The organism is Paenibacillus sp. FSL H7-0703, from assembly GCF_038003485.1.
Taxonomy (GTDB): Bacteria; Bacillota; Bacilli; order Paenibacillales; family Paenibacillaceae; genus Paenibacillus; species Paenibacillus polymyxa_B.
In genome coordinates this window covers 5,087,853-5,145,523 of sequence record NZ_JBBOPF010000001.1, presented here as the reverse complement: position 1 = coordinate 5,145,523, position 57,671 = coordinate 5,087,853, and the positions used below count along the sequence as shown (strand labels likewise).

General features: G+C 42.9%; 59 protein-coding genes and 1 pseudogene (2 of these 60 cut by a window edge). 9 read left to right on the top strand and 51 right to left on the bottom strand.

Annotated elements, in window-relative coordinates; all coding sequences use genetic code 11:
- From MHB46_RS23180 to MHB46_RS23145, 8 genes are all read right to left on the bottom strand, one after another.
- Positions 1 to 920, bottom strand: partial view of an AraC family transcriptional regulator gene (locus MHB46_RS23180; protein ID WP_341163565.1) — the beginning only. The gene continues 1,522 nt to the left of window position 1, outside the view; the window shows 920 of its 2,442 coding nt (coding positions 1-920); its start codon is at positions 918 to 920; the stop codon falls past the left edge of the window.
- Positions 921 to 1,135: 215 nt separating this feature from the next.
- Positions 1,136 to 2,791 (bottom strand): methyl-accepting chemotaxis protein, encoded by a 1,656-nt coding sequence (locus MHB46_RS23175; protein ID WP_341163564.1) that lies wholly within the window; start codon positions 2,789 to 2,791, stop codon positions 1,136 to 1,138.
- 27 nt (positions 2,792 to 2,818) lie between these two features.
- Entirely contained in the window at positions 2,819 to 3,823 is a 1,005-nt protein-coding gene (locus MHB46_RS23170; protein WP_053325825.1) for a BMP family lipoprotein, read from the bottom strand.
- A 171-nt stretch (positions 3,824 to 3,994) separates the two neighbouring features.
- Positions 3,995 to 4,585, bottom strand: coding sequence for a restriction endonuclease (locus MHB46_RS23165; RefSeq protein ID WP_341163563.1), 591 nt, complete (start codon positions 4,583 to 4,585; stop codon positions 3,995 to 3,997).
- 175 nt (positions 4,586 to 4,760) lie between these two features.
- A complete protein-coding gene (gene aspA / locus MHB46_RS23160) occupies positions 4,761 to 6,170 on the bottom strand; it encodes an aspartate ammonia-lyase (protein WP_103049539.1) in 1,410 nt (469 codons plus the stop codon).
- Between the two features lie 200 nt (positions 6,171 to 6,370).
- Positions 6,371 to 6,901: a GNAT family N-acetyltransferase gene (locus MHB46_RS23155; protein WP_103049538.1), complete on the bottom strand. Its 531-nt coding sequence runs from the start codon at positions 6,899 to 6,901 to the stop codon at positions 6,371 to 6,373.
- Between the two features lie 109 nt (positions 6,902 to 7,010).
- Positions 7,011 to 7,412 (bottom strand): VOC family protein, encoded by a 402-nt coding sequence (locus MHB46_RS23150; RefSeq protein WP_023989581.1) that lies wholly within the window; start codon positions 7,410 to 7,412, stop codon positions 7,011 to 7,013.
- A 115-nt stretch (positions 7,413 to 7,527) separates the two neighbouring features.
- Positions 7,528 to 10,899, bottom strand: coding sequence for an S-layer homology domain-containing protein (locus MHB46_RS23145; protein WP_341163787.1), 3,372 nt, complete (start codon positions 10,897 to 10,899; stop codon positions 7,528 to 7,530).
- 306 nt (positions 10,900 to 11,205) lie between these two features.
- On the opposite strand from MHB46_RS23145, the gene MHB46_RS23140 reads away from it, so the two are divergent.
- The gene (locus tag MHB46_RS23140) at positions 11,206 to 12,369 is read left to right on the top strand and encodes an aminotransferase A (protein ID WP_341163562.1); all 1,164 of its coding nucleotides are present in this window, start codon (positions 11,206 to 11,208) and stop codon (positions 12,367 to 12,369) included.
- Positions 12,370 to 12,921: 552 nt separating this feature from the next.
- Here the strand turns inward: MHB46_RS23140 and MHB46_RS23135 are convergent.
- The 7 genes from MHB46_RS23135 to MHB46_RS23105 all read right to left on the bottom strand — a co-directional run bounded on the left by MHB46_RS23135 (position 12,922) and on the right by MHB46_RS23105 (position 19,944).
- Positions 12,922 to 13,995, bottom strand: a complete 1,074-nt coding sequence (locus tag MHB46_RS23135; protein WP_165178528.1) for an ABC transporter substrate-binding protein — start codon at positions 13,993 to 13,995, stop codon at positions 12,922 to 12,924.
- The gene (locus tag MHB46_RS23130; RefSeq protein WP_023989585.1) at positions 13,992 to 14,813 is read right to left on the bottom strand and encodes an ABC transporter permease; all 822 of its coding nucleotides are present in this window, start codon (positions 14,811 to 14,813) and stop codon (positions 13,992 to 13,994) included. Before MHB46_RS23130 ends, MHB46_RS23135 begins: the two co-directional genes overlap by 4 nt.
- Complete coding sequence (locus tag MHB46_RS23125) at positions 14,803 to 15,615, bottom strand: ABC transporter permease (protein ID WP_165178529.1); 813 nt, start codon at positions 15,613 to 15,615, stop codon at positions 14,803 to 14,805. Before MHB46_RS23125 ends, MHB46_RS23130 begins: the two co-directional genes overlap by 11 nt.
- The gene (locus MHB46_RS23120; protein ID WP_025720927.1) at positions 15,605 to 16,714 is read right to left on the bottom strand and encodes an ABC transporter ATP-binding protein; all 1,110 of its coding nucleotides are present in this window, start codon (positions 16,712 to 16,714) and stop codon (positions 15,605 to 15,607) included. The genes MHB46_RS23125 and MHB46_RS23120 overlap by 11 nt, the downstream gene beginning before the upstream one ends.
- Positions 16,715 to 16,789: 75 nt before the next feature.
- Positions 16,790 to 17,926, bottom strand: a complete 1,137-nt coding sequence (locus MHB46_RS23115) for an N-acetyldiaminopimelate deacetylase (RefSeq protein WP_076157259.1) — start codon at positions 17,924 to 17,926, stop codon at positions 16,790 to 16,792.
- Positions 17,927 to 18,109: 183 nt separating this feature from the next.
- A complete protein-coding gene (gene dapD / locus MHB46_RS23110; protein WP_061829691.1) occupies positions 18,110 to 18,823 on the bottom strand; it encodes a 2,3,4,5-tetrahydropyridine-2,6-dicarboxylate N-acetyltransferase in 714 nt (237 codons plus the stop codon).
- A gap of 212 nt (positions 18,824 to 19,035) precedes the next feature.
- Positions 19,036 to 19,944 (bottom strand): hypothetical protein, encoded by a 909-nt coding sequence (locus MHB46_RS23105; RefSeq protein ID WP_341163561.1) that lies wholly within the window; start codon positions 19,942 to 19,944, stop codon positions 19,036 to 19,038.
- Between the two features lie 233 nt (positions 19,945 to 20,177).
- Here MHB46_RS23105 and MHB46_RS23100 point away from each other — a divergent pair, with 233 nt between their 5' ends.
- On the top strand, positions 20,178 to 21,122 hold the full coding sequence (locus tag MHB46_RS23100) for a DMT family transporter (protein ID WP_322174613.1): 945 nt from the start codon (positions 20,178 to 20,180) through the stop codon (positions 21,120 to 21,122).
- 75 nt (positions 21,123 to 21,197) lie between these two features.
- On the top strand, positions 21,198 to 22,046 hold the full coding sequence (locus tag MHB46_RS23095; RefSeq protein WP_341163560.1) for a sulfurtransferase: 849 nt from the start codon (positions 21,198 to 21,200) through the stop codon (positions 22,044 to 22,046).
- Between the two features lie 159 nt (positions 22,047 to 22,205).
- On the opposite strand, the gene MHB46_RS23090 is transcribed toward MHB46_RS23095, so the two are convergent.
- The 9 genes and pseudogenes from MHB46_RS23090 to MHB46_RS23050 form a co-directional block, all read right to left on the bottom strand.
- Positions 22,206 to 22,832, bottom strand: a complete 627-nt coding sequence (locus tag MHB46_RS23090) for a class I SAM-dependent methyltransferase (protein WP_341163559.1) — start codon at positions 22,830 to 22,832, stop codon at positions 22,206 to 22,208.
- Positions 22,833 to 22,853: 21 nt separating this feature from the next.
- Positions 22,854 to 23,309 (bottom strand): DinB family protein, encoded by a 456-nt coding sequence (locus tag MHB46_RS23085; RefSeq protein ID WP_235309201.1) that lies wholly within the window; start codon positions 23,307 to 23,309, stop codon positions 22,854 to 22,856.
- Positions 23,310 to 23,350: 41 nt separating this feature from the next.
- Entirely contained in the window at positions 23,351 to 23,608 is a 258-nt protein-coding gene (locus MHB46_RS23080) for a GNAT family N-acetyltransferase (RefSeq protein WP_341163786.1), read from the bottom strand.
- Positions 23,575 to 24,072 (bottom strand): GNAT family N-acetyltransferase, encoded by a 498-nt coding sequence (locus MHB46_RS23075; RefSeq protein ID WP_341163558.1) that lies wholly within the window; start codon positions 24,070 to 24,072, stop codon positions 23,575 to 23,577. The genes MHB46_RS23080 and MHB46_RS23075 overlap by 34 nt, the downstream gene beginning before the upstream one ends.
- A 109-nt stretch (positions 24,073 to 24,181) precedes the next feature.
- On the bottom strand, positions 24,182 to 24,631 hold the full coding sequence (locus MHB46_RS23070; RefSeq protein ID WP_341163557.1) for a hypothetical protein: 450 nt from the start codon (positions 24,629 to 24,631) through the stop codon (positions 24,182 to 24,184).
- Between the two features lie 219 nt (positions 24,632 to 24,850).
- Positions 24,851 to 25,168: a DMP19 family protein gene (locus MHB46_RS23065; protein ID WP_341163556.1), complete on the bottom strand. Its 318-nt coding sequence runs from the start codon at positions 25,166 to 25,168 to the stop codon at positions 24,851 to 24,853.
- Between the two features lie 308 nt (positions 25,169 to 25,476).
- On the bottom strand, positions 25,477 to 25,896 hold the full coding sequence (locus MHB46_RS23060) for a GNAT family N-acetyltransferase (protein ID WP_341163555.1): 420 nt from the start codon (positions 25,894 to 25,896) through the stop codon (positions 25,477 to 25,479).
- Between the two features lie 89 nt (positions 25,897 to 25,985).
- Positions 25,986 to 26,292, bottom strand: a pseudogene (locus MHB46_RS23055) (hypothetical protein).
- 515 nt (positions 26,293 to 26,807) lie between these two features.
- Positions 26,808 to 27,377 carry a TetR/AcrR family transcriptional regulator gene (locus MHB46_RS23050; protein ID WP_250266356.1) on the bottom strand — a complete coding sequence of 190 codons (570 nt, stop codon included), beginning with the start codon at positions 27,375 to 27,377 and terminating at the stop codon, positions 26,808 to 26,810.
- Between the two features lie 240 nt (positions 27,378 to 27,617).
- On the opposite strand from MHB46_RS23050, the gene MHB46_RS23045 reads away from it, so the two are divergent.
- Positions 27,618 to 28,367, top strand: a complete 750-nt coding sequence (locus MHB46_RS23045) for an SDR family oxidoreductase (protein ID WP_341163554.1) — start codon at positions 27,618 to 27,620, stop codon at positions 28,365 to 28,367.
- Positions 28,368 to 28,609: 242 nt separating this feature from the next.
- Here the strand turns inward: MHB46_RS23045 and MHB46_RS23040 are convergent, their stop codons facing one another.
- Positions 28,610 to 29,065, bottom strand: coding sequence for an NUDIX hydrolase (locus MHB46_RS23040; protein WP_341163785.1), 456 nt, complete (start codon positions 29,063 to 29,065; stop codon positions 28,610 to 28,612).
- 105 nt (positions 29,066 to 29,170) lie between these two features.
- Positions 29,171 to 29,395 (bottom strand): helix-turn-helix domain-containing protein, encoded by a 225-nt coding sequence (locus MHB46_RS23035; RefSeq protein WP_341163553.1) that lies wholly within the window; start codon positions 29,393 to 29,395, stop codon positions 29,171 to 29,173.
- A 153-nt stretch (positions 29,396 to 29,548) separates the two neighbouring features.
- Here MHB46_RS23035 and MHB46_RS23030 point away from each other — a divergent pair, with 153 nt between their 5' ends.
- On the top strand, positions 29,549 to 29,836 hold the full coding sequence (locus tag MHB46_RS23030; RefSeq protein ID WP_341163552.1) for a DUF6809 family protein: 288 nt from the start codon (positions 29,549 to 29,551) through the stop codon (positions 29,834 to 29,836).
- A gap of 187 nt (positions 29,837 to 30,023) precedes the next feature.
- Here MHB46_RS23030 and mauJ read toward each other — a convergent pair whose 3' ends face one another.
- From mauJ to MHB46_RS23010, 4 genes are all read right to left on the bottom strand, one after another.
- Positions 30,024 to 30,770, bottom strand: coding sequence for a methylamine utilization protein MauJ (mauJ, locus tag MHB46_RS23025; protein WP_341163551.1), 747 nt, complete (start codon positions 30,768 to 30,770; stop codon positions 30,024 to 30,026).
- Between the two features lie 186 nt (positions 30,771 to 30,956).
- Complete coding sequence (locus MHB46_RS23020) at positions 30,957 to 31,556, bottom strand: hypothetical protein (RefSeq protein ID WP_341163550.1); 600 nt, start codon at positions 31,554 to 31,556, stop codon at positions 30,957 to 30,959.
- A gap of 188 nt (positions 31,557 to 31,744) precedes the next feature.
- Positions 31,745 to 32,404 (bottom strand): hypothetical protein, encoded by a 660-nt coding sequence (locus MHB46_RS23015; RefSeq protein ID WP_341163549.1) that lies wholly within the window; start codon positions 32,402 to 32,404, stop codon positions 31,745 to 31,747.
- Positions 32,405 to 32,620: 216 nt separating this feature from the next.
- Complete coding sequence (locus MHB46_RS23010; RefSeq protein WP_341163548.1) at positions 32,621 to 32,824, bottom strand: helix-turn-helix domain-containing protein; 204 nt, start codon at positions 32,822 to 32,824, stop codon at positions 32,621 to 32,623.
- A gap of 171 nt (positions 32,825 to 32,995) precedes the next feature.
- Here MHB46_RS23010 and MHB46_RS23005 point away from each other — a divergent pair, with 171 nt between their 5' ends.
- Positions 32,996 to 33,283 carry a hypothetical protein gene (locus tag MHB46_RS23005; RefSeq protein WP_341163547.1) on the top strand — a complete coding sequence of 96 codons (288 nt, stop codon included), beginning with the start codon at positions 32,996 to 32,998 and terminating at the stop codon, positions 33,281 to 33,283.
- 158 nt (positions 33,284 to 33,441) lie between these two features.
- Here the strand turns inward: MHB46_RS23005 and MHB46_RS23000 are convergent, their stop codons facing one another.
- The 13 genes from MHB46_RS23000 to MHB46_RS22940 all read right to left on the bottom strand — a co-directional run bounded on the left by MHB46_RS23000 (position 33,442) and on the right by MHB46_RS22940 (position 48,116).
- Positions 33,442 to 34,260 carry a hypothetical protein gene (locus MHB46_RS23000; protein ID WP_341163546.1) on the bottom strand — a complete coding sequence of 273 codons (819 nt, stop codon included), beginning with the start codon at positions 34,258 to 34,260 and terminating at the stop codon, positions 33,442 to 33,444.
- A gap of 147 nt (positions 34,261 to 34,407) precedes the next feature.
- On the bottom strand, positions 34,408 to 35,166 hold the full coding sequence (locus tag MHB46_RS22995; RefSeq protein WP_341163545.1) for a hypothetical protein: 759 nt from the start codon (positions 35,164 to 35,166) through the stop codon (positions 34,408 to 34,410).
- Positions 35,167 to 35,350: 184 nt separating this feature from the next.
- The gene (locus MHB46_RS22990) at positions 35,351 to 35,779 is read right to left on the bottom strand and encodes a GNAT family N-acetyltransferase (protein ID WP_341163544.1); all 429 of its coding nucleotides are present in this window, start codon (positions 35,777 to 35,779) and stop codon (positions 35,351 to 35,353) included.
- A 197-nt stretch (positions 35,780 to 35,976) separates the two neighbouring features.
- Positions 35,977 to 36,348 carry a hypothetical protein gene (locus MHB46_RS22985; protein ID WP_023989607.1) on the bottom strand — a complete coding sequence of 124 codons (372 nt, stop codon included), beginning with the start codon at positions 36,346 to 36,348 and terminating at the stop codon, positions 35,977 to 35,979.
- 189 nt (positions 36,349 to 36,537) lie between these two features.
- The gene (locus MHB46_RS22980; RefSeq protein WP_220025694.1) at positions 36,538 to 37,098 is read right to left on the bottom strand and encodes an AAA family ATPase; all 561 of its coding nucleotides are present in this window, start codon (positions 37,096 to 37,098) and stop codon (positions 36,538 to 36,540) included.
- Between the two features lie 150 nt (positions 37,099 to 37,248).
- A complete protein-coding gene (locus MHB46_RS22975; RefSeq protein WP_341163543.1) occupies positions 37,249 to 37,785 on the bottom strand; it encodes a hypothetical protein in 537 nt (178 codons plus the stop codon).
- Between the two features lie 137 nt (positions 37,786 to 37,922).
- Positions 37,923 to 39,062: a site-specific tyrosine recombinase/integron integrase gene (gene xerA, locus MHB46_RS22970; RefSeq protein WP_341163542.1), complete on the bottom strand. Its 1,140-nt coding sequence runs from the start codon at positions 39,060 to 39,062 to the stop codon at positions 37,923 to 37,925.
- Positions 39,063 to 39,279: 217 nt separating this feature from the next.
- Positions 39,280 to 41,343 carry a methyl-accepting chemotaxis protein gene (locus MHB46_RS22965; protein WP_341163541.1) on the bottom strand — a complete coding sequence of 688 codons (2,064 nt, stop codon included), beginning with the start codon at positions 41,341 to 41,343 and terminating at the stop codon, positions 39,280 to 39,282.
- A 284-nt stretch (positions 41,344 to 41,627) separates the two neighbouring features.
- Positions 41,628 to 42,167 (bottom strand): CueP family metal-binding protein, encoded by a 540-nt coding sequence (locus tag MHB46_RS22960; protein ID WP_341163540.1) that lies wholly within the window; start codon positions 42,165 to 42,167, stop codon positions 41,628 to 41,630.
- Between the two features lie 226 nt (positions 42,168 to 42,393).
- Positions 42,394 to 44,781: a polyprenyl synthetase family protein gene (locus tag MHB46_RS22955; RefSeq protein ID WP_341163539.1), complete on the bottom strand. Its 2,388-nt coding sequence runs from the start codon at positions 44,779 to 44,781 to the stop codon at positions 42,394 to 42,396.
- A gap of 234 nt (positions 44,782 to 45,015) precedes the next feature.
- The gene (locus MHB46_RS22950; protein ID WP_341163538.1) at positions 45,016 to 45,954 is read right to left on the bottom strand and encodes an ADP-ribosylglycohydrolase family protein; all 939 of its coding nucleotides are present in this window, start codon (positions 45,952 to 45,954) and stop codon (positions 45,016 to 45,018) included.
- A gap of 81 nt (positions 45,955 to 46,035) precedes the next feature.
- Positions 46,036 to 47,124: a hypothetical protein gene (locus tag MHB46_RS22945; RefSeq protein WP_341163537.1), complete on the bottom strand. Its 1,089-nt coding sequence runs from the start codon at positions 47,122 to 47,124 to the stop codon at positions 46,036 to 46,038.
- Complete coding sequence (locus MHB46_RS22940) at positions 47,124 to 48,116, bottom strand: hypothetical protein (protein WP_341163536.1); 993 nt, start codon at positions 48,114 to 48,116, stop codon at positions 47,124 to 47,126. Before MHB46_RS22940 ends, MHB46_RS22945 begins: the two co-directional genes overlap by 1 nt.
- A 211-nt stretch (positions 48,117 to 48,327) precedes the next feature.
- Between MHB46_RS22940 and MHB46_RS22935 the strand changes: the two genes are divergently transcribed.
- Both MHB46_RS22935 and MHB46_RS22930 read left to right on the top strand, forming a co-directional pair.
- Positions 48,328 to 48,978, top strand: coding sequence for a hypothetical protein (locus tag MHB46_RS22935; protein ID WP_341163535.1), 651 nt, complete (start codon positions 48,328 to 48,330; stop codon positions 48,976 to 48,978).
- Positions 48,979 to 49,010: 32 nt separating this feature from the next.
- Positions 49,011 to 49,580, top strand: a complete 570-nt coding sequence (locus tag MHB46_RS22930) for a DUF1697 domain-containing protein (protein WP_341163534.1) — start codon at positions 49,011 to 49,013, stop codon at positions 49,578 to 49,580.
- A 114-nt stretch (positions 49,581 to 49,694) separates the two neighbouring features.
- On the opposite strand, the gene MHB46_RS22925 is transcribed toward MHB46_RS22930, so the two are convergent.
- The gene (locus MHB46_RS22925) at positions 49,695 to 51,440 is read right to left on the bottom strand and encodes a methyl-accepting chemotaxis protein (protein WP_341163533.1); all 1,746 of its coding nucleotides are present in this window, start codon (positions 51,438 to 51,440) and stop codon (positions 49,695 to 49,697) included.
- Between the two features lie 287 nt (positions 51,441 to 51,727).
- Between MHB46_RS22925 and MHB46_RS22920 the strand changes: the two genes are divergently transcribed.
- Positions 51,728 to 52,312 (top strand): RBBP9/YdeN family alpha/beta hydrolase, encoded by a 585-nt coding sequence (locus MHB46_RS22920; RefSeq protein WP_322160632.1) that lies wholly within the window; start codon positions 51,728 to 51,730, stop codon positions 52,310 to 52,312.
- A gap of 79 nt (positions 52,313 to 52,391) precedes the next feature.
- Here the strand turns inward: MHB46_RS22920 and MHB46_RS22915 are convergent, their stop codons facing one another.
- The 7 genes from MHB46_RS22915 to MHB46_RS22885 all read right to left on the bottom strand — a co-directional run.
- Entirely contained in the window at positions 52,392 to 52,928 is a 537-nt protein-coding gene (locus MHB46_RS22915; protein ID WP_023989666.1) for an SMI1/KNR4 family protein, read from the bottom strand.
- Positions 52,929 to 52,984: 56 nt separating this feature from the next.
- Complete coding sequence (locus MHB46_RS22910) at positions 52,985 to 53,644, bottom strand: DUF2625 domain-containing protein (protein ID WP_341163532.1); 660 nt, start codon at positions 53,642 to 53,644, stop codon at positions 52,985 to 52,987.
- Between the two features lie 36 nt (positions 53,645 to 53,680).
- Positions 53,681 to 54,199 (bottom strand): hypothetical protein, encoded by a 519-nt coding sequence (locus MHB46_RS22905; protein ID WP_341163531.1) that lies wholly within the window; start codon positions 54,197 to 54,199, stop codon positions 53,681 to 53,683.
- A 35-nt stretch (positions 54,200 to 54,234) separates the two neighbouring features.
- Positions 54,235 to 55,386: an immunity 26/phosphotriesterase HocA family protein gene (locus MHB46_RS22900; RefSeq protein WP_341163784.1), complete on the bottom strand. Its 1,152-nt coding sequence runs from the start codon at positions 55,384 to 55,386 to the stop codon at positions 54,235 to 54,237.
- 90 nt (positions 55,387 to 55,476) lie between these two features.
- Entirely contained in the window at positions 55,477 to 56,478 is a 1,002-nt protein-coding gene (locus MHB46_RS22895) for a phosphotransferase (RefSeq protein WP_341163530.1), read from the bottom strand.
- Between the two features lie 342 nt (positions 56,479 to 56,820).
- A complete protein-coding gene (locus tag MHB46_RS22890) occupies positions 56,821 to 57,264 on the bottom strand; it encodes an Hsp20/alpha crystallin family protein (RefSeq protein ID WP_165178567.1) in 444 nt (147 codons plus the stop codon).
- Positions 57,265 to 57,478: 214 nt separating this feature from the next.
- On the bottom strand, positions 57,479 to 57,671 hold the 3' portion of the coding sequence (locus MHB46_RS22885) for an ABC transporter ATP-binding protein (protein WP_341163529.1). 809 nt of this gene lie beyond the right edge of the window; the window shows 193 of its 1,002 coding nt (coding positions 810-1,002); the start codon falls outside the window, past its right edge; the stop codon is at positions 57,479 to 57,481.

The following is a 57,671-nucleotide window of genomic DNA, read 5'->3' as shown; positions in this document are numbered from 1 at the left end:
CGCGCCAGCTTTACATTTTTCAGCAGCTTGTCCATCGGAACGAGCGATACTAGACGCCAGCCTGTTACATCTGAAAAGGTTTGGTTGGCCATATATTCCATGTCCCCTATCTCCACATAAGCATAGGGACTCACATCCAGCTCTTTCAAAATCCTGCCCATATCATTTAAGGGTAAGGACGATCTCAGCTTGGGATAGATCAACTCGCCCTCCAGATCGTACACGTATTGCGAGTTGGATAAATGAATATACAGTTTGGAGAAAAAACGGTCGTAATCCAGATTGATTAGCACCGCACCCATGACCTGACCATTCTCTACTATGGGCCTGGCCAGCGAAAGCAGCTCTACCGTCCCCTGCTCACGATCGGTGCCGTACCATCTCCGTTTAATCAACAACGGCTTTTTTTGAATGTCCTGAATCCAGGGAACCCATGTAGTATCCGGTGCCTGCTTCCAATCAGGCATGTAACCATAATTGCTGGATACGAGAGCATGATTGTCCAAAGAAATAACTTCAACCGAATAAATTTCTTCGTGCGAAGAAAGGGTTTTCAAGTATTTCTGAAGCCGATCTATGACGGAGGCCTTGTCTTCCAGCGATTCCCCATCTGTTTGGACACGTACAAAGGCCTCTACGTCTGGATGATATGCTGCGTCCAGCGCCTTGTTATCAGACTCACGAAAAGCCCGATTGGTCACATCCAGATTGATTTGCAGCAATTCTATATTGGGTGTGTTCAGCTCGGTATCCAAACCTTCACGGTATCGTGAATACGATAGCAAGCCGATCACGCTAATTACAAGCGACACGCACAGAGTGAGCAGTAGAATCAATCTTGTCTGTTTATTTTTCAATATCAATCGAAGCTTAAGTCGCAACATTCCCGTAACTTCATCCTTCCGGACTTCGTTGTCCATCTTCCTCTTGCCAATATACGTGGTGACATATTCTCCCTAAATCTATTTGACGTAAGAGTTGGAATTCCCTGCCTATGTAAATCAAACTTAATAGAAGTCACATCATTAAAATAAAAAAGAAGAAGTCTCCCTGTACAAGGTAGAACTCCTTCTTTGGCACTGCTTGTATCATTATTCAGCAAAAACAGATACTCGCTTCACAGGTTTTAGCTTGTCTATTCCACCTGAAAACGATCTAGCTCCCGCTGCATTTCCTCGCGAATCTGACGAAGCTCTTTTACCTTCTCAGCCGATTCCTCAAATGAACGCTTCTGCTCCACCGTGGAAGCCGTAATCTCTTCACTGCCTGCGGCGGATTGCTGAGTGATTGCGCTGATATTTTCAATAGCTTGCTGTACCTGTACGCTCAGTTCTCGCGATACATTCATGTCCGTTGATAGCTTGCTGACTTGGCCGGCAATTTGCTGCACTTTGCCACTAATCTCTGTAAACGATTCTCCGGTTGAGGAGGTTGCCTTCTCCTGCTCACGGAACAGCTCCTGACTTTGCGCTACAGAAGTCTTCACCTTACCCATAGCCTGCGTGATACTGTCAACAGCAGTATAAATTTTCTTTACAGCAGACTCTGATTGATTCGCCAGCTTTTTCACTTCATTGGCAACAACAGCAAAACCTTTTCCTGCTTCACCTGCACGTGCAGCCTCAATAGAAGCATTCAAGGACAACAGCGATGTTTGGCTGGCAATTTCGGAGACATATCCAGTCATGGTTGTAATCTCGGCTGCATTAGCCTCCAGCTCCTTGACCGTCTGCTCCACTTCGGACATGGCTGAACGATTTTCTGCAACAATACGCAGTTGATCGCTCATGACCCGCGTACCCTGCTCAATGACACGCAAAGCATCCTCACTATACGCAGTCGATTGTGTGGTCTCCAGCAGATTCGATTCAAACTTCTGCTGCATCTCGTCCACAACGCCAACTGTCGACGACAGATCCTCAGCAATTTTCTGACTGCCTATTGCCAGTTCCTCTGTTGACGTGCTGACTTGTGTCACAATTTCCTTCATAGCCTCATTATGCTGATCAATATCCCGAGCCATCAGATCGACACGATTACCCGCCTGATCAATGGAGAGTACAATGCTGCGCAAGTTCCCGATCATCACCCGGAAAGATTCATTGAGCTCGTCCAGCTCATCGCGTCCCTTCGTTTGTGCGAGCTGCACTGTCAGATTCCCCTCAGCAATTTGCTTTGCGGCATCCGTTAACTTGCGTGTTCTAAGGGCAAGCTGCCTGGAGGTATATGTATTATATAGCCCAACCGCCACCAGAAGTATAACTGCACCTGCCAAGGCCAATTGCCATGTAAAACGAATGCTCTTGGTCAAATCTTCTGTGTATTGGTCATAACGTGCCTTGGTCAGCAGATCCAGCATAAATACATCGTTCTGAATCCCTTGGGCACGCATGGCCTCCCGCTTGGACTCCGGGCTGTTTTGGGTACTCATGGCTTTCTCCGTTGCTACTTTCAATTGGCTGAATTTTGTTTTAATCGTATTCAGTCGCTTTTGCTGCGCTTCGGTTTGCATCATACCCTGTGAAAGCAAAGCAATCGTCTTTTCAGACTGAGTCAGTTGATTTTGCACATCGGCTTTGTTGCTCTCCGTCATGGAAGCTGAATAATTTTGCAGTGCCTGCCCTGACTGAATCAAATAGGCATTGAGCTGCTGTACATTCAACATAGCCGGAACAAGATTACTGCTTTGCGAGTTAATACGAATTAATTCAAAAATGATATAAGCCACTAAAGCCAGGCAAGCGATCAGGGAAATCATCGCGTTCAGCACCAGTTTACCTTGCAGTTTCATCAGCATTCATCCTCCGTTTGCAAAAATTTATTGGGTGGGAACAGTAAGTGTGCCGGATTTGATTTTTTCCATTAAATCATCCATCACCTTTTGCTGATCCGGCTTCAGTGTCACGACACGAATAGGTGCCAGACCTATACCATCTTCCGCAAGACCAAACACCATGTCCTTCTCCGTAAATTTTCTTTGATGATCTGCAAAGCCTTTGACTACTGTATAAATTGCACTGTCTACATTTTTAATCATCGAGGTCACTACCGCTTTTTCCGCAATGAAAAACTGGTCGCTATCGACCCCGATGGCGAATTTTTGCTGCTTCTGTACTTCTTGTAGCGCACCCACGCCCGTAAGGCCTGCTGCTGCATAGATGACATCAATCTGATCCTGATTGATCATGTCATCTGCAATTTGCGTACCCAGCTCCGGCTTTCCAAAATCTCCTGCATACGTAGCGGTGACTTTGGCATTAGGCTTGACTGAGTGAACCCCTGCACTATATCCAATTTCAAACTTTTTCAGCAGAGGAGATTCCACGCCTCCGAGAAAGCCCACCTGTTCAGTGCGACTCGTTAAACCTGCGACAACTCCGGCCATAAAGCTACCTTCTTCTTCTTTAAAGGTGATAGAGGCCACATTCGGTAAATCTGATTTCTCATCCACGATTAAAAATTTACGGTCCGGATATTTTTTGGCAACGCTTTCCAGACTGTCCTTGACCATGTAACCCAATCCAACGATTAAATCAGCTTTTTCTTGAGCAAGCTGTTCAAAAGCCGCATCATACGTCTTGGTCTCCGTTATTTCTCGGTATTCAAAAACAATTTTCCCCTCATCCCGTGCTTTGACCAAACCTCGAAAAGCCGCGTCGCTGTAAGATTGGTCACCCAGACCAATATCTGACAGTACGATTCCCACCTTAATGGGCTGGACCTTGGTTTGTGCTACCGATTGCCCACATGCACATAGCAATAATGCAAAGATTGTGACAATGGGAATCCACCTAAAAGTTAACAATATAGCTCGCTTCTTCATGACATATCACCTCAGCATAATTTGGAAATCCCCAACATCTTTATATCGGTTATAAAAGCATATTTTTTCATAATAATTTCTGTAAATTCAGTTCTTCTATTTTATTATGAAAAAATAGAAGGGACTGACCACCAGGCTTGAATAACATCGCCTAACAATCAGTCCCCAATCTTATTTACTTTTACTCCATTTGGAAGCAATCACTTCGGTTTTACTTTCTATGAGATCCATGACTTCCTCGTGGCGTTTCGTCTTGAATAAATTAATCATGTCGATCAAGTCGTTGCGGTCTAATAATTTAACCCCGTTGACAGCAGCAAGTGTTTTACAGGATTCCGTATAACGGCCGGAGGTGATGACGACAGACTTGTCGGCCGCATAATAACGCATAGAGGTATAAATTTCCTGCACCGCGCCCAAACCTACCGGATGTTGTACCCCATAACGTTTGGCCTGTATGACAACTCTGACGCCTTCACGGTCTGTAAAAACCAGATCCGCTCCAAAATCCCGGCTACTGGTTGTTTTATAGATGTCCTTATAACCAAGCGCGGATAATAACCGCTGCAAATAAAGCTCAAATTCCGAGCCATCCTCCATACGATCTATATCCTGAATTCCAATTTTGCGCGGGTCCAGATCACGTAAAATCCGATTTCTGCGACTACGTATCAGTCCTCTGATGATGAGCGCAAACAACACTAAAAGTACAATGAGTCCTATTCCTAATTCCTTGTATGCCAATAATTTCTCTAGCAACATCCAACTCTCCCTTTTCTACCATAAGCGTAGCCGTATCATCCTTAACAGGGAACTTTTCTATGCACGCTGGCTCCCGTATTACATCTCTCTTTATCACATAACAATAGCCCCGCCAGATTCGACGGGGCTATCTTCGTCTTGCCTCAAAGCTGTCTAAACTCCATACTCCGCATTATTATTCGCGATTCAGCAAAGATTCTCCGGCAATACCAGGCTGAGTCATTTGGTACGGGTCCAATATAATGTCCAGCTCCTCCTCGGTCAGTACATTGTACAGCAAGCACAGCTCGCGCACCGATTTCCCAGTCGTAATTGCTTCGCGAGCAATGCGTGATACCACCTCATATCCAAGGTGCGGATTAAGCGCTGTAATAATGCCTACACTGTTCTCTACATATTCACGACAACGCTCCACATTCGCTTCAATTCCTTCCACACAATGAATGCGGAAGACGTGGAAGCCCTGCTTCATAATTTCCAGCGATTGCAGTAGGTTGTACACCAGTACGGGTTCCATTACATTCAGCTCGAGCTGACCAGCCTCTGAAGCCAAGCAGATTGTATGATCATTACCAATGACCTGAAAAGCAATTTGGTTAATGACCTCACACATCACCGGATTTACCTTGCCCGGCATAATGGATGACCCTGGCTGGCGGGCAGGCAGACTCAGTTCCCCGAGACCCGCACGTGGTCCGGAAGCCATCAAACGGATGTCATTTGCCACCTTAGACATATTCATCATACAAATTTTCAAGGCGGCAGACACTTCAGTATAAGCATCCGTATTTTGTGTAGCATCTACAAGATTTTCGTCAGCTTCCACAGGGAAGCCACTGACGTCTGCCAGTACCTCTGCGACACGCTGAATATAACGACGGTCTGCGTTCAGGCCAGTACCCACCGCAGTTGCACCCATATTAATCGTTAGCAGGTGCTGCTTGGTCGCACGGACGCGTCCGATATCACGACCCAGCACACGCGCATAAGCCTGAAACTCCTGCCCTAATCGAATCGGCACTGCATCCTGCAAGTGAGTTCGCCCCATTTTAATCACACTATCAAACTCATTTGCCTTGCGGGAGAATGCTTCCTGAAGCTCACTCATGGTAGCTAACAGCTTATCAATCATACTTAATACAGCCAAGTGTACGGCTGTAGGAAAAGCATCGTTCGTCGATTGCGCCATATTAACATGATTATTAGGACTGATCTCCTGATAATCTCCGCGTTGCTTGCCAATCAGCTCCAGCGCGCGGTTCGCAATCACTTCATTTGTATTCATATTAATGGACGTGCCTGCGCCGCCTTGAATCGGATCGACGATGAAATGATCATGCAACTGTCCTTGTATAATCTCATCAGCAGCCTGAATAATGGCCTCTGCTTTGGGGCGGTGTAAACGGGTTAGTTCCATATTTACCGTCGCTGCTCCCTTTTTTACAATCGCCATGGCTTTAATCAACTCAGGGTGCAGTTTTTGGCCTGTAATTGGAAAATTTTCTTTTGCCCTCAACGTTTGTACACCATAATAGGCATCTGATGGCACTTCCTTGGTACCTAAAAAATCATGCTCCAACCTCATATTCTCTGATTCCTCCGCTGTGTTTACTACGTTTCTTCAATTCAGTACAGCCAAATTGACATAAAAAGACCTTTTCTGATCCCCTCTTCATTATACGTTTCTATTCCCGTGCTTTTCCAGTTGAATAAACGCGGAAAAAGCTATGTAATCCTATGACAAGTTATGATTCCCCGTATATACCACACTTATTCGATAAATGCTCAGCTATGACTTGAATACGGATTTAATGGCTTATAATAATATCGAGTGGCATGAAGCTGACCGTCGGCTGATTGAGCATACCCCGGAATAACACCAGCTTCTACGAACCCGATCGACTCGTATAGTCCATTGGAGGGATCACCCACCCGTGTATCTAGCACCAGTAACGTTCTATCCTGACTTAGTGCCTCTTCTTCCGCTGCCTTCATTAACTGTCGTGCGATCCCCAGTCTGCGTCCGGACGGATGCACCATAAGCTTTGCAATTTCCGCACGATGAATAGCGTTAGCTTTTTGCGCCAAATGCAGCTGGACCGTCCCTACAGGTACTCCGTCCTTCTCGGCAATCCACAGAACTACGCCGTCCTCAAGTACATTGTTCCAATAAGCTGCTGCTTCCTGATAACCTAATGGGGGTAAGAAACCTATAGATGCACCGTCTGCAACCACGTCGATTAACAGTCGACTTAGCGAATCTGCCAGGGCTTCGTTCAGAGCTTGAACAGGGTAGACTCTCATTTCGTTAGACATTGTGATTCCTCCCGATGAGTTCGATAACATACAATAAAGAAAGCAAACTATCTTTTTAGGATAGTTTACTTTCCATGATACTTCGTTTACTTCATCGTTCTCATTTCCATTACTGCTCTGCCATATAAAAGAACTCCCACAGATGACCATCCAAATCCTGAAAGCTCCATCCATACATAAAACCATGATCTTGAGGTTCGTTTGAGGGCTTGCCACCCGCTTCCAAAGCCTTGTGGACGATCTCGTCTACCTTTTCTCGACTCTCCACCGATAAGGCAACAATTGCTTCTGTGCTTTTTGTGGCATCTGAAATTTCCTTTGTCGTGAACGCTTTAAAACGTTCTTCAACCAATAACATGACAAAAATATGCTCACTAACAACCATACAGGTTGCATGTTCATCAGTGAACTGAGCGCTGAATTCAAATCCGATGGTAGTGAAAAAATCAATGGACTGTTGCAGATTTTTAACTGGCAAATTCACAAAAATTTGTTTAGCTGTTACTCCCACGACATTTCACCTCTTCATTCGTCATTCATTCTACTTTATCATACTATCTCTCCACAAAAGATAACTTAACTATCGTATAAAGTCAATCAATCTGACATTTGTATAGTGAAGTTTCCTATTCCCAATGTAGCTTATCCAGTGTGCGAGATAATACAGCCGCAGCTTCTGCCCTCGTCACGGATGTAGCCGGGCCAAAACGGCCTTTCTCGTCTCCCTTCATAATACCTAGTCCAGACAAAGTCTTCACAGCCGGAGCTGCCCATGTAGAAATCTCCTGCGCATCCGATAATGATACGGATATACTTTCAATCACTTCTCCTGTATGTTCTTCTGTGTTCCCAGCGAAGCGCAAGGCTCTCTCTATGATCACAGCCAGTTCCTCCTTCGATACCGGTGTATCGGGACGGAAGCTTCCGTCAGCATACCCGTTGATCAGCCCGGCTGCTGCTGCGGTACGTACGGAATCCGCATACCACGATTCGGTTTGAACGTCGTCAAAGCTCGTCAGCGTACGATCTGTACGCTCCAGTCCAAGCACACGAACCAGCATCGCTGCCAGTTCAGAGCGTCGCATCTGGCCTTCAGGCTCAAAATGCACGTTCGCTAAGTCCCTTTCACGAGTCGCACTAGCTGTAGAGGCTGTTGAATGGGTCCCCGTCACAAGCAGGCGAGTTGCCAACCGTGTAATGTCTTGCTGCGCCCAATGGCCGGATATATCCATGAACGTTCTGACTTCACCAGAAGCCCCGCCATCAAGCACAGCGTAAGTCCCTCCCGAACGTCCATACACGGTTATTTCCTCACTCGCAGCGTGAAAAGGAACAGGTTGATAGGACAGCTGTCCGGCTTGGTTGGTCGATACCTTCACTACAGCAAGCTGGTCTGCATCGCCCGTTGCAGGAACACGTAACAGATAACGTTCATACCCACTACCAGAATCTCCGTTACCCGCCAAAAGCTGTTTCCGTCCATCCTCGTTTCTCAGCTCAGCGGCGATATCCAAAGCCTGTAACAGTTTGCGCCCTGTCGGAACATCCAAGCGTTTAGCCAGTTCTTCGTTCGAAATGATGGAAAAATTCAAGGAAATTTGTTTTGCAGGCACCTGCCAGGTATCAGCCAGTTTCTGAAGAGACAAACGACTTGTTGCTATCTCATATCCACCCTGTGGCGTTTCCACTCGAAGGGTACGAATACGGTCGTTCAAGACGGCTCCCAAAGCTTCCCCGTTTAAATGAACCTCGTACGTCCTCGCTTCTACTTGCTCCTCTGCACGGATCACAAGCGTACCCTTCGCACCATTTTGAATGGCCTTTTGTATTTCAGCAGCTGTTACTTGAGCAACTGCCTTTTTCAGTCCATTTTGCTCTACTCCGATCATCACAGACTTAACTTGCACCACATTTGTACCAGACAGGCTGCTTCCATTGGGTTCACTACTGGCGGTCTGACCCTGTCCATTTACCGTTCCATTCACGTTACCGCCATTTCCAGTGTTACCGTTTCCTTCGTTATCCTGCCGATCCTCATCATCATCGTCATTTCGGCCACTCCCACCATCTGTCGGTGGTTCTTCCGTTTTGCGCGGCACATCTATTTGCGCAACCAACGGATCATGATCGCTGACCCGCCCGTCTGCCGTACTAAAGTCCGCATTCATATGAACGATATCCAGCACGGATGTTTTGCTTAGTGACGGGCTGACCAGCATATGATCCAATGTTTGCGAGTTACCTTCATAAATATAGGAGTACCGTTCCTTTTCATCCAAATGGTCAATCAGATTGGTCAATTCATGCCCCCGTAGCAAAGCCAGCGTTTCCGAAAATTGAAAATCATTCAGGTCACCGAGCAACACCATATTGGCCTTAGGGTTCACTTGCAGTACCGACTTTACAAAGCCATCCACAATTGTTGCAATCTTCGCACGCTGTATTTCGCTGCTTCGCACAGGCGGCTGAATTCCTCCAAATGGCGCTTGATCGCCCCCTTTGGAATTAAAATGGTTAGCGACCACAATCACCTGCTGGCCTTCAAACTCAAATTCAGCGGCCAACGGCTTGCGCGAGTCTTCAAATGACGCATTCAGGGGATCAATCCGACCCGGGTTGAGAGAGAGTCCCTGCACTCCATAAGTGACAGACGTAACTGAATCCCCCTTGGGCTTGTCGGTCAGCGTAACACGTTGCGGATTGTACAAGAAGCCAACACGGATGTTGCCACCGGGGGCACCGCCATCCTTATTATTTTCAGGGGCAATATCTGTAAAAGCGTACTCCGGGCCTCCATGAGCACGAATCGCCTCTATGAGCACACGGAAGCTTTCGGAAGCGTCTGTGGTGCCATCGTCTTTCTCACCGTTATTATCCTGCACTTCCAGCAATCCTATGATATCCGGATGATTCAAATTTACGGCAATAGCCTGCCCCAGCTGATCTATTCGTTTTCCATCACCGGGATCGAAGTTTTCCACATTAAAAGAAGCTACTGTCAGCTTACGATCATCGCGTATCAAATGCGTATTGGCTGGCTGGAGGCCGCCAGGTACAACATCCGGCATACGCTCTGGCAGCAGCTTATAATTGCTAAAGCTATAGCTCACCACACCTGTGATAGGACCCGCAAAACGATCGCCTGTTTTCAAAGGACCCGAAGGCTTCGCATCAATCAGAATCCGTTGCGGGTTCAGACTTCTTTCTGTCAGCATGAGTCCGCCTGCCTCCGTTACAACCTCACCTGTGTTTGGACCGTTATCAATTCGGACTGGAATTTCATAGCCATAAGGACCAATTACAGTGGCATCCCTCAACTCTACACGCATGCCTTCCAGGCTTTCGAAAAAGTCCAAGCCATCCTCCTGTGGATCAAACACCGTCATTCCGTCATTATCCACAACAGATGTCGGCATCACACGTCCCTGTTCTCCTAGCAAAATTGGAGCTGGCAATGGACGATCATTGGCAATTACCTTAACCGAAGAAGCCACAATTTCTGTGGTCGTCAAGTCGATTGGCTTACTTGCATATGTTCTTTCCGTGTATTCCTTCACCGAACCGCTAACCCTTACCTCATCCCCAACTTGTGCACCGTGACTAGGCTTGTACACTAAAATGGCTTCGGATGTTTTTTCATCCTGATCCACTTGAGCATCCAACTCTTGGATATAGAAGCTGCTCCCCTTCACCATCGTGACAACGCCTTCAATATCCGCTACTTTTTGTCCTTCATATGGAGAACGGTGTGCTGCCCCCTGTACATCATGGATGCGAAGCTTTTTAGGAAAATAGACATCTGCATATACACTTGCCCCTACAGTTACGGGTGAAGGTTGCACCTCTTTTCCTGCAAAAGATGCAGGCTCTGCCGAAGCTTTTCCACTGGACAACCCTACCGGTCCTCCAGCTGAAAGCACCAGTATGACACTGAGCCATGTGATCCCGAACCTTTTTAATTTCGTGGGTAATATTTTTACTATGTATTCTTGTTTCATCAAAAGATACTCCCCTCCCCATTTTTACTATGATTACGCTTACAAATATATTCTTCTTTTAAGATACCATAAATTAGTCAATTTAGTACCTGAATTATGTAAGGATTTTGCAAAATTCGATTCCAGTCGCTCCAAAGTGCAATATATAGACGCACTAGACCACTTCGGTCTATATATTGTTCATTGGAAGTCGCTTATTGGATTTTTGCAAAACCATCATATAAAAATGAATTCTTCTTGCCGTAGCATATTCAGATCAAATTATTGTAAACTTGTTCTAATACAGAAAAAGGTGGCACATACGCTATGGAGCATTTGCTTAACGATCAGGTTAAAAACATTCAAATCAGCGGCATCCGCAAAATCGCCAACAAAGTTGCCGCATTACCCGGGACCCTGTCATTAACGATCGGACAGCCGGATTTCCCTACCCCTGCGCATATTATGGAAGCTGCCCATCGGGCGATTAACGAAGGACGCACCTCCTATACACCTAATCCGGGACTGCCGGAATTAAGAGAAGCCGCAGCGGCGTTTGTAGCTCGTAAATACGGCCTGAATTACCGTGGACAGGATGAGGTTATCGTAACGAATGGAGCCAGTGAAGCGCTGGATATTACTTTACGCACGATTTTGTCACCCGGCGATGAAGTTGTTCTACCTGTCCCGATCTACCCAGGGTACGAGCCATTGATCCGTTTGTCAGGCGGCATTCCTGTGTTTGCCGATACCCGCAGTAGCGGCTTCAAGCTCACGGCCGAGGTGCTGGAGCCTTATCTGACCGAACGGACAAAAGCAGTCATTCTCGGATATCCTTCGAATCCAACCGGACGAGTGATGAGTCGCGAAGAACTGGAAGCGGTCGCGGATTTACTGAAGGAACGCGATCTGTTTATCATTTCGGATGAAATATACAGTGAACTGATTTACGATATCCCCCACGTGTCCATTGCAACTCTACCAGGTATGCGTGAGCGCACCATCGTCATTAACGGTCTGTCCAAATCACATTCCATGACGGGATGGCGCATTGGTTTTACACTTGCACCCGCTGAAATTACGCAGCACATGGTCAAAGTCCATCAGTACAACGTAACCTGTGCCAGCTCGATTAGCCAATATGCTGCCCTGGAAGCCTTGACCACTGGTGTCGATGATGCACTTCCGATGCGTGAGGAATACCGCAAGCGTCGTGATTATGTACATGGAAGGCTGACAGACATGGGTATCCCGCTGGAGAAACCCGAGGGAGCCTTTTACCTTTTCCCTTCCATCGCGCATTTTGGATTAAGCTCTATGGATTTTACCTTGAAGCTGCTGGAAGAGCATGGAGTGGCTGTCGTACCTGGAGATGCCTTTTCTTCCTATGGCGAAGGATACATTCGCTTGTCTTATGCTTACGGGCAGGATGTGCTGGAGCAAGGGTTGGATAAAATAGAGAGGTTTGTTAGGGGAATTGTGAGGAGTTAAGGTGGGAGAGGCGCTACGCAGTCCATTTGATCTTCCGATCGCTGTTGCTGGGGGATTCTTGGATTGGATAAAACATTTATAGGTAAGAATCCCACTAAGCATATGCTTTCGAAGCGAGCTTTCCAAAGGAAAGCTTTTAGCCGAACGCTACCGCTTCTCCAGATTCAAATGGCCCGCTTCGCTCACTGCCCACCTTAAAGTCCCACAATTCTCTAACATGTGTGGGAGACGCAGGGATAAAAAAATACTCACCGCTTTGCACGGTGAGTAAACATAAAAAAGGCCTCTGTGCCACCCGTACAGGTGGTTCAGAGGCCTTTTCGCTCTACTCCCACGCGCTATCGGCGTAGGGATTCATGGGTGCGTACCTTTAAGCATGACGCAGCGGAGGGGGCGGAATGGTGCTGGACAAGCGAAGCGGTCGCCTTTAAATTCCAATTTTAACCTTTATACTTCAAATCAAAAAAATCGGAATTTAACAGCGATGGTAAGCACCATCCGCCACCGCAGCGACCTTTAAAGCGCAAACCTGATTCACATGCACGCCACTCCCTACTTTAAATGCATTTTGAATTGCAGGAACAATTCATTGTAATGAGCGAGCATGCGCTTGCCTAGATTGTTGTATACTTCCAGCTTGTCTGTAATTTCGGACGGAGGGTAAAAACGCTCGTCACCAGAGATATCTTCAGGCAACAATTTCTTTCCATCCTTGTTTGGTGTGGAGTAACCTACAAACTCGGCATTTTGGGCGGCTACATCGGGCTGCATCATGAAATTGATGAACTTATGAGCCGCATCCACATGGGTAGCGGTTTTTGGAATAACTATATTGTCAAACCACAGGTTGGACCCTTCATCTGGCACGATGTAATCCAGCTTGTCGTTCTCATCCATGATTTCAGACGCATCACCGGACCATACAACTCCAGCAGCAGCTTCCTCGTTTGCCAGCAGCATTTTAATCTCGTCACCGACAACCGCTTTGACATTGGGTGCTAATTTCTCCAACTTCGTCAATGCCTGCTGCAAATGTGCCTCATTCGTATCGTTCAAGGAATAGTGAAGGCTGTTCAGTGACATCCCTACGACTTCCCTCGCACCATCAACCAACAGTAGATTATTACGCAGCTTTGGATTCCACAGACCGTTCCAGCTATGAAAATCAATGCCTTTCGTCAGCTCCGGGTTAAACACAATCCCGACTGTACCCCAAAAATACGGTACCGAGTATTCATTATTCGGGTCGAACGAAAGGTTTAGAAAATGAGAATCCACATGCTTCAAATTCGGCAGCTTGCTGTGGTCCAACGGGAGCAACAAGTGCTCCTGCTTCATTTTAGCCAAAGCATATTCCGAGGGAACCGCTACATCAAACGAAGTTCCTCCCTGCTCGATTTTCGTCAGCATCGCCTCATTGGAATCAAACGTCTGATAAATGACAGTAATCCCCGTCTCCTTCTGAAACCGTTCCAACAGCTCGGGGTCAATGTAGTCTCCCCAGTTGTACACCGTCAGTGTGTTGCCACCGGAGTAGCCTTGACTGGAATTCAACCATGCGGCCACCCCCATCAGCCCAAACGAGATGATGAAAATCGACAGAAACACGCGCACAAGTGACTTCATCTAGGCACCCCCATTTCTGCCGCAGGCTCTTTTTTACCATTACGATTCGCCTTGCGCATAATAAAGTAGTAACCCACCACCAGCAGCACAGTAAACAGGAAAATGAGCGTGGATAGCGCATTGATGGACAAGGAAACCCCTTGACGGGCACGTGAGTATATTTCCACTGATAAGGTCGAATAGCCACTGCCTGTCACAAAAAAGGTTACCGCAAAATCATCCAGCGAGTACGTTAACGCCATAAAGAAGCCCGCATAAATCCCTGGCTTGATAAAGGGTAGAATCACCTTGGTCAGCACATCCATTCGGCTGGCACCCAAATCACGCGCGGCATCGACCAGAGATGGACTCATTTCCTGCAACCTCGGCAAAATCATAATGACCGCAATCGGCACACTAAATGCAATATGGGATAATAAAACGGAGTAGAAACCCAGCTTAATCCCGACCATCGTGAACAAGATGAGGAAGGAAGCGCCAATAATGACGTCCGGGTTCACGATCAATACATTATTGAGCGACAGCATCGTGTTTTTGACTCGACGGTTCTGCATCTGATGAATAGCCAGCGCCCCCATAATGCCAATAATCGTAGCCAACGCAGACGACAGCAGAGCAATCACCAAGGTGTTAATGACAATAATGATCAAACGGGTGTCTGCAAACACCTCTTTGTAATATTGGAGTGTAAAACCTTCAAACTCATGCATCGTCCCGCCGCTGTTGAAGGAATAGTACATCAAATACAAAATAGGTGCGTACAACACGAGAAAAACAATCACCAAATAAATATTTCCGAATCGGTTTTTATTTACCATGCCGCACCCTCCGTTTCGTTCCCGAGGTGAGCAGCATAATGATCCCCATCGCCAAAATCAGGAACACGGCAACCGTAGAGCCCATACCCCAATCCTGAGTAACCAGAAAATGCTGCTCTATCGCCGTCCCCAGTGTAATCACACGGTTACCTGCAATCAGGCGGGTAATCATAAACAGCGACAACGCTGGAATAAACACAGCCATGCAACCGGATCGCACACCCGCAAGCGTTAACGGGAAAATAACCCTGCGAAACGCGGTCCATTTGGAGGCTCCCAAATCACGGGCTGCGTCCAGCAATGACGGGTTTAACCCTTCCAACGCGTTATAAATGGGCAAAATCATAAAAGGCACAAAAATATAAACCGACACAAACACAAAGCTGGAGCTGGTAAACAATAATTGCTGACCTCCCAACCCAACCATACCTAACACCGTATTCACCGGACCATAGGTTCCGAAAATCCCGATAAAAGCATACGTTTTGAGTAGCAAGTTAATCCAGGTCGGCAAAATAATGAGCAACAGCCACAGCTGCTTATGCTTGGTGCGTGTGAGCAAATATGCCGCCGGGTAAGCAACTAACAGTGAAAATACTGTGATCAGAAATGCATACCAAAACGAACTAAGCGTCATGCTCAAATAAACAGGTGTCAGAAACTGAGCATAGTTGTTGAAGGTGAGATGACCATCCACATCAAATAGTGAATAGTAAAACACAAGTACAACTGGAGCCGCCACAAACAGCACAATCCATAAATAGTAAGGCAGCAGATACGCTGCTCTCGTATTACCGGACATGCTGATCCACCTCTTCATAGGCTTCCAGACGCCGATCAAATTCTTCTTCTGTTTCCCCAAACCGCATCACATGGATCGCTTCCGGGTCAAATCGCAGACCGATTTCACTGCCCAGCTCCGCCTTTTTGGTAGAATGCACGAGCCACTCCTGACCCGAATCATCATAGCAGCTTATTTCATAGTGAACACCACGGAACAATTGGGTATCTACCTTCACACGCAGCTTGCCTTCAGCAACATTCGTAATCTCCAAGTCCTCCGGCCGGATCACAATTTCAATGGGTTCGTTCGGACGTAATCCTCCGTCGACACACTCAAACTGTCGACCGTTAAATTCCACTTGATAATCTGCAATCATCCGTCCTGGGACAATGTTAGATTCGCCGATGAAATCAGCAACAAACCGATTGATCGGCTCATCATAAATATCATTAGGCGTACCACTCTGCTCAATCTTACCTTTGTTCATAACAAAAATTTCGTCCGACATGGCCAGTGCTTCCTCCTGATCATGCGTAACGAAAATAAAAGTAATTCCAAGGCGCTGCTGCATTTCGCGCAAAATGTACTGCATTTCTGTACGAAGCTTTAAATCCAGTGCAGACAACGGTTCATCCAACAAGAGAACATCAGGCTCATTGACGATAGCCCGTGCGATGGCTACACGCTGACGCTGTCCCCCGGACATCTCAGAAATTTCTCGCTCACCGTAGCCTTCCAGATTGACAAAGGACAACGCCTGTGTCACCTTCTCCTGAATGTCCTTTTTGTTCATCTTTTTGATGCGCAGACCAAAGGCTACATTTTCAAACACATTCAGATGGGGAAATAGCGCATAATCTTGAAAAACCGTATTAACCTGCCGCTCATTGGCTGGAACACGATTAATGAGTTTTCCATTTAAATAAATAGAGCCTTCTGTCGGCTCTGCAAAACCTGCAATCATACGCAGAATCGTCGTTTTACCACAGCCGGAAGGCCCCAGCAGTGTATAAAATTTACCACGCTCAATCTCAAAGCTGACGTCCGCCAGCACTGGGGGATCGTTGTCATATTGCTTGGTCACCCGTTCAAATCGGATGATGGTTTGCTCTCCCATAACACCCTCCTTCAAAAATTCGACTTCATTCCATTTCATTCTTTTCATTAAACCTATTTATTCAGGGCGTATCATTTACCCTTGAGACTTCCAGGTAAAATAGTCTGTCAGCACACGAATGGCTACACCAATCGCTTCCTCCGCAGGTTCCAGCTTCGCATGATGCAAACCATAAGGCGTATCAACACCAAGCCAGAACATCAGACCGGGAATTCGCTCCAGAAAATACCCAAAGTCTTCTCCGGTCATCGCTTCTCCGCATTCAATAAGCTGCACATCCTGCCGATTACGGACCCAGTTCATAAATTCCTCGGTCACCTGAGCTTCATTGTACACTTGCAAATAGTTTGAGCCATAGTGAATCTCTGCATGGCATTCAAATCCAGCTTCAACACCGCGTACCAGCGCTTCAATCCGTGATTTAACCAGCATCATTGTATCGGCTGACAACGTTCGGATCGTACCCTCCAAACGGGCGGTTTCCGCGATAATATTTTGCTTCGTGCCTCCGCTAACCTTACCCACGGTAATGACCGCTGCATCGAGTGGATTCACATTACGGGCTACAACCGTCTGTAATTGTCCCACCAGCTGACAAGCAGCCACTACCATATCATTCGCCTTGTGTGGATACGCAGCATGCCCACCCATACCCTTCAGGTCGATGAAAAGCTCCGACGTATTGGCAAATAGGATGCCCGGGCGAGTCGCAATTGTACCGACAGGATATTCAGGTGCAACATGCAACGCGACAATTTCATCGGGTATCCAGTCTGCCAGCTCCGTGCTGTCCCGCATAGGCAAGGCTCCGCCCGGCCCTTCTTCAGCCGGTTGAAACAATACAACCAGATCATCCTTAATCGGATGGCTTGCAAAGTGAGTAACAATTCCCAATCCAATCGTCATATGTAAATCGTGTCCACAAGCATGCATATAGCCGGGATGGGTCGAACGAAAATCGTACCCTGTCTCTTCTTCAATCGGCAAACCGTCCATATCACAACGATATCCATAGCGGCGTTCAGGAGCCGTTCCATGAATGAACACTAACACGCCCGTACGCCATGTACGAATTTCCAACCGCTCCTGAGGGAGCGTTTCCAAATAATTCAGCAAATATTGTTGTGTTTTGTATTCCTCAAAACCCGGTTCGGGAATTTGGTGTAAATCCCTTCGTATTTGGACAAAAGAACGATAGTCGACCGTACTCATTGCTGCTACGCCTCCTCTTTATAGCTCATCAGCTCTTATCTGGCAAAAGAACAAAAGGACAAAAGCCCGGCGCAGCCGCCGAGCCTTGTCCGTTGTGCTTCGTCCCTAAGTTATGCTGTCAGTGCATCATGCTTCTGACAAGGAATCGTTCACCTTTGGTACATTAAAAAAAATTTTGCCTTCTTACAGAATGCGCAGTTCTTTCAAAATCTCAGTTTTAGATTTGGTCTTATCGTCGACCTGTTTGATCACACGTGCAGGTGTACCCGCCACTACGGAGTATTCAGGCACATCTTCAGTTACGACAGATCCGGCTGCAACAACTGCACCTTTACCAATTCGTACGCCTTCCAATACGACTGAGTTTGCACCGATCAATACATCGTCTTCTACTACAACTGGTTGTGCAGATGGTGGTTCAATGACACCCGCCAGGACAACGCCTGCACCGATGTGACACATGTTACCTACTTTAACACGACCGCCCAGCACAGCATTCATATCAATCATCGTGCCTTCACCAATGGTGACACCGATGTTAATCACTGCACCCATCATGATGACTGCGTTGTTACCGATGCCAACCATATCACGAATATATGCGCCTGGCTCAATGCGGGCATTGATGCCTTTCAGATCGAGCATAGGAACAGCAGAGTTACGGCGGTCATTTTCCACCACATAGTCTTCTTCTTTCGCGTTTGCGCTATCCAGTACAGGCTTGATATCAGCCCAATCCCCAAATACAACACCACTGTCTCCAGAAATAAAAGCTTGAACATTCTCGCCAAAAGATGCGGAAGCCAAAGCTCCTTTTACATATACTTTAACAGGCGTCTTTTTCTTGCTGTTTTTAATCACGTTGATGACTTCTTGTGTATTCATTTCGATGGACATAGTAAATCTAACAACTCCTTCATCGCTTCATACGACTTCGCAAGCCGGAATGATCTTATTCTCTCATCCTTTATAGCACAAAAGTGCAGGTCTCGCAATTATAGATTAGACCCTTATAGCTCTAACCTAACCCTTAAAATAACAATTTCCAGCGGCATGACTGCCTTAAATTCATGATTGTAAGCCGCCGACCATCCCACATCAAAATAGGGTTATTTATCAGCTTGCAGGCTTTCCAGCGATGTATAAATGAAGGATTCGAATCCTTCAGCAGGTTCACCTTGTGGAATGTTCACTTTCACGATGAAACCACCTGTTTTATTTTCTACAACAATATATTGCTGTGTCATCTTCGAACCGCTCGCTTGTAAGAACAGACGGCTACTGGACAGCGCTTGAGGTACGGCTGCTTTGTCCAGCTTTTGAACCTTGCCGATGGAAGCTAGATCCTTTTCGCCTTCTTTTTGAAGCTCATCCAGATTAAAGTCGGAGGGCAGCTTCGTAATTTCAGCATAATAGTTATCATCTACAGCCAAGGCAACACGGTTTTGATCGGGAAACAGGGACATCGGATCAAACACATACAGTGAATATCCCTCTCCTTTTGCCAATGTTGCTGTCTGCTTTTCCTTTTTCCCTTCAAGGGTAAGCTCAAAAGTTTGAGTCTTCGAGCGTTCTCCGCCTACCGCTTGACCAGAACTTCCGTTTTGGTTGCCATCTGTTGCAGCCTCTGTTTTTTGTATTTTCGTTAAAGTCAGTTGCTTCGCCGTCGCGTCGCCCTCTACTGCTTTTTCGTTGTATTCAAACGCTACTGTATCGCCTTCTTTAAGTCCAGCTATTACCGTGTCCAGTCCCTCCCCCAATTGGAAGGATTGGGCTTCTCCATTGGTTTCAATCTCTACCGTATGCGGGTCAGCAGCTCCATTGTATACACCTGTGCCTTTTTTAACCTCCGGCTCAGCGATTGGCTCCGGTTTAACTTGCGGCTGCTGTTGCGTTTGCGGTTGGTCTGACCCTTGAGGTGCGGTGTTATTGGTTTGCGGTTTCGTTCCACAGGCTGACAGAGCCAGCACTGCCACTACAGTCAGTAGTATGATTGAAAATGTGTTTTGTTTTTTCATAAAATCCACCTCCACTATGATAGACGAGCTTGTGCAGCAAAAGTTCTACGCAGCATCTCACTTAAAACCCTACCTCCTGCTCCCGTTTATTATATTCTCAGGATTTTGCAAAATCCTAATACCACGGGAATGTCAGGTACGGTATAATGGGCTGTATTAAACCCAATTTTCGAGATACCGCTTGGAAGGAATATAAACGTATTTATTTTCCTCCATACGGATGGAGCTGCCACATGAATCAAGCACACAAACCGTCGTTTTCCTTTGAATTATTGTACATCATAGGTATTATCGCCATTTCGTTCTCCTCGATCTTCGTAAGATGGTCTGAAGCCGAGGTGTCCGTCATCGCTATGTACCGTTTGTACCTAACCAATCTGATCATGCTACCTTTGGTCTGGAAATACCGCACCGAGCTGTTTAGCCTGACCCGCAAGCAGTGGATGCTGATCCTCTGGTCCGGTATAGCGCTGGGGCTGCATTTCTTGCTCTGGATGGGCTCACTGCGACTGACCACCGTTGCAAGCTCTACCGTTATTATGACATTGGAGCCGATCCTTGTCATGCTCGGTTCTTTTTTGTTTTTCCGGACGGGCACGAATCGCGCTATGCTCATCGGAATGGGTATGGCTTTTATCGGCTCACTGGCCATCGGAGCTGGAGACTTTCATGTCTCGGGACAAGCCCTGCTCGGGGACGCACTGTCCTTCTTGGGTATGGTAGCCGTGTCCATCCATATGCTGATGGGTAAGCATCTACGCGAGCATTTGAGCGCGTTTGTGTATAATTTTTGGGTTTTCGCCATCGCAGCCACCTCACTTGCGCTGTATAATATGGTCAATGCCATTCCTTTTACTGGATACGCTCCACGGGAATGGGGACTGTTCCTGCTGCTTGCCATTGTGCCTACGCTGTTCGGACATTACCTGTTTAACTGGCTGCTCAAATACATTAACGCCACCGCGGTGTCGATGGCGGTACTCGGCGAACCTGTTATTTCTTCCCTGCTAGCTTGGGTGCTGCTCGGGGAAAGGCTGTCTACTTTACAATTTGGTGCAGGCTTTTTCATCCTGTTCGGGGTATGGATTTTTATCCGATACGGAGCGGATTTTAAAAAGAAAGTCATCCATCAAAGTGAGTTGCCCGACACTGAGCCCCCCCTGAAGGCCAGCTCTTAACTTATTTACCCCATTTTCATAAACCATACTCAACGGATTAAATTTACTGTTAAATAAAGGAAGGCGGAATCCTCTATGAAATCCATCGTATCCAAACGCTGGCTGCTGGCCCGATTGTATGAGCCGGACATGATCATTGCCGACTGTCGTTCCCTGCTCGGACAAGCCGGGGCTGGACGGACTCAATTTAATGAAGACCATATTCCAGGGGCGGTTCACTTCGATTTGGAAGAAGACCTTACTGCTCCTCTTGGTGAGCATGGGGGTCGCCATCCATTACCTGATGTGGATACACTTGCCGCACGTCTGAGTCGTGTCGGGATCAACGCAGGTTCACGCATCGTCGCTTATGATGACCAAGGCGGTATGATGGCTTCCCGCTTCTGGTGGCTCCTGCGCTACCTCGGGCATGAGCAGGTGTACGTACTGGAAGAAGGCTACAGTGCCTGGAAGGAAGCAAAATTCCCCGTTACGGCAGATCAGCCGATTCGCATTCCCTCGACCTTTGTGGCAAATGTTCGGCCACAAATGCTCACAAGTATGCAAGAAGTACGACGTATATCCGAAGATTCTGTTCCTGGTGGCTCTTCCATATTGATTGATTCGAGAGAGCGGCCTCGCTACCTGGGGCTGGAGGAGCCCATAGATCAAGCAGCGGGGCATATCCCAGGTGCGGTGAATTACTTTTGGAAAGAAGTATTGGACGAAAAAGGCAGCTTTAAAAATGCGGAACAATTGCAGCAGCACTTTGCTGACCTTGATCCAAACGCAGAAATTATCGTGTATTGCGGTTCCGGCGTATCCGCATGTCCCAATGTACTCGCCTTGAATGAAGCTGGATTTAGTAAGGTCCGTTTATATCCGGGAAGCTGGAGCGACTGGATCAGTTATGAGGAGAATCCGGTGGCGACCGGGGAGGAATAAAAAGTTTTCAACGGATATACAGGTTCTAAAGACAAATACACTGTCCTAAGCGATTAGGCTTACGGCAGTGTATTTTGTTTAAAAGTACACAAAAAATCAACTTGAGATAAGTGAAGCAATACAACGATGTAGTTGAAGTTGCTTGTTTTTTTTGAATGGCTATCCAATCTTTTGAACAAATATATATCTTAATTCATACTCTTTCTGTTGTTTTTCTGCATATATCAGAGTTTCTCTTATGGAACCCGTTTCTAATATATTCAAACCATTAAAATGTTCTTTTAAATCTTCTTCAGTAAAGAAGTGAGCATATTTCCCTTCCTTGTATTCATATGTTCCTTCTTCAATTTCCCTACCCACACCATTATTAAAATCACAATTAGAAAAACATGTGAAATACATTACTCCCAATTCCTTCAAATGCTTCACGCAATTCTGTATCAGTCTTTTTCGGTCTTCTAACAAAAATAAATGCAATAAATCATAACAATATATTCCATCATACCTTTGGCATGTACTAAACTCCAATACCGATTCTTGAATAAAATTCGTTTTTAAGTCCCATTCTTTTGCTAGATTTATAGCTGAACTAGATATCTCAATTCCATCAACCTGAAAATAAGAAGAGAACGCCTTCGTATTTCTTCCATATCCAGCACCAGGAACCAAAATATCATGTACATGATTCTGTTTAAACAAATCTATAGCTTGGGTTACAGTTTGACTTGGTTCACAACCCCAAATCATCCCTTCTTCAGTAAATCTTTTGTTCCAATAATCCCCCATATGATTCACCCGCCTATATACTCACATAGCTCTTCTTTTAAGCTCATCAATCTGTCTGATATGATGTTGATCATGCCAGATAAAATCTCTTAAATATGATATTACAGTAAAGTTCCCGTCAGCATATTCTTTAGTAAACTTATCGTCTTCAAAACTCTCTATACTCTCCAATATCATGTTACGGTACTGAATAGTCATTTTAATTAATTCTTCTTTCGTTTTTGTTTTTCCATATTCAATAGCATCCTGATTAAATTGTTCAAAATCCATATGTGTTAATGTCAAAGGTGTATTGTTTAATATGGGACTTATTGCTGCTTCAAAAAAGTATTTATCCCACAGCAGTATATGACTTACGATATCCTGAACTGACCATTTACCTTCAGCAATCGTTATTTGCCAATCCATTTCACGAATCTCAGAAACAAAACGGATCCATTCCTTGAACTCCTCTAGTAACCGCGATTTCTCATTCATGGTTTCACGCTCCTTTTTTCAAATTATTCATTGTTCCTTTGCTATTCATCTGCTAAAATCGCATATTTATATGCATTATGCCAAATGGGTTGTCCTTCTTCCGTTTTATAAAAAAATGCTTTCTTCATATGGTGACCTTCTTTTCGCATCAACAAGCGTTCCAATAATCTCCACGATGAAGCGTTTTCTGGATTACACATCGCAATAATCCGATGAGCCTTTAATTCCTCAAATCCATATTGTAATACTCTTCTACTACTGTATTTTAACTTCTCAAATCGACAACCATCGTGATTGATGAATCAACTTTCCCAACTTCTTTAAATCCGAATCTCTCGTAGAGTTTCATTGCCGCTGCATTGCTCGGATCAACACTGAGGGATAATTTTTTTATATTCCTCTTCCTAGCTTCTTTAAATAATTCATCCATTAAGGCCATTCCGATTTTTCTTCCCCTGTATTCTTTTAACAAAGCCATTCCTAGTTCGGGTACATCATTATCAATAAATCCAAATCCCTTATTATCCTCGTTAAAATATCGAACTGTTATTGAGCCGACGGGTTCACCCTCATGGTTCATTGCTATAAATCCAAAATCCCCATCTCTTCCCCAACCTTCAATATACTTTGATATATGAGGGTCTTTTATTATCGCTTTATCGAATGGCTCTTGACCTTCTGGGACAAATAATGATTCATATAACATCTCCCATAAAAAAAACACATCATCTTCTATTATTGGTCGGATTCTGTATTGCATCATTGAAGTTACCTCATTTCTAGATTCTCAAAGGTTTCGCATAACGTTTCTTATTTTCCATAAGAGCCGCAGCTTGAATATAATGTTATGCGATTCCTCTATCCTCTCCGAATCAACGTTCCAAAGCTTGGCTTGCTTCTGTTAATTCATCATTGGCCTCTAAATATTTTAATATTTTTTCAATATCATCGTGGTCCATTGTTTTCGTTATAATAAGATGTTTAATGTTAAATCCTGGTATTTTCATTTCTTTTTCAAAGTGATTTACTAATTTTTGAGGGGTTGTCACCAAACTCCATCGTTCACTTCCATCCGAAAAAGTAAGGGTCACCTCCACCAAATCAAACTCCTTTGGATCATCATCAAACTTCCATCTTTCTAAAAAAGGCACTTCTATATTTCCTTCAATAAAATGAGCTTTTGATATCCAAACTGCTTTTCCATGGTTTCCAATAATTCTATACTTGTCCCCATCTTCTTTTTTTACGATGTATTTATTGCCCCTTGTAAGTGCATGAGCATAAACGCCTATACTTATACAAGTTATGATTGGTCCCTCCATCAATTCACTTCCATACCGTATTTAATTTAAATGAAATCTGCATCTTCCTATCAACTGTTTATTTTCTTACCGGACCAAGAGTGTATTCACGACGCCCAGCGCATGCCGGGTTAGATGAAACCGCGCACTTCTGCGAGTTACTTACAAACATCCTTAAGCTTTTTCAACAATACAATCCAGTTGTTAGAAAGATAACCAATTAAGTTGTCGAAAATATTTCTATCCATTGAATATATATAACAGTCCATCAGCCAACTCTTCAATTCTTTCAAGCAGCTTTTCATTAATGTCATGTCTCTCTTCAAATGTTGTAACTTGATATGGTTCTAATTTTATTTTCCCATTAAAATTAATACCTTCAATTAGCTCCTTTATCTCCTCCATAATAGACGAATCTTTTTCTGCTTTAATTAGCTTTAAAGCAGAAATTGTTTCATTCAAGTACTTTCCAGTGGAATTTTCCAGAAAAACCCCGAAGACTCCATTCATTGATAATTCTGTATCAAAATCTATTAATAAAATAATAGTCCTCAACATAAATCATGTCTCTTATTGAGCTAGCCTCTTCTCCGTAGATCACACTACCCATGTGTTCCACAAGATCTGTAGCCGAAAAGTTATTATGGGGCGGAATTAATAGCTTTATAACATGATTTAGGGTACTCATCATATTCACCTTGATTTCATAGTTTGGGTTTTGAATGGTTTCATGTAACGTTTCTGTATTCCTGAACCCGAAGGGGTTGTCTGCAAAATCCCTCTTCGAAATCCAACTCGCAGACCTAGGCTCCATTTTAGCAGCAGCTTGAATAATATTTTAAATGTCACTTCCTTCATTGATTTCCTCAACGTAAATTTTTGTTCAACTTCTTTGTCAGTATTATTTCCAGAGGTTCATTCTCAAACATTAAACATCCAGCATCTCTATATCCAAGCTTCCTATAAAAATGTTGAGCTCCTTCATTCGACTGTGTTGAGGTCATGACCATTTCAAATCCTTTTTGTTTCATTAATTCTTCCCAATACTGGACAACTTTTTTACCAATACCTGTTCCTCTATACTCCTCATCTATCCATATCATATTCATAAATGGTGTGTTGTCCCAAAAAAATCCGTATCTCATCCAACCTATTTCTTGATTGGATTCTCTAATTATTAGAATTTCATTTTCTTTTATTTTTGGTCTTATCAGTGTCTTATGTATGTGCTTGTCTCTTAACGAGATATACTCATAATCTGATTCAATCGCAAAATCAATCTTCATTGTAAATCCTCCCTTTCACTCTTTTCATTAAATATCTTCTTGGTAACACTTAGCACTGATGTCTCATAACGTTTGTACATTACATAAGTTTATAAAGTCTTTTCAAAAATGTATAAGTCACCTTCTTCTCTAACTTTGGTAAACCCACACTTTGAATAGAAGTGATGATTCTTCACACTCCAGCTAGGATTGCTCCCCCGATTATTTCTCCATTAAAGAGTACCTTGAAATATTCGCAATTTTGCATCATCTCTTCTTGCCAACTTATGGAGTCATATCCTATTGGCCCACGATTTCGTTGTTATTAAAATGCTTTGATTCATCCTCAAAACTGGCCTTTTGTATTTCAGCAAGTTTTTGTGCATCATTTTTTCTAGCTTTTTCTAATGTCAGCACCCAACATACCTCCATTGTCTTTTTATTTTTTCTGGGGTTGTCTGCTGAAATCCCTCCTCCAACTCCATCCCAACAGGCCAAAGCTCCGTGAGGATTCTTATGCTTGAATATTATGTTATCAGAAGTTACCGAACTTCTTCACTATGCATTCAAAATCAATCTGCAAATTTTTTATCAGCGAATTTTCTTATATGGTCTTTTTTCATTTTGTAGTTTGATTATTAGTTCATATGCATCTCTTTCACTTTTCTGAGCTTCTAGTGACTCTTCTTCTGTTATTTCTATTTCTATCATTTGAACCACTATTCCACCAGCATCAAAACTAATGAATATTCCCCCATCTCTTCGGATTATATTAATTCCATACTTGGCAAAGAGTATATCGATAAAATGACCTCCAGATCTTTTGCGTTCTTTATACTATAGCTTTTAGTACTTTTGAGAACTTATTATTATGTTTTAGTAATTCAAGAATTTCTGATAACGTTTGTGTATAAAGCCTCTAAATTAGAGGCTCATATGGACGATGTTCGTTCGTGTCCCTCGACACCACAGTTCAGCAAATTCCAAAATTGTTCAACCATGACCGATGCCGGATATGGCATCGAACGGGTAATCCACCATTCCACTACCCCCACCGCTGCTGAAATTAAAAATTGCACCGTAATGTCCCTGTTCATTTCCTGATCGAGGTTGATCGAATCCAGATGCTCGCTCAGACTTTGCCGAAACATTGTCTCCATTTGGTTCCGAAAAACCGTACTTCCCTTGTTCGTTAGCATTCTAGAGTAGAATGAAGCATGCTGCTCCAAATATTCAAACGTGCGCAGTAGTGCGGTTTTGGAAGGGACATGAAAGAAATTATCTTCAGACATACAATTGCGCAGTAACTCGTTAATTTGAACTTCCATGCATTGGTCGCGCAGATCGTACTTGTCAGCGAAATGCAAATAAACCGTTCCACGATTGACATTCGCTTCCTCCGCAATTTGATTGATCGTAATTCTCTCGAATTCCTTTTCTGACATCAGCCTCATAAAAGCATCAATAATGGCTTGCCTCGATTTTTGAATACGCCTGTCCATATCCTTCTCCCCTTTGCACCATCCTAAAAAATGAACATTTCGAAGTCCTCTGTTGAAAAATCAACAACCACGCTTGTTTTAACCATTGAACCCCATATACCGCTCTGTTACATTCACTTTATAAAATTTATGTTGATGATTCAACATATGTTCAATTTTAGAGGAGCTGTAATCATGAAAGCTATTGTTTTACAATCTTTGGAATGATTTAAATCACATTGAATTAGGAGGGTTTAAAAATTGAAACTTACAGGAAACACGATTTTTATTACAGGCGGCGGTTCGGGAATTGGACGTGCGTTAGCAGAAGCTCTCCACAATCTTGGAAACAAAGTTATTATCTCCGGTCGACGTAAAGAGCGTCTGGAGGAGACGATCAAAGCGAATCCCGGCATGTCCGCAGTGGAATTGAATGTACAAGATCCTGCCAGCATAGAGGCGGCCGCCAAGCGGTTAATCGAAGAATACCCGGATGTTAATGTCTTGATTAACAACGCCGGCATCATACAGTCCGATGACGCGGCGGGCGTGATCGATGAGGATGTTTTGATTTCAACCGTCACTACAAACTTGCTTGGTCCCATTCGGTTGACTTCTGCATTTATTGAGCATTTGAAGTCCAAAGAAGAAGCGGTTGTCATCAACACGACTTCAATACTTGGATTTGTACCATTAGCGACAACTGCTGTATACTCCGCGACGAAAGCAGCACTTCATACCTATACGCTGTCCCAAAGGTACATGCTTAAAGACACGTCGGTAAAAGTAATAGAAATTGTGCCTCCATGGGTTCAAAGCAACAACGATGAACCGCGTGCGATGCCACTTACTTCATTCATTGATGCAACAATAAAGATACTTGGCACGGATACAGACGAAGTTCTGGTGGAAGAAGCGAAAATGTTTCGAAATAACCCTGGCCCGAACGAAGGTGTTTTTGTGACTCAGCTTAACGATAGGATGAATTCTGAACCTCCAAATATTCATTGATCCACCTGTAATTCAATTTTCAAAAGTTTAGACGAACATGAAGTAGACACTCAGCTCTATCTACTTCATGTTCATTTTATTGCAACTTGCTCGTGAAGTAAGAAAAAGCGCCAAGCGGTCACGCCCATGTTTACCTCTTAAATAATTTCGTTGATTTCACATAATATAGGGAATTCCCGAAGTTCAAACAGCCCTTTGTTAGGTGATGTCAGGGACATCCTCGATTTACTAAAAAAATGTTTTCATGATCTTACTTCATTTAAAAATCTTGTTATTATCGGTAGGTCGGGAGGAGTTATTTGATTAGGTATCTTGTTTAAATCAAAAAATCGTATATCTTGTACTTCAGCTTCATCACCATTAATTATTCCACTGTATTCTTTACATATATAAGCTGCAACTACGTTATATACTTCATCTCCATGAGGATATCGATAGTAAAGTTCCGGGCCTGAAAATATATCAAGTAATTCTAACTCTTCAGCTTCTAAGCCTACCTCTTCAAAAAGTTCCCGGCTTGCAACCTCCTTCATATTCTCACCAGGCTCCATTGAACCTCCTGGTAATCCCCATAGACCATTGTCAGTTCTCTGTTGCAATAATAATCGTCCCTCATCATCTATGAGAATCACACATGCTCCTGCCATAATTATAGGTCGGGTACCTACTAACTCTCTTAATTCTCTTATGTAATTCAATATCTTCACGCCCCTTTGAGATCCTCCAACAGACCAAGGCTCCGTTAGGAGCCACTGCTAGAATTTGACGTTATACGACGGATTCACTTCTTGAGTCTGCCCTCACTATTGATGGTCTCCAGGTAGATATTCAATCAAATCAGATAATTTACAGTTAAATGTATCGCAAAGCTTGAATAAAGTTTTCAGCTTTGTTGTTTCTATATTTATTTCCCTATATAGCTTATTGATTGAATTCCGACTCAATCCCGATTTCGCCATCAGTTCTGTTATATCATCTATTCGATGTTCTGCCATGAGTTCCCTTATATTGCACTTGATTACGGTCATCTTTTCCCCTCCATAATTCTATCTTATCTCCCATATCAGTAATCATCAACGAAAAGCAAATATTTAACTCTACAAAGTCAAATATTCACCTTGTAATTAACTCTATAAGGTTATGTAATAACTCTATGAAATTAATTAAAGGAGGAAAAACATATGATTAATACATTAGAATCATTGACAGAGCCACTTATAAGAATACGTTTAGAATTACTCTTTGCTGAGCTTCTGGAGTACCATACGGAGTACAATCAGCTTTCTTCGGAGACAGATCGATACTTTAGAACACTTAGTGAAGCGTTACCCGATCAACTTCAACATACGGTTTTTCTGTACGAAGATGCTCAAATTTCTCTCCAATCCATCTTAGAAAGAAGCATCTACATACAAGGTTTCAAAGACGCTCTACAACTCTTTAGCGAATTGAAAAATTCTAACATCTAGAGGATCATATGATCCTCTTTTCTGTTGTTTGATTCTGTCGTTTAACGTTCCTGTATTCACGACGCCTGGCGTATGCCAGGTGTGTCCGGTTGCTTCTGCTTCCCTGAAATCCCTCTGCCGGACCGAGGGCGTATGCCCGATGCATGAATAATATGTTATGTGCTGTACCGTGACTCCATGGATACGCTTAATAATACTTAATTAGTTGTCCCCTAGTCGGTATCATTAGTTCATCACTCATAATTATTTCCGCTAATTCTTTGATAACCTCAATCTCTCTTCCAATCCTAAAGTTATCTTCATGATTGTCAGCATCTGCAATGGGTTCGCCGCTAATGATATTAGAATGTGCTATAGCACATCTCCCGGAATGATAAAAATGTTCTCCCAAGTTAGTGATGCCTTCCTGCTTCAACTGTTCAATCTTACTTTTACTTTTAATGAGTTTCTCTATATTATTATTTATCCAGTCTTTTTGTTCTTTCCCCGTCTTATAAATCATATTGATGATTTTAAAACAACTCAAAAATTTATAAAAAATACTATTTGAACTGAATGCTTCTCTATAAATTCCTAAAGCAATTTTCTGTTCATGTGTTGAAGCTATTTGCCTGTAACTAGTTAAATCTATTCCCCCACCTATCCTTGCAAATTTTCGAAACGCAACGTTAGTAGGCGTCTTATGAGAGGCCCATCCACCACCAGCAATGATCTCTACTCTTGATTGATACAACCAGCAAATCTCACTTAAGAATCTTCTAGTTGCCTCGTTCGCTAATTTAGCATTTTTTTTAGTTGTTTCAATGAATAAGTTATGACCTTCTTCTGAACTCCCTCGAATTATTTCTATGTCAAATGAATCGTATCTGACATTATATTTTTGTTCACAAAAATCAAAACTTGTATCAAAACAAGTACAAACCCAAACCTTCATAACAGCCCTCACTTTTTAGTTTTTCATGATATTGCACATAACGTTTCTGTATTCATGAACCCCTAAGGGGTTGTCTGCTGAAATGCATCCTCGAAATCCATCCCGCAGACCAAGGCTCCGAAGGAGACGCTGCTTGAATATTATGTTATCTGCTGTTTCCTCTTCTTCGAGATGCACACTAAGATATTATTTTTGATCATTATTTAGCATCTTTTTCTCTTCTAGTGCTTGATTAACGATATTATCTAACTTCACCAATCTCATAAAACTTAGTTTGTATAAAATCATATATAAAATAATAATTTCAAAAGCAACAAAAAATAAATTGTAATATCCTGTCATGTTATCAATAAATAGTTTTGTTAATAAATCCTCTAATTTTGAGCTGGACGAGCTATTAATAAACTCCGAATTAACTTCATTTACTATATCAGATTCCTTTAAGTCACCTCTAAGTGACATCGTATATATTTGGCCAACAAAATTAATATACGAAATAAAAAAACTAATTAAGAAAGTAAAAACCCCTGTTATAAAAACAGTAATAATTATATTGTTTGGGCCAAAGTTTTTCTTAGATTCCATTTGACTATTAATAACTGCTTTTAAGGTTCTAAGCTCCGAATCAGTATAATTACTTATTAATTGCTCCTTCATTAAATGCATTTGATTGAGACTAAGAAATCTAAAAGGTATTCTAATAGGAAATTTACCTAAATAAAATACTGGTTTCGTTTTTTTAATGATGAAACTACTTGCCCTGTAATAGTTATCAAATCTTTTCAAAGGTATCCTCCAAATTTCATGTTTTAGGCAATTGCAGATAACGTTTGTGTATCTACGAACCCTCACCACCTTAAGGACCGTAGGTCCGGCCGCAATGCGGTTAGGTGGTGCAGGGTTGTCTGGTGAATAGGCTTCCTCGAAATCCCTCTTGAAGACCAAGGTCGTCAGGCCGCAGCGTATATACGATGTTAACTGATGTTCCGGCCTCCTTCGAAATAATCAATACTCTGGTCTTTAAATAGTTCTTTCAATTCCCTTGATGTTTCACTAATAAAGACCTTAATAATTTCTGCTTTAAAATAGATAGGTGCTATATGAGGTTCATTCTTTAGATCTTGCAGCCATCTCACCTTACTATCCCTATACTGATTGACTTCAAGCTGCGAAATGTAAGGATTTATTGTATATCCCTTGGCTTTTAAGAGTTTTGTAAACAGTTTTTCAGTACTTCCCATTGATCTTAAGAGATCAAATTCTACTTGGCTAACTTCAAGGTTATATGTCTTTCTAATATCGTTCTTTCCACCTTTGTAGTTTTTCTCAAAATCGAAATAGACTGTATCTGTCCACCTTAAATCTGTATAAATATGTGAAAAGTAACCTATAACAAAGTCCTTCCATTCTGGTCCCGCTTGCTTCAGTAAATATTCCTTGCACTTCTCCATGATCAATTCCTTGGCTGGTAATTTATCGTTATGTACGAGATGAGTCACACCTTTTTCTTCCCTGGATACCTTCCCTCTCATATGAATCGCATCCGGAGCAATACTGCCTAATAAAAAATTGGGTGAGGGGTCATTAATAGAAAGGTTTTCTGAAATTGCAAAGTGTACCATAGGCCAAGGCAAATTAATTCCTCCTTTGATATTTCCTTCAATCATGAACTTGCCGGAATTTCAGTTAACGTTCCTGTATTCATGAACCCCGAAGGGGTTGTCTGCTGAAATCCCTCCCCCAAATCCTTCCCGCAGACCAAGGCTCCAACAGAGCCGCTGCTTGAATATTATGTTATACGATGGTATCACCTCTTCGATTAACCAACATTCATTCTTGATTCTAATCTGTCATTGTTCTGTTATATGTTCCAATAAATCTCCTGGCTGACAACCTAAAGCCACACATAATTTATCAATCACTTCTAATGACACATATTCGTTCGTATTGAGTTTCGCCATTGTAGCAGAGGAAATACCCGTTATTTTCAATAAATCCTGCTTCTTAATCTCCCTGTCGATCAATAATTTTTGAAAAGGTTTATAACTAATCATCTGATATTCCTTTCACACATCAAGTGAGGTTTTCTTTAATTATATGAAAGTATATTTTCTTTATCAAAAACATCTTCAACATGTATTGACTTAATTGTTTGATATGATAAAATTATGTTCAATAAGTTGAACTTTTATTCATAAAATCAAATACATTGGATGGTGTTCAAAATGCATAATTCTTTAGAACTCTTACTTGATTCACTGATTCATACTCGAATTGAATCTTTATATGGCGAGCTTATCAAAAACAACTCCAGCTACAACCAGTTCTCATCCGAACGGAATCTCTACTTCAAGCAGTTACATGAAGGCGTACCGGAGAATATACAGAAGACCCTATTTCTTTACGATGATGCTGAGCTTTCTGTGCAAGCTATTTTAGAACGTGAAATTTATTTGCAGGGTTTTAAGGACGCTCTTCACCTGCATAACGAATTACATATATCTTTAGATTGAGAGCCTTCTGGCTCTTTTTCATTTTGATTCTGTTGTATAACGCTCCTGTATTCACGACGCCCTAGTGCCTTAAGGACCGAAGGTCCGGCTACCGCTTGCGGCAGTTAGGCGGTGGGATATGTCCAGTGAATTCACTTCCCCGAAATGCCTCTTCCGGATCAAGGGTCGGGCTTGTCCCGGCCCGCTTCGTTAAATGCGATGTTATACGAAGGAATCGACTTCTTCGAGTCATCATTTTCAAATTCAATAATTTCTTCAAGATATCTTAAAACTTCATCTTCACTAAGTTCAATTAGCTTAATAGCTGTTCCATGAGGATCTAATAGATAACTGGTAACATATATTGAGATTCCTAATTTTTGTTTGGTTACTTCTCGAAGCTCAATTAATTCTTGGATATCAATACTAGTTTCAAATAAATTAGTTATTTGTTCAAAATACTCAATAACATCTTTGATCAATATTATCAGTTGTGCAAACAGTTTATCTGTTATATACGAATTGAACATTCCACCGATGCATGATCCCCAAAATGAATTATGATTCGAATGAACAATTTCACTTAATTGGCTATATATACGTTGTGAGGTAGTGTTGTTATCTACGGCAATTCTTCGATCTTGTGGAGAAATTCTAAATTTATTATTTGCTTTTATCCAAAAATTCGCTTTATCGGGATTCTCAATAAAATATTTCAAGAGCCATGATGTTTCATAAGTTTGTCGAAGCATAACTAAACATTCGTCCTCTAGCCCCATCTTTAGCATTTGGTAAGTGGCCACTATATGGTTTATTAGCCTTGAAGTTATAAAAAACCGAGCGTGATAAAATAAATCGTCTTCTTTAGCTAATTTTTCATCATTAAGCATTTTCAAGTAGCTAATACTTTCCCAAAATGTATCATCCCTATCATCTAGATGTTCCAAAAATAACTTTTCTTTGGAACTTTCGTAAACTAAATCTTTAATGTTTTTCACATTACCTACTCCTTTGCTTAATCGAATTTAATTGATTTATTGTTTTTCGATACTTTCGTATAACGTTCCTGTATTCACGACCCAGCGCATGCTGGGTGGCCGGCGAATGCCGGCCCCAGGGCGTATGCCCGCAGCGTGAATATTATGTTATCGGATGTTATTGTTTTTATCGCTTTGCTTATATGCTTCTTCAAGCTCTTTAATTACTTTGATCCAGAGGTCTTTATCACTAGCTATTTGAGAATAATGTTCTATGATTTTTAAAGTTCTTCGTTTAATTTCAATTCTATTAAGCTCATTTGCTAGCTTCTCTGGATTGTCATAATTCTTAAAAATCCTCTCTAACTCTGCATCAATTATTTGATAAAGAAGTTTCACATTGCTAATCGCTTCGACATACTTACTAGGTACGGAAGTGATTGGTATCTTGTTTATTTCCTCTAACGCAATTCTGAAATAAGTTACTTCTCTAAAAAATTCGTTCCTAGAAGGCAACTGATTGCCATGCAAATCAGGAATAAAATACATTAAACTAGCAAACGAGTATTCTATATAGTTATCTAAATGCACTTTCAATTTTTGATCAAATTCCTTCTCTTTACTTTTTTGTTCAGCTGCATCTTTTTCGTCTTTATTGACACTGAATTTGTACACAGCATAACTTAATAAGGCTGTTACTTCTATCGCTAAGAAACAAGTATAGTAATAAATGAAAGTTGAGATTGATACAATATCTTCCGTATTAATTTTCATTACAATTAACCAATTGGGAAAGAAATCACTAATAAGCATCCCGACTTTTAAAGTTCCAGCTACAATAGGGATTAAAAAGAAAGGTAATACAAAAATAATAAGAACTAGCAACCAAGTTCTAGTTCTTATACACTCATTAATTCTCTCAATCATTATTTTCCTTCTCTCTTTTCAAGAATTTCCGATAACGTTCCTTTATTCACGAACCCCGAAGGGGTTGTCTGCTGAAATGCCTCTTTGAAAGCCACCCGGCAGACCGAGGCTCCAAAGGAGCCGCAGCTTGAATATTATGTTATAAGATGTCGACGGCTTCATTGAGATACTTTCACAATCTACTTTATTGTTTTTCCCTTAAAAAATCGGGCATTCGCCCCATAAATCTACCATTGTCTTTTACAAATTGATATTCTTCATATAATCCATGAGCATCCTTCGTTCCGAGAATACCAAATAAATTCTTATACTTATCAGACGTCGTAATACTTTCGATTAATTTCTTTCCTATACCTCTAGCCCGATAATCTTCATCTACATATACATCACATAACCAATAAACCGTCTCATAGTCAGTAACTAACCTCGCCACGCCGACTTGTCTATTGTCATGATATACACCAACACATTCTGATGATTGGAATGATCTTATAATCTTTTCTTTAGGTCTCTTACTAGCCCAATAACTTCTTAATAAGAAGCCACATATGGTTTCATAATCTAATAAGGATTTGTTATCAGAAATAAGAAATCCATCAAATTCAATATGCACTTTTACTTCACCCTTCTTTGAAAATGAACTTTGGTTTCCCGTCGATTTCTTATAACGTTTCTGTATTCATGAACCCCGAAGGGGTTGTCTGCTGTAATGCCTCTTCGCAATCCTTCTCACAGACCCAGGCTCCAACGGAGCCGCAGCTTGAATATTATGTTATGTGTAGTTATCACTCCATTGATTGACATTCTAATTTACGCCTTCCAACCCATCTCTTTATACAATCTTCTAATCTGTTTTATAAAACTATCATCTTCTCTTCCCTTATTTATAATCTCTTCATCTGTGGTTACAGCCCATCTAAAAATTTGTTCAATACTCCCGTAGCTACGTTTAAATCCTTTGGCCAACTTCAGTATGTTTTCTTTAGTTGGTGCAAATGATAATACTACTCTTAACTCTTCATCTGTCCAAGGTCTCCCCTTATTTTCTGTACTATACGCTTGTTTTTTCTCATATTCAAAAATCAACAATTTCGTTTTGTGGATTACTTGGTCTGTTGTTAGTTCTTCAATTCCTTCATTAAGTAATTCAATTAATCTATCTTTATATTCTTTCTTTTTCATAGATTTCCCCTCCATGATCTTTTCAATAATTACACATAACGTTCCTGTATTCGTGACGCCCAGCATATGCTGGGTGTGTCTGCTGGAATTCCTCCCTGAAATCCATCCGCAGACCAAGGCTCCCTTGGGAGCCGTAGCATGAATATTATGTTATACGAAGGATCATTTTTCTTTGATAGACTCTCTACCTTAAAACTTAAATCTTTCTTTTATCATTTCAGCTACCTGATTTGCTTCCAACCCACTGTTGTTAATCCTTATATAATTTTGTTTAGTAATCTCTCCGGGTAATGAATTCAACCTATGTTTTTCATGAGTTTCAATCAACTCAGCCTCCGACCACTCCACATTTCGTTTAGTTGGTTTATGTATCAATCTATTCTCAGTCGTATTTCGTTTTTTTCGTTCTTCCAAGTCGGCCTCTAGTTCAACCAAGTACACGGTTCCTCCTCTCGATTCAAATAGGTTTGAAACCTGCTCAATGTAGTTCCAATCACTTTGAAGATCAAATGCCCATACAAACGTAAATATGAGTCCTTCCAGTTCACTTTTGGACACTTCTTCAAAAATCTCTTGCCTGATTAGACTAACCAGACGCTTTCCGGCAGGTGTGCCGTAATCAAAAAATAGAGACACAAAATCAATAGACATGTGATTATGAAATAGTTTTAAATCTGTTGTTGCTTCTAAACATTGCCCTACTGTCATCTTCCCCACTGCTTGGGGGCCAAAGATTATAACCATCTTCATTTAAATAACCTCCATCATAAATTTCACTCTAATGATCTTTCGTATAACGTCCCTGTATTCACGACCCAGCGCATGCTGGGTGTCCGACGACTGTCGGACCAAGGGCGTATGCCCGCAGCGTGAATATTATGTTATCTGTAGTGCCGTTCTTTACAGTATTCTTTTCCCTTCTTTAAACCATATTAGTTCAGGTTTTTTGATTTTTTCCATTCCAGTTTCGAATTCAATAAATAAGCCCCAATCATATTCCAAATTATTGTATCTTTCTTTATCCGTATAACATTCTAATTTTTTAAAATCAAACCTTCTATCAAGTCTATTTGTCGATTTTTTAATCTCTATTACTAAATAGTTGTCGGTATTCTTTCCTCTCCGGTGGATCACTATATCTGGAAAAGTTGATAACCCCATATATTCTGTGTCGTCATCAACAATGTCTTTAATAAAATCCTTTTTGAGTCTTTTACATTCTGACTCTAGAACATAGATTCTTTTCTGTTTGTTCGCTTCGTCAACATTTCTATTGTATTCACAATCCACATTGTACTCTTGGAATTCTTCTTGAAGATATACCGCTAACTTATGTGCAATTGTTCTTTCATTTAAATCGTGACTTAACAAATGATGATCTTTTTCAAACAGCTTTGAAATAGCTATGTTAATTCCCTTTGTTATTGTTGGATTCATTTTATTACTCCATTTTTATGTTTTAGGCATTACAGATAACGTATTATTTACGAACTTCCGAAAGAATGCTCTCTTCGTCATATTCACGAACTTCGTGAATCCTGCACTTTTCTCCTTATTCCCGCACTTTCTGCGTTTCAATCCTCCAGCCCGCTCATCCGATCCAGCGGACTTTGAATCCGCCCAATGTCCCGTCTGCTCACATGTGTATACCGCTCCGTCGTTCGCACACTCTGATGCCCTAGCAGTTCCTGAATATAGCGAAGATCAATCCCATTCTCCAGCAAGTGGGTCGCAAAGGAATGCCTTAGCGAATGGATACTCACCTGTTTGCGAATGCCCGCTTCAGCCAGCGCTTTTTCAAACACTTTCTGCGCTGAACGTTCCGTCAGGTGGCGGCCTTCCCTCTGCCCAGGAAACAGCCAGTCTGCTGGCTGCTCCACCCCTATATACTGCTCGACCACCGCAAAAGCCGCTTCGGATAGCAGCGTTTGCCGATCCTTTCTGCCCTTTCCCTGACGAACTTTCAGTACTTTCCGTTCACGGTCGCAGTCTTCAAGACGCAACCTCACCACTTCGCTTACCCGCAGCCCGGATGTATACGTCAGGTACAGAATAGCCTTATGCTTTAGATTTTTCACTACTTTCAACAGACGCATGACCTCATTCAGGGACAGCACATCCGGTAGTTTACTCTCCTTTTTCGGACGAACATAGGCGGAGGATTTGGGCTGCTTTAGCACATGGCGAAAATAAAATTTCAATGCACTGATCGCTTGGTTAACATAAGCGTGCGAAAGACCTTTTTCGAGCAGCACCAGCGCATATTTTTGCACCACCGCATCATTTATGCTTGCTTCGGTCCCTTGCAATCCGGCAAAAAAGCGTTCCGTTTGCGATATGTATGCTTTTATCGTCTTGCTGCTGTACCCCCTTGCTACCAATGCATCGCGCAATTCTTGCCGCTGATCCAGATTCCATTCACCTCGTTCCGAAGAAGAGGGAACCGCATTAGCCTGCGTGTCCCGTCGATCCAGCCATTCCCGGATGTACGGTAGTTCTTTATTCAAGCGCTCGTCGTACTCGAACTTACAACTCCGATACGCTTCTAACAGGCTTTCTACAGCCGAGATACTGTACGGAATCGCCCAGATTTTTTCGTCTGGAACCCATTTCCTGCCTGGTATGGATCGAATCCCTTCTCGCTCCTTGACTCCGTATCGCTCCAACCGTACGCCGATCGTTTTTTCATCCCGATAAAGTAGGTTTATCTTCATCTCACTTGCCTCCTTAGTATATCAGCCGTTCAAAAAATTGGAAATCTAATTTTACAAAAAAAAGGGACTTAAGATGGATATTCATCTTAAGTCCCTGATTCTTTCAGAGTAAATTATTGATCCATTAAGTCCAATTTACATTATCATAAAATGTCTTACCTTTATTTGTCCAGTTCCTCCGTCACATCATCCCATAGCATCGCCGCCACCTACCATGTTACTCCACCTTGAACTGTTTTAATTCGTCTTGAAGCTTATTGGACAATTGATTTAATTGTTTGGATAGTTCAGCAACCTGTTCGAAGCTTTCCAATTGTTCCTGCGTGCTGGCGCTAACCTCTTCGGTTGAAGCGGAATTCTCTTCGGTGGTGGAAGAGATGATCTCTAGCGCCTGCAAAATCTCATCTTTGTGCTTGTGGACTTTGGAAGTGTTGGTGCTGATCTGGATCATTCGCAATTTCAAATCTTCCAAATCCTTGTTGATGCTAAAGAACACCTGCTTCGTGTCCTCTACCGATCTCGCATTTTCTTCTGCAATTTTCAGACCATGAACTGTATGCTCGACCGATACGCTGGTTTTTTCTTCAATCACACGTACCTTCTTGTAGATTTCCTGTGTCGCCAGTGCCGTCTGCTCAGCCAGCTTGCGAACCTCTCCGGCAACCACAGCAAACCCTTTGCCCTGTTCTCCTGCACGTGCAGCTTCAATGGAAGCATTGAGCGCCAGCAGGTTGGTCTGCGTTGCAATTTGATTGACCGTATCCACGATGCTTGAAATCTCATGACGGCTCAGATCAATATCCTGAATAATAGACGACATCGCTTGTGTGGAATTGTGATTTTCTTCCGCCCATCTGGATAACTGATCTACTACAGCAAGCCCCTGTCCACTTTGCTCAGCAGAGATTTGCACCATCGTTTCAATGGCTTTGGCATCATTGGCAATTTCGTCAATTTGACCGGATAATGCTCCGGTTTTTTGTAAAATGTTATCCGTTTCGATGGATTGGTAGTTCGTTGCATTGGCAATTTCATTAATTGCTGTCGCAGTATCGTTCATCGTGATCGCGGTTCTGGAAGAAATGGATTGCAAATCATGAGAAGACTGATTCAAGACTTGAGCTGAGCCACCCACCATTTGGAGCATGCCTTGAATTTTTTGAACCATATTGTAAATTCCTTGAGAAATTTGCCCGATTTCGTTGTTGGATTGCGTATCAAACTGAACGGTCAAATCTCCATTTTCAATCAGCTTGATTTTTGCAAGCAATTTCGGGATTGATCTCAACAGATAACGGAGCGTTATATAACAAATCACAACGAGCAGGATGGTGGCTGCCGCAAAACCGCCAATGGTAAGCCAGGTAAAGGTTTTTAATTCTGTGAGCACCTCTTCTTCAGAAATAGTTAAGCCTACAGACCACCCCGTATCTTTACTGGTTGCATACCCAATATAACGACGTTCCCCATTATCATTAATTAGCTGTACTCCGGACTCACCAGCAATCATTTTCTTTCCAATCTCCCCAAGATCACCTGTGCTTTCGTTAATCTTTTCTTTCAGCACTTTATTTTGATCGGGGTGATACAAAATATCTCCTGTTTTGGACGCAAGAATCGAATAACCTGTGCTTCCAAGCGAATAGCTTTGCATAACGGCAGGGATGTCTTTGAAAGCAATATCGACAGCAGCAAATCCGATTAATTGATTACTTCTATCTTTAATCGGATAGAAAATGCCCATCAGCACATTACCCGAATTGACGTCCTTATAGGGTTCTGAGTAGTATAAACCGTCTGCTTCAACGGCTGGCTTGAAGTATGGGCGTGTATGGATATCGAAATCCGGTTTAGAAGCAACACCATCATTCTGAAGAAAGAAGCCTTTACCAGATATTCCTGCAATCCAGGCGTCGGCAAAAGATGGCTCTGCCTTTACAATGGCTGCCAGAGTCGCTACTGTTTCCGCAGCATAAGGAGAAGTTTTCACCATTTCTGCCGATGGGGTGGTTTCTAAATATTGCTTAAAAAGATTATTCGTTGACATTTGTTTGACAAGTGATCCCTTTTCTTTAAACAACGCATCGAATTGAGTGACAACGGCCTGCGTCTTGGTCTGGAGCATGGCCTCTTGCTGCTTGACAAGTATGCTTTGCGTGCTTGCAAACATGAACGTCCCCAAGGTTGCAAAGACGACAACGATAATGACTAACAAGACCATGGCCAATGTGTTGGCGATGCTGGATGATCTGAATATGCTCTTCTTAATATTTTGTGACATGCTGCCATCTCCCCGAGGAATATTGAGCGAAAAGCTCTTAGATAATATGTCGGAAGTTTGCAGCTGTTTTAATAGGTTTTTAGTATATACAATTTAAAGTTTTGCTATCTGATTCCTCATAGATTCCCTCCCGACCTGTTCCGTAACTCCAGCAAAAGATTAGGGCAGCACAAAGAGCCTCCGTCAGACGTAGGCTCTTTACTAAAAGCTATATATGAGAACGCAGGGTTTTGCGGATTTAGAGCATTTCAGCGATCCGTAAACTCAACCCTCATCCTCCGTCGTTAACTCAACTGCATCGTTGTGATACACGTATCGTTTTTCTCATATGTAGAGAATTCAGTTTCAGCCGTTTTACCTTCATGATTCACGCTAATGCGGTATGTTTTATCCCTCGGTAGCCATAGATCAATAAAACCATTGGATTGTGATTTCATAGCGGCATTCTCCATGATGAGATTCCCTTCGGAGTCGTGAACGGTCACATTGAACGCACCGTTTTTTATTTCGCCTTGGCAGCCCGTTAGACTATGAGTTGCACAAGGGTGGGTCTGTTCCACATATGGTGCAATCGAAACAAAAAACTCGTTGTCAGGCAAATCATAATTCACGGTCTGAGTATCGTCCCCTGTCACAATCAACTGACTGGAATTAATGGAAGCGGACTGGGGTGTTGCCTTACCTGCACTGATATCATGCACCAATTGCTTGATGTCTGTCGTCTCGTGGTTTTCCGCCCCTTCTTTCTGAATATTTCCTGCAATTAGGTATGTCCCCAATGCGGCAACAACCAACCCTGAAGCGACTAAGATTCCTTTTTTCATTTGGAGTTCATCTCCTCGTCTGTTTTGTATTATTATAAGGGAGAATGCACCATAATGGGAAAAATGGGGTGCTGAAGTCACCAGATATTCACATATCCGTGTTGTGATTCAGTTATATTTGTATCACATTAGAGGATTACCGATGAGCGAAGGAGCATGAGCAGCTCTGCTGTCTCAACGTACAAACACCCCACCACTCCTATGGAGCCATGGGGCACAATTCTTTTTAACGATCCCGGTTCACGATATAATTCATTAAGTGCTTCAAAAAAGCAATATTACGTGGGATCTCTTCCAATGCTTCCATCGCGAGGCAATAGTGTTCCCACATCTCTTTACTGGCACCTTCAAGACCAAGGATGGACACGAAATTCGAATTGTTATTATCAGAATCTTGGCCAACAGGTTTTCCGAGTAAGAGCATATCTCCTTCCACATCAAGCAAATCATCTTTAATCTGAAAAGCAATCCCCATATGATAGGCAAATTTCTTCAAAGCAGCAATTTCCGACTCCTTGACCTGTGCAAGCATGGCTGGCATAACCAGACAAGCCTCAAACGCCACTCCTGTTTTGTAAAAGCACACCATATTCAGCTGCTCCAAGGTCAGTGCCTTTCCTTTGGAATCCAGATCCATCGCCTGCCCCATACACATATCTTCTGCTTTCTGGGCCGAGTATTGTATCAAAGCAAGCACCGTTTCAGCATTGAACTGGTCAAGTGACGATTGTTCCCCAATCGCCTTCTGGATCAGAAACAGACCGGTTAATTCTGCGGTAGCGCTATTGTGCACCTGATGCAAGGTCTGACGCCCTCTACGGGTAGACGCATTATCCTGGGAAGGAAGATCATCAAAGATCAGGGAGGCTGTATGCATATACTCCAGTGATCTCAGAAGCGGTACGATTGCCGATGCATCTAATCCATATTCGTTCACGCCCATGACCCAAGTCAATATAGGCCGTATCCGCTTCCCGTCCCCTTCGAGACTGTAATTTGCAGCCTCAATAAGCTGTTCTTTCATGGCCGGAATTCCTTGAGGCTTGGTAATTTTCAATTGGTTGTTAATCTGCTCACGGACCATTTTGACCGTATTCATAAAGTCTTCCTTTTCCCTCGAATCATTTTTCAGTTGAGTAATCATCTGGTCCCGAAGTAGCTTATCTAAGAAATCTACATCATCCGCTTTTTGTACCATCTTCTGAATGAGATTATTAAATTCCGGATTTCCGGATGCAAAGATCTCCATCGTTTCATTATATTTTTCAATACCTACACGTTCTTTATAACGTTTGAGTCCATTCATTGCACGATCCAGTATCACCTCACGAGCCATGGCATCGGAGTCATACACGTTATGGATCAAATAGGAAATAACCGCCCAGTATAATTCAAAGGGATTGATCAAATCCGGTCTCTGATGATGATATTTTAAATAGTAGGTATAAGGTGTTACCGCACCGTCTCTCATATCGTCAACCATATCCGCAAAATCATCAGCAAGCTGGTTATAGATACCATAAAAGAATGTTCGTTGCTCAAACCCCTCATCCGCAGGAGCACTAATCACGGAACGGACAATCAATCGGGACGAAGAGGACTTCAAAATAACGGGTATATAAAGCTCTTCATTGGTATAAGTAGTTCGCTTTAGGTCCTTAACACGGTCAATATCTTGAGAATGAAAAAAGACATAAGCCTGCTCGAAAAAGGTTTGCTGTGTGTCTGGCCGCTGATGTGCCTTAATATACTCAAATGCATCCGAGAGCTCCGAATGTATGTATTGAATCAACCTCATATGATTTCCAGTCCAATCGCCCATCTCAGGCACAGATCCACTGAGAAGCCCGGCACGTATCATACGGGAATATTGTTCTTTCTCTTGAACGTTCAGAACCTGGGAGTCGAGAAGATCATCAATGAAAGGATAGGTTAGACCATAGGAGTACCCAAGCCTGATGGCTTCATCAAGTCTGCGAGCACGTTCCATAGGTGACACTGTATCGTCCATTTCTTCCATCACATGCAAAATAACCCCGATAATGATCTTAATCAGTTTGCGCTGGGCTTGCTCGGCATCCATCTCTTTGGGAATATGGGAGGATACGGACCTAAGTTTGTTGATCACCCAAATTATCGCGGTTTCTATACCTTCCCTCTGGGCCCACCGATACACCCCGGCCAAATTCATAAATTCCGGTTGGTCTCCCCCGTTTGCACGGGTGGATTGGATCAAGTGTTTTTTTACGTCTGCAATGACACGCTGAATCCGGGTATGTGTGTCAGGAGAATTCAGAGCTTTGCCTAGGTCCCTCATATAAATATAGGAGACACTTCGGTCCAGATAATCATCCAATTTGCCTGTATAATTCAGCCATTGAATGTATCTATTGTAGTCCCGAGTATCAGGTTTTCTCTTTCTCCGTGAAAAAAAGGATAACCATGAGGAATGATGAATATGATTTTTTTTCCACTTTTGAATATCTTCTGTCAGGGTAGTCACATAAGATTTGTCTATGACCTGATCATACAGTAATGCAAAATACTGAATCGCCTTCCGCTCAGCCAGCTGATATCCTGTATTGGCTTGTAATTTTTCATTCATATAATGCATTACCTCTACTTCTCATTTTGTTAAACATGGTTGCATTTCTCCCTGAGGGACGAATTCGGATCATGTTTTTATCTTTATACGGAAAAAAATCTGTGAGGTTACGAAATTTAATGGGGTCGAGGCGATATAAGAAGTAATCCCAAGAGGTGAATCGTCATGAAATATAGTGAACAAAAAAAGCTGGGTTCTGCTTCATAGGAAAAGCAGCCCAGCTTGATCTTTATAGATATCTCCTTAGAGTGTTTGGTCCTTCTCGACCTTATGCCATAAAGCCTCAGTCAGTTCATCTATCGTCTCCTTCATCGCCAGCTTCTCGCGCCAACGACTCGGGATACCGCTTATTCCGTAATAAGCTCCTGCAATTTGCCCGTACACCGCCCCAGTCGTATCAGCATCATCCCCCAGATTCACTGCCAACAGTGCTCCCTCTTCAAATGAAGTCGAATGGTGGAATGCCCACAACGCAGCCTCAAGGGAACGAATGACATACCCGGTTCCTTGTATTTCAGGCGGCTCTTTATGCCGGTAAGATCCCCGAATTATTTCTTCAATGGCTGCCGAATAAGCGGGCTCGTCCTGCCGCCACTTATAACAGACGTCCGCCGATAACATGGATTCTTTGTCCGCTCCTCGCAGACCTGCCACAAGGATTGAAGCAAGCACAGCACAGGACTCCACACTTTCGACTGCTCCATGGGTGGTTCGTGAGCTCATCTCAGCGTACATCACCGCCTCTTTCGGACGGTTCGCATAGGCCATAGCCACAGGTGCAAGCCTCATAATAGAGCCATTGCCAGCAGTCATGGGGTCAACGGACCCACTGTACGGATCTCCGGTAGCTTCGAAGCGATGTAGTGCTGCTCTCGTTGCACCACCGATATCAAAGCACGTTCCCGTGCTGCTCATATATCCCAAGTGGTACCAATTGGTGTATCGGCGCATTTGATCTGCCGGATCAAAGCCATCTTTTCGCACCATACTCTCGGCCAAGCAGAGCGCCATCGACGTATCGTCCGTCCACTGGCCCGGCTTTAACCCAAAGACACCGCCGCCCACGATATCCGTTACAGGTTCAAATGTACCTGGACTGCTGAATTCCACAGTGGTTCCCAAAGCATCGCCCACCGCCAGCCCAACCAGGCATCCCAAAAAACGATCCTTGATAAGTGCCATTTTGGTTTTACGCCCCTTTTCAAATGTAATAACTAACGCATATTTTCCCATCTCGCCAGGAAGGAAGCCCGACACTGCCATTTATTCGTAGCTTAAGGCTTTACAGCGGCTATCCGGTTTCAATTCAATGAAAATTCCTGCCTCTTGATGGTAAACGAGTGGAAACCGCTCCGTATCTACATATTCCCGCACACCGCTTGAAAGCCGCCATACCTGAAGCGGGACTCCTTTTCCCCATAAGAATAATCGGTCGTCGCAAATGGCCATATCCGCTTGGGGGTAAGGAAAAGCCCCGTCTTCAACAGGCTTACAATTTAGGGATGGGATCGCTGGAAGCACACGCCGGTACCCGGGCTGGGTCATATCGAATAGGACAACAGCCGGTTCAACTCCTTCCTCTCCCCAATCTTCCTCCTCCAGCAAATCGGCATCCATCTGTCCCCAAACCGCCAATGTATCGGGTCCTGTCCAGTACACCGGCCCATCCCAATCTATGGTTTGCCAAAGATGGCGAACTGACGGACCATTCTCCGATTCCCATGGGTTCATCAGCCAATCGGATAAGGACCAAGTTCGGACCACTCCTAATGGAGCCCATACCCATCCCGTATCCGCAATCCACTTTCCACCTGGTGAAATCAGCAGCCTCCCATGAAAATAATCTAGATAGTGCTCATTTTTGCTTTCGCTGTTATAAACAGGGGTAGGTCTTGCTGTCAAAAGCATGCCTGTTTCTACATCCGTCAGATCAAGCCGGTTCCATTCCGTCCCATGAACAAGAATATATGCACCGTCTTGATGTACAAATGCCAGGGGAAACATACTTTTATCGTAGTGATATTCGTCCCGTGATAATTGCATTTTTTCTTGAGCATGGACTAAATCATACACTGCCGCATGCCGTCCAAAACGATTGGAGATAGCTACGTAGCTGCCGTCAGAACTGGTAACCATTTGGAAAGGTTGCATGGGATTAAAATCAGGAATACAAATAGGTGTGCACAATTCTGCGCTGCCAGACCGAAGTTCTAGTCTCCACAGTTCTGCTTGTGTGTTTAGTGCCAGCAGGGTTATGCTTTCCTGAGAGTCGCCCTGTAGTGGATGAATGGCTGTAAGGTGTCCGATGGACGGTGGTAAATCAGGTAAAGAAACGTGATGGAATGGCATCATTAAACCCCTTTTATTCTGGATAAATAATAATTTATACCCGCATTTGTGAAGCTGGATTTATCAACGAAAAATCTGATATCAAGCAATGCAGTCAATACTTTCATAAAAACTCCCGGTTTTTTCTTGCAAAACAACTTAAGATATGTAATTTCGCTAGGACTACTTTTGAGAACAAAATAGGAGTAATTCATCAAGATCAAGTTGGAGATGAGCTGCTCTGTTGGAGATTGATGCTCATTGATACAGTCGATCAGCACCTCTAATACCCTATTTTTATTAGAGTTATAGGCTTGTATAAACATCGTTACTTCTACAAACGGCTTGTTGAAATCATCGAATGGAAAATCATATACATCATGACTACCCAGTATGAAGTTAACCCATTGGCCTTGTAAAAATTTTATTTTTTCCAGCGCTGCTTGTGTATCCATATCCATCTTACTTTTGTGAATATGCTCATGCAAAATGTTAATAAGAATGTGCAGATCATAATGTTGTGCGTCTTCCATTCTGTATATGATCCTATTATTTTCAATCGTTAAACGATCATAAATGTCGTCACCTAAACCCAGTTCAAATAAAAGATGTTGAAGGAAAAATAGTCTGTCCTGAGCAAACGTGAATTCATTGCCTCTCTCTGCTAGATGTGAAACTTGATATTGATAATAAAAACAAAATAAGTTTTTTCTTCTATAAGCAACATCTTTATGTATATCAAAAACATTAAAAATGAGCGAAAGCAATCGAATCAGGCGTTCAGCATCCAGTTCGCTTCGAATGACATGATCCATTTTTGTAAATAGCGACCTGTCAAACAGATCATGCCATCGCACTAGAGAAACATAATCCTGCTCGTTTATATTCAGGGTTAATATTCTTAAATTTTGCTCTTGATCGGGATAAGAATAAAATAGATATTCATGACTTAAATCAGAAATACGCTCATTAAAATAAGCTCTTAATTTGTAATCGTATATTTTAGAAAATGACATGCTTATCCTCCTTACAAGTAAGCCTGAGCATATTAAACTAAGCACAAAACATGTTCGAACTCCTATATTGTAAAATTAATCTAGATAGTCTGGCAAGGCGGCACAATCACAGAAACATATGTTCCCCATGTCTATATTATGATATCTTTACGATAGAAGTAAAACGTGATGTCAAAGGTCATAGCCTACAATTAGAAAGGAATGGACACCTATGAAACAGTTAAGCGAAGCTCTGGCCCGTTTTGTACAACAACAAAACTTGTATAATGAAGCCTACGGGCTGTTCCAAAACCACGACATCCAGCCCCGGATGGAGAAAATTTCAGATTGCTGGGACAGCCAGATTCCTGTATCCCCCGAACTTGAGTATCTGTATAGCCATTATGAAATGATCGATGCTAAGGCAGCAGGTACACACAAATTGAAAAATGCGGCAGTTGAAATCGGGGATGCTGCTGTCCTCTTTTTTGCTGCACCAGAACACCTATATCGCCAACAACTAGGCTATCGCTGGATTACATCTGGTGAGCTTGTCCAAGAATCTTCTTCGTGGCCGCCCCATCATGTCGTGATTGCCACTTTTAATGACGATCCAATCATTGTCGATACTAGCGCACCCGATTCCCCTGTATATGCTGCATTCGAAGGCGGTGCACCGCAGCAGGTGGCTGACTCTTTAGCTAACTTCTTTACGGCTCTTTCCATCCTGATTGAAGGTGCCTGTACCTTTAAGGGAGAAGTGAAAGATGAAGAAACATACGAAACCAAAATAGAATATATCGAGCACGTAAAACCATTGCTGCATCCGCTGTTGAGCGAAAATCAAACCACGTTTTTATTGGAATACCTATCCCTTTGTTAGAAATCCTTTTTTTGAAGAGAGGTGGAGCTTATATGATCTATATCGCATTACTGCGGGGCATCAATGTTGGCGGTAACAACAAGGTCGAGATGAAGAAGCTCAAGCAAACGTTTGAAAAGGTTTGCATGGGCCATGTGACGACTTACATTAATTCTGGAAACATTGTTTTTTCTAGTCAGACCCAGTCTAACCAGGAGCTTTCGCTCATATTGGAACAGGCGATTCTGGAGGATTTTAGCTTACCCATCCGCGTCATCGTCCGTAACATGAAAGAGATTCAGAGCATTATGGAGGCACTGCCGAATGAATGGTCTAATGATACACAGATGAAAAGTGATGTATTGTTCCTATGGGATGAAATTAACGATATTTCCGTTCTGGACAAGCTACCTTTGAAACCGGGAATAGGCCATGTAATATATACGAACGGGGCCGTTCTGTTTTCTGTCAGCAAAGAACAAGTCACAAAAAGCGGGTTAACGAAATTAGTCGGCTCCAAGCTGTATCAGCAAATGACGGTGCGGAATGTGAACACAACACGACAGATCTATAAGCTGATGCAAACGGCTGAACAGGAAGAGCTACGAGATACGAGCTCTTGACTGTAGTCCAAAAGCAACCATAGAAGAGTAAACTCAAAAAGGGAGCCTATTTACGGCTCCCCAACTGTTTTTCTTCGATGTAATGTTTTCCCTAGTCTTTGTGTATTGGCCTCGTTAAATTTTAAAACCTTCGACCAGTTCATTCAGTCGGGCCGCGCTTTCCTTCACCTGATCAGACTGGTGTGCCACTTCAAGAGATTTCTCCGTCGATGAAACCATATTCTCTGCAATGTGCTGAGTGGATATAGCGGATTGTTCGCTGGCTGTTGCAATCTCATGGATTGCTCTCACCATGGTTTGGATAGTTTCATTCACCTGCTTAGAGGTGGCGTTCAAATCATTGACCGTGTTCGTATGCTCCACGGCATCATTGTAATATTGTCCTGCTGTATCCTCAAGCAGCTGATAATCCTTGCCTACCTGGGCTTGCAGGAAGTGCAGTAATTCTTCGGCATTAGTAGTTAAATTCTCAACAGATTGCACAACTTCTTGAGTAACACTCTGAATTTGGTCTACCGCGTGTTTGGAGCCGTCTGCCAACTTGCGAATCTCGTTAGCCACAACCGCAAACCCTCGACCTGACTCACCCGCACGAGCCGCTTCAATGGATGCATTTAGAGCCAGCAAATTGGTTTGTGCCGTAATTTCTAAGATGGACTGAGAAAGTAAACGAATTTGGTCTACGCCCTTGGCACGCTCTAGCGCTTCCTTCATCTTTTCATTGGCCTTCCGGTAAATTTCCTTGGCTGCTTTATTGGATTCACTAGCCGCATGCTTCAATGTTTCGGCTTTTACACTTGTATCATGGGCAGACTGAGCTCTTTCTTGAGTTTTGACCGAAATGTACTCTGCTGCCCGCTGCATTTCTTCCGCAGAATGGTTCATATTTTCGGTGTATGCCGAAGTCTCTTCCATAGCTGCTGACAGCTGTTCGACCGTGGCAGATACATCTCTAATCCGCTCATTGAGATCTGTCATATTATGATTCGTCTGGTCACTCAGTTGGTTAATTTGGCGTGACTCATTGATAACCCCCGTTATGACCATTGAGGTTGAATCTGTCATTTGTTGAATGGCACGAGCAATGACAGCGATCTCATTATTTCCTTTGAGCAAGGTAGGATCAAGTGCTGCCGTTAAATTCCCTTGGGTAATCTCCCCACAGTATTTCGTAATTGTACTCATACGAAAACGGATATTTCGAATGGCCGCAAAGGAGATGGTGATAAGAATAGCCAGCACGAGGGCCAGAACCGTGATCAAAACAATTGTACGCATTTTAATCTCATTTTGCGTATTTTGATATAAGTTGGCGGATTGCTCATTGTTATAATCTGAAATCGTAGTCAACATCGTAACAATTGCCGTACTGGATTTATTAATCCGGCCTCTCTCTTCCGTGTCATACGTTCCGCTATTTTTTTTGACTGCCATGATTTGCTCAATATCCTGATAATATGTGTCTATACTCCCCCGTAGTTCCTCGTACAATTTCTGTTCCTTAGCATCCAAATTCCTTTGTGAGAATTCATTTAGTCCAGTTGTAACGCTATCTTTTCCTTTCTGCACTTGCTTATACTGTTTATCTGTGTACTCCTTATTGTCAAGTATTTTTGTATAATTAGCCCGCATATTATAGAAATCACTTTTGACTTCAAGAATATTCGTTTGGTGTTGAAAGCGATCCACATACAAAATACCTTGACCCTCTTTAGCTTGATACATACCGATAACCCCTACCAACGATACAATGAGTAAACCCACTAAGCTGATTACAATCATGGAGATCATCGTTGTCGTAACCTTTAAATCTCTAAAACCTTTTCCTTTTTTAGTCCTGTCTGATAGCTTGTTACTCATCCAAACCCCTCCAGATCATCTATGGATAATAGTTCACGCTGCAGATCACAGAACGTGATGATATATATATCTATATATCGGTAGAAAGCGCTTAAATTTATAAGTAAAATAACGGTACTGCAAAAATAAGAATATTATAGTAGGCAACTTCATATTTGGATTTGCTATGTAACTCAAAATTTTAGATATTCATGGGCTTAAAGAATTTGCTAAACTAGAAGAGGAGTCCTTACACGAAGTGGGGCACATATAAAAAACGAACGCTGAATGATGGGAGAGAAAGTATTGTGACAAACATACAAAATAAAAAACAAGTGTATATAATCCACGGATACACAGCTTCGCCAGCCGATCATTGGTTCCCTTGGTTACAAGACAAATTACAGGAAGATGGAGTATCGGTAGGTATACTGGAGATGCCCAACTCGCAATCCCCCAAACTTAATGAGTGGATCGAGCATCTATTACAAAATATTAAAGTTCTACATAAAGACACCTATTTTATTGGTCATAGCTTGGGATGTGTATCCATATTAAGATACCTACAGCAAGTAAGTATCCCAGAACCACTTGGTGGTCTCGTTTTCGTTTCCGGTTTTACTGATCCAGTGCCGAGTCTACCGTCATTAGATGAATTTACAAATGGCCCTTTGGATTATCAGCAAATCATGGATTCGCTAAAAGCACGTTCAGTTATCGCTTCAAAGGATGACACAATTGTGCCCTTTGCACTCAGTAAGAAACTAGCTGAAGACATCCAAGCCGATTTCCATGAGGTAGACCATGGAGGACACTTTTTACAAAGTGACGGTTTTACCACCTTACCGATGGTACATCAAGTGTTAATTGAAATGATGAATGCAAATAAGTAGCATGACAGGCTTAGTTTGAAAACTTACATAACCCGCAAAATGGAACCGGCGAAGGGTTCATTATTGCGGGTTCAATACATCAATACAATGCCCATTTTTCCGTACACAGCTCTATAAATGAATGGGCAACCTGTTCACATTCGTCATATCCCAAACTACCAGAATGAGCAAAAAGAACGGGATACTCATTGTTTCTTTTTTCCTCTCTCATATCAAACATATAGTGGTTTCCGCACCCATCCATCGCAAACGACACAGCACCCGGCATATATTCCGGCAACTCGTAGGCAAGGTTCATTTCTCTCAAATCTTCGGTATTGAAAAACTGAAAATAACGTTCTCCATTTTGAAACTCCCCACCATTAGAATATTTCAAAAACTCCATATAGCTGTCAGGAAATTGTCCTTGGGGCAGATGCCAGCCAACAGGATCTAAAGGTTTATATTGATCATAGAAAGGAGACGACTTTGGAAAAGGGTTCACTTGTCTTTGCTTGATTTCGTGAATCTCTTGCTCGGATAGCTTTATGTTCCATGTTTTCAAAAAATTCGCGATTTGTTCATCCGTTGCTTCCTGACTTATTACAAACGGTTGTTCAAATTGAATACTCCACATATGTGCCAACCTCCATGCCTTGATGCCTCTAAGAGTTGTTGTTTATACCACAAAAGCTATTCCTTATCCAATGCCACCTGCCATGCATTTGTAATGTCTATAGGCGACTTGCTGCTGGTCTCCCCTCCACCTTCTTGGGTCCATAGCGGCGGATAATATGCAAATACCTCTCCCGGCTGAAGTTGCTCCATATCCTTCTGCCAACCGTTCCAGCGGAATGTCTGGTAGAACAAGCCCAAATCTCCCTCAGCCAACCAGCTCAAGAAACCGGAATAGGCCAGCTCAGTGGATTCCCATTCCAATGCATCTGGCGCAAAATAGTAGATATGACCGCTACGTCCGAATTTCCCTATATCCAATCCAAAAAATCCACCTGCTGCATCATAGGCCACCATTAGCATCCCCTCAAGCGCAGGAACACTTTCCGGTTCTTGAAGCCCGTTCCATGAGGTCAAGCTACCATAAATTCCAGAGCCACCTGCACCCAGCAAGGTGATCCAACCGTAATCAAACACGATTCCCCCTGTCTCATAGGCAACTGTTCCCAAATACGATTTCGTACTCACCTGCAAACGGTACAGCGTGTCCCCCGTAGCGGATTCCGATTCGGCCGATACAATGTGATGAGAATTCTGGCCTTCTTTCAGAATATTTCTGACCTCTTCCCATGCATGGTTATCCTTATCCACCAGTTCTTCAACCGTTAAAGTATGCATGTTCATTCCCCTTCCCGCGTATTCCAAAATTCACTCTCAACCTGCGAACTGATGTTTGAAAACCTGCGTTTGATCTAAAATCACCCACTGATTCACTTCGTCGTATCCTTTTACAATGGCCGTGACCTCATGCTTCGGATACATCCACTCGGATGGTGTCTTTTCCTCATATGTACGAGTGTCTGACAATCCGACCGCATGATGCTGGAAAATATGAATAAGCGTACCGTGTGGGAAAAATACTTCAATATAACCCTTTACCTTAGTTCCAACAGGCAGTGCATTTTTGATTTGATGCCATTCCTGGTTGAAGGTGCGAAGATAATTGGACCAGACTTCTTCAAACTCTTTTTTTGTAATTTGCGTATAATAGGGCTCTGTATATTCAATCGCTTTCTCAGCTAATAAGAAATGATACTGCTCGTGCTTGCGATTAGAGGCGATATACGTGCCGTCATCCTGGATAACAATTTGCCGATAGGCTACGCCATCCGAATCTATTTCAAAATACCAGGTTCCCATGCCTGGTTCCGGGCAATCCTTAAGATATTTCATGGGCCCCTCCTATTAAAAAATTCAATTCGTTTGTATCACTTTTTCCCGCCATAGGTTCTTGCCAAATATGCGAGATATTCCGAACGCGTCAGTCCTCCCGTTTGACGGTTGAACTTATCATACGAAATGTCTTCCGGGAATCCGAATTCGGCCAGTGCTTTTCGACGCTCATCCTGATGTAACGGATTATCCAGCGTTTTGTGCCACTCCCGCTCTTCCCAGGAGCCAAAACAGTCGGCAACGACACTTGAATACACACCGTTATTTAAAAATTTTCGTGAGGACTTGAACACGGTCTCCCCTTCCGGTTTGGAAACCGTGCCCGTTCCCCAGGATAGACTATATGTTCTTTCTTTTCTACTATCCGTACTACAGCCATAGCCGATGGGGAACACAATATCCTCTTCCACTAACAGCTTATGCCCTACCCACTCATAGGCACCCCGCATAAAGGAATCATCCATAACAATCCAGGTCGTTTCGGATAATGGGGCGGCTGTGATAGATTCCAAAGCTGTTGAACGGTCACGACTCGTAAACAGATACGGACGCACGAATAAAGGCATGGTCATGACACTGTTCCAAATGCTTTCCTCTGCAAACAACTGATCCTTTTGCATTTGGCGCAGATCTCCAATGACCAGTACATATCCATCTGTGAAAAGGTCTATTTCCACGCGGAAGATGTCTCCCGGGACCGTTTTATAACGCTGATTTTTCATATGCTTCAGTCGGTGCAGCCTGTGATCGTAATCCTTGGGCACAAGTGACGGATATTGCTGAAGCCAATCGATGATCTCTTCTTTACTATGTAAATGCTCACATCCCGTAATAGGGAGTTTCACACCCGTTTTGCTATTCACAGCAGTAACATAACTAAGAGGACGATCCCTTCGAATGCCTGCTGAAAAGGTCACGCCTTCTGCCTTGATGCTCGAAACACTTGTGTAATTCAGCTTTTTCTCTTTGCCACGAGCCGTTTTAGGCAAAACAAATGCCCGGTCACGCGTAAGAATCTCTACATCGGTTTCTCCATAGGTATCCTCAGTGAAAGAAATTCGCTTGCGAATGACATCCCCATCCATACAAATAAAGTATCCATCTTTAATTTCTATCACATCCCAATGCTCTTCCAGCACCTCCAGCCCGAAGTACGGTCGTAACGCGTTCGTTAGCCAACGATTCATCTGTTCCTCCAGTTCCAAGTACATCTCAATGCACCCGGGTTCAATTTTCCCAAAGATTATAACATAACGTAGCATGTAGCTCGTTTATTCCTACACTGTTCCAGCTTGGACCAACTCCTCCTGAATCCAGCTACTGCTGGTAGAAAGCTGGAGCAAGTCGGCAGCGATCTGTTTGACCTGCTCTTGCAACACGTGTGACTGATCCGTTCCTTCCAGAAAGCGACTCAAAAAATGAAGAAATACGTCTACCTTCCTAAGCAGCATCAAAATAGGCAAAGCATCAATCTCGTTGTGGCTTAAATGAACCTGGCGGCTGAAGCCCCGGCAAAAATCCCGAACGGCTGTCGCCTCCTCCGGTTGTCCCAAAAATCCAGATAAGATGACCGCCGGCTCCATGACCCGAACGTCTAGCGTACAAAATTCAAAATCAAGCAGTGCAGTTACTAGACTATGATCCGAATCCTTTACTAACAAATTGGAAGCGTTCAAGTCTCCATGTACAAGCTGATGCGGCAACTCTTCTAATGCATGAAGCGAATCTGTAATCTCTTCATAAGCTGCTCCTATTAACCGCAGCTCTTCATGCAAATCCTTTAGAGGCTCAGGCGGATGTAAACAAAAGCCTTGAACCGTTTCCCGGTTACACAATGGATAGGATTGCTGCAAAGCATAATACGGTCGATAGACTGGGGTCATATCAAGATTGAATGTCGCAAGCACAGCCGATAATTCGCCCGTAGCCTCGCCAAAAGAATAGGCAAAGCTTGAATCCTGCTCCAGGGGTGATATACCTTCTATGTATTTGAACAGACACACATATTTACCGCTTTCCTTCTCCAGTTGAGCGAGCGTCTCTCCCGTGACCGTCGGAATAGGCTGGGGTATTCTGAATGATAGAGAATGCTTACTCAGCTCCTGCAAAACCGCATGCTCAAATTCAATTTTATCCCGATCCCTGTGTGTATCGTAGACGCGCAGCACCCCGCTTCGTCCACCACTCTTAACAAAATACGTCGTATTATTCCAACCCCCGGTTCGTTTCTGCAACGTTCCGTTCCACTCCGGCCAGTGCCGTCTTAGTATTGCTTCCAAGGATGTATCCTCCCTTCTTCGTGTCCATAGCATCGGCTGCCCCCGGCATGCGAGAAGTATGGTTATAATAGCTTTACAGGTAATTTCATTATTTTAGCATAGCAGATAGCCTATTTTATAGCAGAGGGCGACTCTAATTCACAAGAATTTAAACCGAAGGAGGAATACCTCTTCCGCAAGCTAACCGTCCTGTGTTTGTCCAAAGAGTTTTATCCTACGTTTTTCCAGTAGCATTAAGGAGAGTTAAAAGGCTCACTTACAATGTGATCGAGTCTTTTTAAACAGGACGTACACAAAAAAACAGGACTGATTAATCAGCCCTGTCTTGTACATCATACCCCTTTAGTCAATCTGGATCTGTCTGCGGGAACGATCGTCACCCTGACGTTTAGGAATTTCAAGTTTCAATACACCTTGATCCAGTTTTGCCTTAATGCCTTCTTCATCAACATGATCCACATAGAAGCGTCGGACAAATTCCCCAGAACGGCGCTCCCGTCGAATCATTTTATTCGTATCATCCTTCTCTTCATGATATTCATTCCGTTTAGCACGGATCGTCAAATAATTATGGGTAATATCGATGTCGATATCTTCTTTTGCAATGCCTGGAAGCTCAGCTTCCACCAGATATCTGTCGTTTTCTTCACGAATATCCGTCCGAAACGTCTGAGAGTTGCTGCCAAATGGAGCAAGCCAGTGGTCATCAACCATACCATTGAAGGATTTAAACATTTGTCCAAAGAAGTCTTCATTTCTTTTACGAAATGGGACCAGATCAAACATGAAAATCAGCTCCTTTTAATTGGTTGTTGTTTGTGTTCCTTACGATTCATATTATAGTACCGAATAGAGCGAGGCTCAAAGTTCAAAAGAGGCTGAAAATACTGAAATAACCCGATCCTAAGCGATCTGTCAAAAATAGTTTTAGATTTCAATCAATTTGACCTTTTTTGACCTTTTGACTTCACAAGAGACTACATATTCTTTGGCAGCCAACTCAGGCTTGCCCTGCTATCGCTTGTTCCGGTGTAGAAGCTGGGTACAAGTGACAGGCTACCTGCCGCCCCGGTGCAGCTTCGGCAAAGATGGGCTGTACTTTGCTGCATATCTCCATGGCTGCCGGGCAGCGGTTATGAAACGCACAGCCACTTGGCGGATTTTCTGGACTGGGCACATCCCCTTTAAGTACA

Bases quoted from the DNA above. Each gene is read 5' to 3' on its own strand.
- MHB46_RS22975 (WP_341163543.1), bottom strand. From the start codon at position 37,785: ATGAATCCAACAATAACAAAGGGAATTAACATAGCTATTTCAAAGCTG.
- MHB46_RS23095 (WP_341163560.1), top strand. From the start codon at position 21,198: ATGAAATCCATCGTATCCAAACGCTGGCTGCTGGCCCGATTGTATGAG.
- MHB46_RS22910 (WP_341163532.1), bottom strand. From the start codon at position 53,644: ATGCATACTTTAACGGTTGAAGAACTGGTGGATAAGGATAACCATGCA.
- MHB46_RS23010 (WP_341163548.1), bottom strand. From the start codon at position 32,824: ATGATTAGTTATAAACCTTTTCAAAAATTATTGATCGACAGGGAGATT.
- xerA (WP_341163542.1), bottom strand. From the start codon at position 39,062: ATGAAGATAAACCTACTTTATCGGGATGAAAAAACGATCGGCGTACGG.
- MHB46_RS22935 (WP_341163535.1), top strand. From the start codon at position 48,328: ATGAAACAGTTAAGCGAAGCTCTGGCCCGTTTTGTACAACAACAAAAC.
- MHB46_RS23065 (WP_341163556.1), bottom strand. From the start codon at position 25,168: ATGTTGAGGACTATTATTTTATTAATAGATTTTGATACAGAATTATCA.
- MHB46_RS23070 (WP_341163557.1), bottom strand. From the start codon at position 24,631: ATGGAGGGACCAATCATAACTTGTATAAGTATAGGCGTTTATGCTCAT.
- MHB46_RS23130 (WP_023989585.1), bottom strand. From the start codon at position 14,813: ATGGTAAATAAAAACCGATTCGGAAATATTTATTTGGTGATTGTTTTT.
- MHB46_RS22945 (WP_341163537.1), bottom strand. From the start codon at position 47,124: ATGATGCCATTCCATCACGTTTCTTTACCTGATTTACCACCGTCCATC.
- MHB46_RS23105 (WP_341163561.1), bottom strand. From the start codon at position 19,944: ATGAAAAAACAAAACACATTTTCAATCATACTACTGACTGTAGTGGCA.
- MHB46_RS22940 (WP_341163536.1), bottom strand. From the start codon at position 48,116: ATGTCATTTTCTAAAATATACGATTACAAATTAAGAGCTTATTTTAAT.
- MHB46_RS22915 (WP_023989666.1), bottom strand. From the start codon at position 52,928: ATGTGGAGTATTCAATTTGAACAACCGTTTGTAATAAGTCAGGAAGCA.
- aspA (WP_103049539.1), bottom strand. From the start codon at position 6,170: ATGAGGTTGGAGCATGATTTTTTAGGTACCAAGGAAGTGCCATCAGAT.
- MHB46_RS22965 (WP_341163541.1), bottom strand. From the start codon at position 41,343: ATGTCACAAAATATTAAGAAGAGCATATTCAGATCATCCAGCATCGCC.
- MHB46_RS22980 (WP_220025694.1), bottom strand. From the start codon at position 37,098: ATGAAGATGGTTATAATCTTTGGCCCCCAAGCAGTGGGGAAGATGACA.
- MHB46_RS23005 (WP_341163547.1), top strand. From the start codon at position 32,996: ATGCATAATTCTTTAGAACTCTTACTTGATTCACTGATTCATACTCGA.
- MHB46_RS22995 (WP_341163545.1), bottom strand. From the start codon at position 35,166: ATGATTGAGAGAATTAATGAGTGTATAAGAACTAGAACTTGGTTGCTA.
- mauJ (WP_341163551.1), bottom strand. From the start codon at position 30,770: ATGAAGGTTTGGGTTTGTACTTGTTTTGATACAAGTTTTGATTTTTGT.
- MHB46_RS23085 (WP_235309201.1), bottom strand. From the start codon at position 23,309: ATGAATGAGAAATCGCGGTTACTAGAGGAGTTCAAGGAATGGATCCGT.
- MHB46_RS23120 (WP_025720927.1), bottom strand. From the start codon at position 16,714: ATGGGAGAGCAAACCATCATCCGATTTGAACGGGTGACCAAGCAATAT.
- MHB46_RS22890 (WP_165178567.1), bottom strand. From the start codon at position 57,264: ATGTTTGATCTGGTCCCATTTCGTAAAAGAAATGAAGACTTCTTTGGA.
- MHB46_RS22985 (WP_023989607.1), bottom strand. From the start codon at position 36,348: ATGAAAAAGAAAGAATATAAAGATAGATTAATTGAATTACTTAATGAA.
- MHB46_RS22930 (WP_341163534.1), top strand. From the start codon at position 49,011: ATGATCTATATCGCATTACTGCGGGGCATCAATGTTGGCGGTAACAAC.
- dapD (WP_061829691.1), bottom strand. From the start codon at position 18,823: ATGTCCATCGAAATGAATACACAAGAAGTCATCAACGTGATTAAAAAC.
- MHB46_RS23060 (WP_341163555.1), bottom strand. From the start codon at position 25,896: ATGAAGATTGATTTTGCGATTGAATCAGATTATGAGTATATCTCGTTA.
- MHB46_RS22900 (WP_341163784.1), bottom strand. From the start codon at position 55,386: ATGAATCGTTGGCTAACGAACGCGTTACGACCGTACTTCGGGCTGGAG.
- MHB46_RS23115 (WP_076157259.1), bottom strand. From the start codon at position 17,926: ATGAGTACGGTCGACTATCGTTCTTTTGTCCAAATACGAAGGGATTTA.
- MHB46_RS23075 (WP_341163558.1), bottom strand. From the start codon at position 24,072: ATGATGCAATACAGAATCCGACCAATAATAGAAGATGATGTGTTTTTT.
- MHB46_RS23165 (WP_341163563.1), bottom strand. From the start codon at position 4,585: ATGTTGCTAGAGAAATTATTGGCATACAAGGAATTAGGAATAGGACTC.
- MHB46_RS22950 (WP_341163538.1), bottom strand. From the start codon at position 45,954: ATGGCACTTATCAAGGATCGTTTTTTGGGATGCCTGGTTGGGCTGGCG.
- MHB46_RS23100 (WP_322174613.1), top strand. From the start codon at position 20,178: ATGAATCAAGCACACAAACCGTCGTTTTCCTTTGAATTATTGTACATC.
- MHB46_RS23175 (WP_341163564.1), bottom strand. From the start codon at position 2,791: ATGAAACTGCAAGGTAAACTGGTGCTGAACGCGATGATTTCCCTGATC.
- MHB46_RS22905 (WP_341163531.1), bottom strand. From the start codon at position 54,199: ATGAAATATCTTAAGGATTGCCCGGAACCAGGCATGGGAACCTGGTAT.
- MHB46_RS23140 (WP_341163562.1), top strand. From the start codon at position 11,206: ATGGAGCATTTGCTTAACGATCAGGTTAAAAACATTCAAATCAGCGGC.
- MHB46_RS22955 (WP_341163539.1), bottom strand. From the start codon at position 44,781: ATGCATTATATGAATGAAAAATTACAAGCCAATACAGGATATCAGCTG.
- MHB46_RS23035 (WP_341163553.1), bottom strand. From the start codon at position 29,395: ATGACCGTAATCAAGTGCAATATAAGGGAACTCATGGCAGAACATCGA.
- MHB46_RS22960 (WP_341163540.1), bottom strand. From the start codon at position 42,167: ATGAAAAAAGGAATCTTAGTCGCTTCAGGGTTGGTTGTTGCCGCATTG.
- MHB46_RS23155 (WP_103049538.1), bottom strand. From the start codon at position 6,901: ATGTCTAACGAAATGAGAGTCTACCCTGTTCAAGCTCTGAACGAAGCC.
- MHB46_RS23090 (WP_341163559.1), bottom strand. From the start codon at position 22,832: ATGGGGGATTATTGGAACAAAAGATTTACTGAAGAAGGGATGATTTGG.
- MHB46_RS22925 (WP_341163533.1), bottom strand. From the start codon at position 51,440: ATGAGTAACAAGCTATCAGACAGGACTAAAAAAGGAAAAGGTTTTAGA.
- MHB46_RS23135 (WP_165178528.1), bottom strand. From the start codon at position 13,995: ATGAAGTCACTTGTGCGCGTGTTTCTGTCGATTTTCATCATCTCGTTT.
- MHB46_RS23050 (WP_250266356.1), bottom strand. From the start codon at position 27,377: ATGGACAGGCGTATTCAAAAATCGAGGCAAGCCATTATTGATGCTTTT.
- MHB46_RS23170 (WP_053325825.1), bottom strand. From the start codon at position 3,823: ATGAAGAAGCGAGCTATATTGTTAACTTTTAGGTGGATTCCCATTGTC.
- MHB46_RS23145 (WP_341163787.1), bottom strand. From the start codon at position 10,899: ATGAAACAAGAATACATAGTAAAAATATTACCCACGAAATTAAAAAGG.
- MHB46_RS23125 (WP_165178529.1), bottom strand. From the start codon at position 15,615: ATGTCCGGTAATACGAGAGCAGCGTATCTGCTGCCTTACTATTTATGG.
- MHB46_RS23030 (WP_341163552.1), top strand. From the start codon at position 29,549: ATGATTAATACATTAGAATCATTGACAGAGCCACTTATAAGAATACGT.